General features: G+C 59.9%; 54 protein-coding genes, 4 tRNA genes and 2 pseudogenes (1 of these 60 running past the window's edge). 21 read left to right on the top strand and 39 right to left on the bottom strand.

All coding sequences use genetic code 11. The annotated features are described in order from the left end of the window. Positions 1–83, top strand: partial view of an MFS transporter gene (locus DXT77_RS13970; RefSeq protein WP_119428007.1) — the end only. It extends 1,123 nt beyond the left edge of the window; 83 of the gene's 1,206 nt are visible here — the last part of the coding sequence; its start codon lies off the left edge, out of view; its stop codon occupies positions 81–83. 60 nt (positions 84–143) lie between these two features. On the opposite strand, the gene DXT77_RS13965 is transcribed toward DXT77_RS13970, so the two are convergent. From DXT77_RS13965 to DXT77_RS13920, 10 genes are all read right to left on the bottom strand, one after another. Continuing rightward, positions 144–2,015: a SurA N-terminal domain-containing protein gene (locus DXT77_RS13965; RefSeq protein WP_119428006.1), complete on the bottom strand. Its 1,872-nt coding sequence runs from the start codon at positions 2,013–2,015 to the stop codon at positions 144–146. Positions 2,016–2,248: 233 nt separating this feature from the next. Further along, positions 2,249–2,521 carry an HU family DNA-binding protein gene (locus DXT77_RS13960; RefSeq protein ID WP_002552737.1) on the bottom strand — a complete coding sequence of 91 codons (273 nt, stop codon included), beginning with the start codon at positions 2,519–2,521 and terminating at the stop codon, positions 2,249–2,251. Between the two features lie 147 nt (positions 2,522–2,668). Next, positions 2,669–5,065 (bottom strand): endopeptidase La, encoded by a 2,397-nt coding sequence (gene lon / locus DXT77_RS13955; protein WP_119428005.1) that lies wholly within the window; start codon positions 5,063–5,065, stop codon positions 2,669–2,671. A gap of 163 nt (positions 5,066–5,228) precedes the next feature. Further along, complete coding sequence (gene clpX, locus DXT77_RS13950; protein WP_016775335.1) at positions 5,229–6,512, bottom strand: ATP-dependent Clp protease ATP-binding subunit ClpX; 1,284 nt, start codon at positions 6,510–6,512, stop codon at positions 5,229–5,231. Between the two features lie 112 nt (positions 6,513–6,624). Beyond that, on the bottom strand, positions 6,625–7,260 hold the full coding sequence (gene clpP / locus DXT77_RS13945) for an ATP-dependent Clp endopeptidase proteolytic subunit ClpP (RefSeq protein ID WP_053161532.1): 636 nt from the start codon (positions 7,258–7,260) through the stop codon (positions 6,625–6,627). 92 nt (positions 7,261–7,352) lie between these two features. Next, positions 7,353–8,663, bottom strand: a complete 1,311-nt coding sequence (gene tig, locus DXT77_RS13940; RefSeq protein ID WP_119428004.1) for a trigger factor — start codon at positions 8,661–8,663, stop codon at positions 7,353–7,355. Positions 8,664–9,063: 400 nt separating this feature from the next. After that, positions 9,064–9,139, bottom strand: a tRNA-His gene (locus tag DXT77_RS13935). 76 nt (positions 9,140–9,215) lie between these two features. After that, positions 9,216–9,300, bottom strand: a tRNA-Leu gene (locus DXT77_RS13930). A 58-nt stretch (positions 9,301–9,358) separates the two neighbouring features. Beyond that, positions 9,359–9,434: transfer RNA gene (locus DXT77_RS13925), tRNA-His, on the bottom strand. Positions 9,435–9,466: 32 nt separating this feature from the next. Continuing rightward, positions 9,467–9,543, bottom strand: a tRNA-Arg gene (locus DXT77_RS13920). Between the two features lie 274 nt (positions 9,544–9,817). On the opposite strand from DXT77_RS13920, the gene folD reads away from it, so the two are divergent. Both folD and pbpG read left to right on the top strand, forming a co-directional pair. Beyond that, on the top strand, positions 9,818–10,672 hold the full coding sequence (gene folD, locus DXT77_RS13915) for a bifunctional methylenetetrahydrofolate dehydrogenase/methenyltetrahydrofolate cyclohydrolase FolD (protein WP_085712473.1): 855 nt from the start codon (positions 9,818–9,820) through the stop codon (positions 10,670–10,672). Positions 10,673–10,900: 228 nt separating this feature from the next. Beyond that, positions 10,901–11,839: a D-alanyl-D-alanine endopeptidase gene (gene pbpG / locus DXT77_RS13910; RefSeq protein WP_119428003.1), complete on the top strand. Its 939-nt coding sequence runs from the start codon at positions 10,901–10,903 to the stop codon at positions 11,837–11,839. 54 nt (positions 11,840–11,893) lie between these two features. Here pbpG and DXT77_RS13905 read toward each other — a convergent pair whose 3' ends face one another. Then, positions 11,894–12,100, bottom strand: a complete 207-nt coding sequence (locus tag DXT77_RS13905; RefSeq protein WP_102621718.1) for a hypothetical protein — start codon at positions 12,098–12,100, stop codon at positions 11,894–11,896. A 97-nt stretch (positions 12,101–12,197) separates the two neighbouring features. After that, positions 12,198–12,869: a peptidase C39 family protein gene (locus DXT77_RS13900; protein ID WP_119428002.1), complete on the bottom strand. Its 672-nt coding sequence runs from the start codon at positions 12,867–12,869 to the stop codon at positions 12,198–12,200. Between the two features lie 231 nt (positions 12,870–13,100). Between DXT77_RS13900 and DXT77_RS29910 the strand changes: the two genes are divergently transcribed. Next, positions 13,101–13,268, top strand: coding sequence for a hypothetical protein (locus DXT77_RS29910; RefSeq protein WP_167443780.1), 168 nt, complete (start codon positions 13,101–13,103; stop codon positions 13,266–13,268). A gap of 73 nt (positions 13,269–13,341) precedes the next feature. On the opposite strand, the gene DXT77_RS13895 is transcribed toward DXT77_RS29910, so the two are convergent. Next, positions 13,342–14,091 carry a TerC family protein gene (locus DXT77_RS13895; RefSeq protein ID WP_085712478.1) on the bottom strand — a complete coding sequence of 250 codons (750 nt, stop codon included), beginning with the start codon at positions 14,089–14,091 and terminating at the stop codon, positions 13,342–13,344. Between the two features lie 28 nt (positions 14,092–14,119). After that, positions 14,120–14,362: a hypothetical protein gene (locus DXT77_RS13890; protein WP_114884147.1), complete on the bottom strand. Its 243-nt coding sequence runs from the start codon at positions 14,360–14,362 to the stop codon at positions 14,120–14,122. 144 nt (positions 14,363–14,506) lie between these two features. Between DXT77_RS13890 and nhaR the strand changes: the two genes are divergently transcribed. Next, entirely contained in the window at positions 14,507–15,406 is a 900-nt protein-coding gene (gene nhaR, locus DXT77_RS13885) for a transcriptional activator NhaR (RefSeq protein ID WP_085712480.1), read from the top strand. On the opposite strand, the gene DXT77_RS13880 is transcribed toward nhaR, so the two are convergent. Beyond that, positions 15,403–16,563 (bottom strand): MFS transporter, encoded by a 1,161-nt coding sequence (locus tag DXT77_RS13880; protein ID WP_119428001.1) that lies wholly within the window; start codon positions 16,561–16,563, stop codon positions 15,403–15,405. The genes nhaR and DXT77_RS13880 overlap by 4 nt on opposite strands. Before the next feature lie 336 nt (positions 16,564–16,899). Here DXT77_RS13880 and sstT point away from each other — a divergent pair, with 336 nt between their 5' ends. Then, entirely contained in the window at positions 16,900–18,132 is a 1,233-nt protein-coding gene (gene sstT, locus DXT77_RS13875; RefSeq protein WP_119428000.1) for a serine/threonine transporter SstT, read from the top strand. A 66-nt stretch (positions 18,133–18,198) separates the two neighbouring features. Here the strand turns inward: sstT and DXT77_RS13870 are convergent, their stop codons facing one another. Beyond that, positions 18,199–18,708 (bottom strand): DUF1993 family protein, encoded by a 510-nt coding sequence (locus DXT77_RS13870; RefSeq protein WP_119427999.1) that lies wholly within the window; start codon positions 18,706–18,708, stop codon positions 18,199–18,201. A gap of 124 nt (positions 18,709–18,832) precedes the next feature. Here DXT77_RS13870 and DXT77_RS13865 point away from each other — a divergent pair, with 124 nt between their 5' ends. Beyond that, positions 18,833–19,480 carry a YceH family protein gene (locus DXT77_RS13865; protein WP_085712483.1) on the top strand — a complete coding sequence of 216 codons (648 nt, stop codon included), beginning with the start codon at positions 18,833–18,835 and terminating at the stop codon, positions 19,478–19,480. Positions 19,481–19,496: 16 nt separating this feature from the next. Here the strand turns inward: DXT77_RS13865 and DXT77_RS13860 are convergent, their stop codons facing one another. Next, a complete protein-coding gene (locus DXT77_RS13860; protein WP_114884155.1) occupies positions 19,497–20,015 on the bottom strand; it encodes a cupin domain-containing protein in 519 nt (172 codons plus the stop codon). Positions 20,016–20,200: 185 nt separating this feature from the next. Beyond that, complete coding sequence (locus tag DXT77_RS13855) at positions 20,201–21,019, bottom strand: shikimate 5-dehydrogenase (protein ID WP_119427998.1); 819 nt, start codon at positions 21,017–21,019, stop codon at positions 20,201–20,203. A gap of 254 nt (positions 21,020–21,273) precedes the next feature. Between DXT77_RS13855 and DXT77_RS13850 the strand changes: the two genes are divergently transcribed. From DXT77_RS13850 to DXT77_RS13840, 3 genes are all read left to right on the top strand, one after another. Beyond that, positions 21,274–21,618 carry a hypothetical protein gene (locus DXT77_RS13850; RefSeq protein WP_025108898.1) on the top strand — a complete coding sequence of 115 codons (345 nt, stop codon included), beginning with the start codon at positions 21,274–21,276 and terminating at the stop codon, positions 21,616–21,618. A 246-nt stretch (positions 21,619–21,864) separates the two neighbouring features. Next, positions 21,865–22,059: a hypothetical protein gene (locus DXT77_RS13845; protein WP_085712486.1), complete on the top strand. Its 195-nt coding sequence runs from the start codon at positions 21,865–21,867 to the stop codon at positions 22,057–22,059. Positions 22,060–22,162: 103 nt separating this feature from the next. After that, the gene (locus tag DXT77_RS13840) at positions 22,163–22,345 is read left to right on the top strand and encodes a hypothetical protein (RefSeq protein WP_119427997.1); all 183 of its coding nucleotides are present in this window, start codon (positions 22,163–22,165) and stop codon (positions 22,343–22,345) included. Here DXT77_RS13840 and DXT77_RS13835 read toward each other — a convergent pair. Next, the gene (locus tag DXT77_RS13835; RefSeq protein WP_119427996.1) at positions 22,342–23,403 is read right to left on the bottom strand and encodes an AI-2E family transporter; all 1,062 of its coding nucleotides are present in this window, start codon (positions 23,401–23,403) and stop codon (positions 22,342–22,344) included. The two genes, DXT77_RS13840 and DXT77_RS13835, sit on opposite strands and share 4 nt — an antisense overlap. A gap of 156 nt (positions 23,404–23,559) precedes the next feature. On the opposite strand from DXT77_RS13835, the pseudogene yegQ reads away from it, so the two are divergent. Next, a pseudogene (gene yegQ / locus DXT77_RS13830) lies at positions 23,560–24,970 on the top strand (tRNA 5-hydroxyuridine modification protein YegQ). On the opposite strand, the gene DXT77_RS13825 reads toward yegQ, so the two are convergent. After that, positions 24,895–25,758: a LysR family transcriptional regulator gene (locus DXT77_RS13825; protein WP_119427994.1), complete on the bottom strand. Its 864-nt coding sequence runs from the start codon at positions 25,756–25,758 to the stop codon at positions 24,895–24,897. The pseudogene yegQ and the gene DXT77_RS13825 overlap by 76 nt on opposite strands. A 101-nt stretch (positions 25,759–25,859) precedes the next feature. Between DXT77_RS13825 and DXT77_RS13820 the strand changes: the two genes are divergently transcribed. Next, positions 25,860–26,753 carry a DMT family transporter gene (locus DXT77_RS13820; RefSeq protein ID WP_256662944.1) on the top strand — a complete coding sequence of 298 codons (894 nt, stop codon included), beginning with the start codon at positions 25,860–25,862 and terminating at the stop codon, positions 26,751–26,753. Between the two features lie 9 nt (positions 26,754–26,762). On the opposite strand, the gene DXT77_RS13815 is transcribed toward DXT77_RS13820, so the two are convergent. Next, positions 26,763–27,479 carry a FadR/GntR family transcriptional regulator gene (locus DXT77_RS13815; RefSeq protein ID WP_119427992.1) on the bottom strand — a complete coding sequence of 239 codons (717 nt, stop codon included), beginning with the start codon at positions 27,477–27,479 and terminating at the stop codon, positions 26,763–26,765. Between the two features lie 365 nt (positions 27,480–27,844). Here DXT77_RS13815 and DXT77_RS13810 point away from each other — a divergent pair, with 365 nt between their 5' ends. Both DXT77_RS13810 and gudD read left to right on the top strand, forming a co-directional pair. After that, complete coding sequence (locus tag DXT77_RS13810; RefSeq protein WP_119427991.1) at positions 27,845–29,191, top strand: MFS transporter; 1,347 nt, start codon at positions 27,845–27,847, stop codon at positions 29,189–29,191. A 14-nt stretch (positions 29,192–29,205) separates the two neighbouring features. Then, the gene (gene gudD / locus DXT77_RS13805) at positions 29,206–30,549 is read left to right on the top strand and encodes a glucarate dehydratase (RefSeq protein ID WP_119427990.1); all 1,344 of its coding nucleotides are present in this window, start codon (positions 29,206–29,208) and stop codon (positions 30,547–30,549) included. A 118-nt stretch (positions 30,550–30,667) separates the two neighbouring features. Here gudD and DXT77_RS13800 read toward each other — a convergent pair whose 3' ends face one another. After that, entirely contained in the window at positions 30,668–31,543 is an 876-nt protein-coding gene (locus tag DXT77_RS13800) for a LysR family transcriptional regulator (RefSeq protein WP_119427989.1), read from the bottom strand. A gap of 160 nt (positions 31,544–31,703) precedes the next feature. Between DXT77_RS13800 and ampC the strand changes: the two genes are divergently transcribed. Continuing rightward, positions 31,704–32,870: a class C beta-lactamase gene (gene ampC, locus DXT77_RS13795; RefSeq protein WP_119427988.1), complete on the top strand. Its 1,167-nt coding sequence runs from the start codon at positions 31,704–31,706 to the stop codon at positions 32,868–32,870. Positions 32,871–32,930: 60 nt separating this feature from the next. Here the strand turns inward: ampC and DXT77_RS13790 are convergent, their stop codons facing one another. The 6 genes from DXT77_RS13790 to DXT77_RS13765 form a co-directional block, all read right to left on the bottom strand. Continuing rightward, positions 32,931–33,203, bottom strand: coding sequence for a hypothetical protein (locus DXT77_RS13790; RefSeq protein ID WP_119428043.1), 273 nt, complete (start codon positions 33,201–33,203; stop codon positions 32,931–32,933). 536 nt (positions 33,204–33,739) lie between these two features. Beyond that, a complete protein-coding gene (locus tag DXT77_RS13785; RefSeq protein WP_119427987.1) occupies positions 33,740–34,303 on the bottom strand; it encodes a DUF4174 domain-containing protein in 564 nt (187 codons plus the stop codon). 181 nt (positions 34,304–34,484) lie between these two features. After that, the gene (locus DXT77_RS13780) at positions 34,485–34,826 is read right to left on the bottom strand and encodes a hypothetical protein (protein WP_119427986.1); all 342 of its coding nucleotides are present in this window, start codon (positions 34,824–34,826) and stop codon (positions 34,485–34,487) included. 13 nt (positions 34,827–34,839) lie between these two features. Beyond that, on the bottom strand, positions 34,840–35,625 hold the full coding sequence (locus DXT77_RS13775; RefSeq protein WP_119427985.1) for a sulfite exporter TauE/SafE family protein: 786 nt from the start codon (positions 35,623–35,625) through the stop codon (positions 34,840–34,842). Between the two features lie 102 nt (positions 35,626–35,727). After that, positions 35,728–36,942: an MFS transporter gene (locus tag DXT77_RS13770; RefSeq protein WP_119427984.1), complete on the bottom strand. Its 1,215-nt coding sequence runs from the start codon at positions 36,940–36,942 to the stop codon at positions 35,728–35,730. An 81-nt stretch (positions 36,943–37,023) separates the two neighbouring features. Beyond that, complete coding sequence (locus tag DXT77_RS13765) at positions 37,024–37,773, bottom strand: hypothetical protein (protein WP_119428042.1); 750 nt, start codon at positions 37,771–37,773, stop codon at positions 37,024–37,026. A gap of 246 nt (positions 37,774–38,019) precedes the next feature. Here DXT77_RS13765 and DXT77_RS13760 point away from each other — a divergent pair, with 246 nt between their 5' ends. From DXT77_RS13760 to DXT77_RS13750, 3 genes are all read left to right on the top strand, one after another. After that, entirely contained in the window at positions 38,020–39,168 is a 1,149-nt protein-coding gene (locus tag DXT77_RS13760; protein ID WP_119427983.1) for an aldose epimerase family protein, read from the top strand. Between the two features lie 90 nt (positions 39,169–39,258). Further along, entirely contained in the window at positions 39,259–40,080 is an 822-nt protein-coding gene (locus DXT77_RS13755; protein ID WP_119427982.1) for an aldo/keto reductase, read from the top strand. Between the two features lie 29 nt (positions 40,081–40,109). Further along, complete coding sequence (locus tag DXT77_RS13750; protein WP_119427981.1) at positions 40,110–40,580, top strand: DUF1810 domain-containing protein; 471 nt, start codon at positions 40,110–40,112, stop codon at positions 40,578–40,580. Here DXT77_RS13750 and DXT77_RS13745 read toward each other — a convergent pair. Next, entirely contained in the window at positions 40,545–42,905 is a 2,361-nt protein-coding gene (locus DXT77_RS13745; protein WP_119427980.1) for a DNA polymerase II, read from the bottom strand. The two genes, DXT77_RS13750 and DXT77_RS13745, sit on opposite strands and share 36 nt — an antisense overlap. Positions 42,906–43,093: 188 nt before the next feature. Between DXT77_RS13745 and DXT77_RS13740 the strand changes: the two genes are divergently transcribed. Beyond that, positions 43,094–43,534 (top strand): CBS domain-containing protein, encoded by a 441-nt coding sequence (locus tag DXT77_RS13740; RefSeq protein WP_085712511.1) that lies wholly within the window; start codon positions 43,094–43,096, stop codon positions 43,532–43,534. On the opposite strand, the gene DXT77_RS13735 is transcribed toward DXT77_RS13740, so the two are convergent. Beyond that, positions 43,535–44,158, bottom strand: a complete 624-nt coding sequence (locus DXT77_RS13735; RefSeq protein WP_119427979.1) for a glutathione S-transferase N-terminal domain-containing protein — start codon at positions 44,156–44,158, stop codon at positions 43,535–43,537. It lies immediately after the preceding gene. An 89-nt stretch (positions 44,159–44,247) separates the two neighbouring features. Continuing rightward, a complete protein-coding gene (locus DXT77_RS13730; protein ID WP_119427978.1) occupies positions 44,248–45,336 on the bottom strand; it encodes a DUF1615 domain-containing protein in 1,089 nt (362 codons plus the stop codon). Between the two features lie 184 nt (positions 45,337–45,520). Here DXT77_RS13730 and DXT77_RS13725 point away from each other — a divergent pair, with 184 nt between their 5' ends. Beyond that, positions 45,521–47,050, top strand: a complete 1,530-nt coding sequence (locus DXT77_RS13725; RefSeq protein ID WP_119427977.1) for an FAD-dependent oxidoreductase — start codon at positions 45,521–45,523, stop codon at positions 47,048–47,050. Positions 47,051–47,179: 129 nt separating this feature from the next. Here the strand turns inward: DXT77_RS13725 and hemB are convergent, their stop codons facing one another. Both hemB and DXT77_RS13715 read right to left on the bottom strand, forming a co-directional pair. After that, entirely contained in the window at positions 47,180–48,154 is a 975-nt protein-coding gene (gene hemB, locus DXT77_RS13720; RefSeq protein ID WP_003223551.1) for a porphobilinogen synthase, read from the bottom strand. Positions 48,155–48,298: 144 nt separating this feature from the next. Next, a complete protein-coding gene (locus DXT77_RS13715; RefSeq protein WP_085712517.1) occupies positions 48,299–48,997 on the bottom strand; it encodes a glutathione S-transferase family protein in 699 nt (232 codons plus the stop codon). Between the two features lie 284 nt (positions 48,998–49,281). Here DXT77_RS13715 and DXT77_RS13710 point away from each other — a divergent pair, with 284 nt between their 5' ends. Continuing rightward, complete coding sequence (locus tag DXT77_RS13710) at positions 49,282–49,956, top strand: histidine phosphatase family protein (RefSeq protein WP_119427976.1); 675 nt, start codon at positions 49,282–49,284, stop codon at positions 49,954–49,956. Between the two features lie 136 nt (positions 49,957–50,092). Here DXT77_RS13710 and mnmH read toward each other — a convergent pair whose 3' ends face one another. The 6 genes and pseudogenes from mnmH to DXT77_RS13680 all read right to left on the bottom strand — a co-directional run. After that, positions 50,093–51,196, bottom strand: coding sequence for a tRNA 2-selenouridine(34) synthase MnmH (mnmH, locus tag DXT77_RS13705; protein ID WP_119427975.1), 1,104 nt, complete (start codon positions 51,194–51,196; stop codon positions 50,093–50,095). Continuing rightward, entirely contained in the window at positions 51,196–52,230 is a 1,035-nt protein-coding gene (selD, locus tag DXT77_RS13700; protein WP_085712520.1) for a selenide, water dikinase SelD, read from the bottom strand. The genes mnmH and selD overlap by 1 nt, the downstream gene beginning before the upstream one ends. Positions 52,231–52,328: 98 nt before the next feature. Next, complete coding sequence (locus DXT77_RS13695) at positions 52,329–53,432, bottom strand: hypothetical protein (protein ID WP_119427974.1); 1,104 nt, start codon at positions 53,430–53,432, stop codon at positions 52,329–52,331. Continuing rightward, positions 53,422–53,667: a hypothetical protein gene (locus DXT77_RS13690; protein WP_147406999.1), complete on the bottom strand. Its 246-nt coding sequence runs from the start codon at positions 53,665–53,667 to the stop codon at positions 53,422–53,424. Before DXT77_RS13690 ends, DXT77_RS13695 begins: the two co-directional genes overlap by 11 nt. Beyond that, positions 53,664–54,413 (bottom strand): hypothetical protein, encoded by a 750-nt coding sequence (locus DXT77_RS13685; RefSeq protein WP_256662943.1) that lies wholly within the window; start codon positions 54,411–54,413, stop codon positions 53,664–53,666. Before DXT77_RS13685 ends, DXT77_RS13690 begins: the two co-directional genes overlap by 4 nt. A gap of 370 nt (positions 54,414–54,783) precedes the next feature. Further along, a pseudogene (locus DXT77_RS13680) lies at positions 54,784–56,096 on the bottom strand (hypothetical protein); the annotation flags it as partial.

Genomic DNA, 56,096 nt, shown 5'->3' with positions numbered 1-56,096 from the left:
CGTGGATCGTTGCGGGCTTGTTGATTCTGACCCTTTGGGCGACCGCTAATGCGCGGCAACATGGATTCCCACGCGCTGAATAGCGGGCAAAAAAAAGCCCCGGACTTTCATCCGGGGCTCTTTTTGTATCGCTCAGTCAGGCATCAGAAACGCTTGATGTCCGCTTCGCTTTCCAGCTGCTTGCGGTACGCCGCGAAGTCCTGCTGGCCTTCACGCGAAGCGAGGAAGCGACGATATTGCGCTTTCTCTTCATCGGTTGGCGCAGCGGCTTCGTTCACAGCGTTCAGACGCACGATGGTCAGGCTGCCATCGGGCAGTGTCACGCTGCTGAAAGTCGGCTTGTCCTTGCCTGCCGGTTTCGGCATGCGGAACAGCGCTTGCAGCACCGCAGGATCGACACCTTCCTGGGCGCGGGTGGCCGCCTGGGTGACTTTCCAGTTCTGACCGTCGATGGCCTTGTCCAACGGGGTCTTGCCGTCACGCAGACCGGCGATCAGTTGCTCCGCCTTGGTCTTGGCAGCCGCGCTGGCGTGCTCTTTGGCCAACTGGGTGCGAATGGCGGTGGCCACGGCTTCCAGCGGCAGTTGCGCAGGCTTGAGGTGTTCCTTGGCACGCAACACGATCACGGTATCCGGATCCAGCTCGATGGCGGTGCTGTTGGCACCATCATCCAGCACTTCGTTGCTGAACGCGGCAGTGACCACGGCGCGGTTGGCCGCAACACCTTCGCCACCCTCACGGCCGAACGGCTTGGAGGTGTGCACGGTCAGTTTCAGATCCTGTGCCGGCTGCGTCAGGTCAGACGCTTCGAACGAGGAGTCTTCCAGCTGCTTGGTCGCCTCGACGAAACGCTGCTCGACCTGCTGGGCTTTCAGCTCGTGGGTCAGCTTGTCTTTCAGGCTGGCGAAGGTCGGCACTTCCGGCGCTTCGACGCCCAGCAGCTTGATCAGGTGGAAACCGAAATCGGTGCGAACCGGCTCGGACACTTGATCCTTGTTCAACGAATACAGGGCTTTCTCGAAGGCCGGGTCGTAGACGCCAGGACCGGCATAACCCAGGTCGCCGCCATTGTTGGCCGAGCCCGGATCCTGCGAGAACTCCTTGGCCAGTGCTTCGAACTTCTCGCCCTTGGCCAGACGTGCCTGGACTTCCTCGATCTTCGCCTTGGCCTGGGCCTCGGTGGTCTTGTCGTTCACTTCGATCAGAATGTGCGCCGCACGACGCTGTTCCGACAGGTTGGCGATTTCTTTCTGGTACGCCGCCTGCAGGTCTTCGTCCTTGACGGCAACCTGGTCGAAGAACGAAGCCTTCTTCAGCTCGAGGTAATCGATGACCACCTGATCCGGGGTCATGAATTCCTTGGCGTGTTCGTCGTAGTAAGCCTTGACCTCATCGTCGGTCAGCTTCACTGCCGCCGGATCAGCCTTGATGTTCAGCGAGGCGAAATCACGGGTCTGCTTTTCCAGGCGGGCGAAGGCCAGCACTTGAGCGTCAGTCACGAAACCGCTGCCGGCCACGCCAGCGCGCAGCTGACCGATCAGCATTTCCTGAGCCAGCATCTGGCGGAATTGCATGCGGCTGTAGCCCAGCTGACGGATCACCTGGTCAAAACGGTCGGAGCTGAATTTGCCGTCCACCTGGAATTCAGGCGTTTGCAGGATCACTTGATCCAGCGCCGCGTCGGAGAAGGCGAACTTCGATTTTTCTGCGCCTTGCAGCAGCAGCTTGCGATCGATCAGACCCTTGAGGGCCGATTCGCGCAGCATTTTTTCGTCGAGCAAGGAAGCATCGAAGTCCTTGCCCAGCTGTTGCATCAGCTGACGGCGTTGCATGTCAACGGCCTGGCTCAGCTCGTTCTGGCTGATTTCTTCACCATTGACCTTGGCCGCCTCGTTGGTGTGAGTCGTGGCCTTGAAAATGGCATCGAAACCGGTCAGGGCCATCAGTGCAACGATGACCCCGATAATGGTCTTGGCAATCCAGCCTTGTGAATTGTCCCTGATATTCTGCAGCATGCGTCCCCCAGAAACGGTTGAACTTCAAAAATTAGGCAACCGTGGAGTGTGGGTAGAATCCGGATAGAAGAAAGGCGCATCCGAGGATGCGCCTTCTCGTAACTGGCGGAGCGGACAGGGCTCGAACCCTCGATCCCGGCGTAGCAGACAATTATTCCAAACTGCCTGCTCTACCGCTCCGCTGCCAAGTCAGGCATGACCCCGACCCGGATGGGTAAAAACCTGAATCAAACTTAGTTGACGGCTTCTTTCAGGGCTTTACCGGCTTTGAAACCTGGCTTCTTGGCTGCCGCGATTTCCAGAGTCTTGCCGGTCTGTGGGTTACGACCGATGCGAGCTGGACGATCGGTTACCGAGAAAGTACCGAAACCTACCAGAACTACGGAGTCGCCAGCCTTCAGAGCGCCAGTGACGGATTCGATTACAGCGTCCAGCGCACGGCCAGCAGCAGCTTTCGGGATATCAGCGGATGCAGCGATAGCATCAATCAGTTCCGACTTGTTCACTCTAAGTCCCCTTATATCTATTTTGAGATGATTCTAAGTTTTTTGGTGAAAGCAAAAACGAGTGCTGAATGGCCTACAGACACTTAAGAGCCGCTTTATAACAAGGGCTCTAAAAAACTGTCAACAAGCCCCCCAGCCAAAGACGTATTAATGCGTGCTAATTCTTTCCTTGGAATCGGACTCGCGTTTTTCATCCTTCGCGACAATCTCCGGAGCCACATCCGGCAAGGGCTCCGGCGCGTATTGCAGCGCAATTTGCAGGACCTCGTCAATCCATTTAACCGGTTTAATCTGCAGATCCTGCTTGATATTGTCAGGAATCTCCTTCAGATCACGCACGTTCTCTTCCGGAATAATCACGACCTTGATTCCACCACGGTGTGCGGCCAGGAGTTTTTCCTTCAGGCCACCAATGGCAAGGACTTGACCACGCAGGGTGATCTCGCCGGTCATGGCGACATCGGCGCGTACAGGAATACCCGTCAAGGCCGACACCAGTGCGGTGCACATGCCTACACCGGCGCTCGGACCGTCTTTCGGCGTAGCACCTTCCGGCATGTGAATATGGGTGTCGCGCTTCTCGTGGAAGTCCAGGGGGATGCCCAGGCTCTTGGCACGGCTGCGTACAACGGTAAGGGCCGCAGTGATCGATTCGACCATTACGTCGCCCAGCGAACCGGTCTTGATCAGTTGGCCTTTGCCCGGCACCACGGCCGCTTCGATGGTGAGCAATTCACCGCCAACCTGAGTCCAGGCCAGGCCGGTCACCTGACCGATCTGATCCTGCTGCTCGGCCAGACCGTAACGGAATTTGCGCACACCGAGGAAGTGCTCCAGCAGATCAGCTGTCACTTTCACCGAGAAGCGTTTTTCCAGTGCATGCTCTTTGACCGCCTTGCGGCAGACCTTGGCAATCTGCCGCTCGAGGCCACGCACACCGGCTTCACGGGTGTAGTAACGGATGATGTCGCGGATCGCTTCCTCGTCGAATTCCAGCTCGCCTTTCTTCAGGCCGTTGGCGGCAATCTGCTTTGGCGACAGGTACTTGACGGCGATGTTGATCTTTTCGTCTTCGGTGTAGCCCGGCAGACGGATCACTTCCATCCGGTCCAGCAGCGCCGGCGGAATGTTCATCGAGTTCGAGGTGCAGAGGAACATCACATCCGACAGGTCGTAATCGACTTCCAGATAGTGATCGTTGAAGTTGTGGTTCTGCTCCGGATCGAGCACTTCCAGCAACGCCGACGCCGGATCGCCGCGCATGTCGCTGCCCATCTTGTCGATTTCATCGAGCAGGAACAGCGGGTTGCGGACGCCCACCTTTGTCATCTTTTGAATCAATCTTCCTGGCATCGAACCGATGTAAGTCCGACGGTGACCACGGATTTCCGCTTCATCACGCACGCCACCGAGGGCCATGCGCACGAATTTACGGTTGGTGGCATGGGCAATCGACTCCGCCAGCGAGGTTTTACCCACGCCCGGAGGACCGACCAGGCACAGAACAGGGCCACGAATCTTCTTCACTCGTTTCTGTACGGCGAGGTACTCAAGGATGCGCTCCTTGACCTCTTCCAGACCGTAGTGATCGGCGTCGAGAATGTCTTCGGCACGGGCCAGATCCAGGCGTACCTTGCTCTGAGCCTTCCACGGCACCTGCACCAGCCAGTCGATGTAGGAACGCACGACAGTGGCTTCGGCCGACATCGGCGACATCTGCTTGAGCTTGTTCAGCTCGGCAGTGGCCTTGGCCAGGGCGTCTTTCGGCAGACCGGCAGCGTCGATGCGCTTTTTCATGTCTTCGATTTCGTTGTGGCCTTCGTCGCTGTCGCCGAGCTCCTTCTGAATGGCCTTCATCTGCTCATTCAGGTAGTACTCGCGCTGACTGCGCTCCATTTGTTTCTTGACGCGGCCGCGGATGCGCTTTTCGACCTGCAGCAGGTCGATTTCGGCGTCCAGCAGCGCCAGAACGTGCTCGACCCGGGCAGCCAGATCGATGATTTCGAGGATTTCCTGCTTCTGCTCGATTTTCAGCGCCATGTGCGCAGCCATGGTGTCTACCAGACGGCCCGGCTCATCGATGCTGTTGAGCGACGACAGGACTTCAGCCGGGACTTTCTTGCCCAACTGAACATATTGTTCGAACTGCGACAGCAACGTACGCACGAAGACTTCGGACTCGCGCTCGGCGGCGTCGACTTCGTCGATCAAGGAAACTTCGGCACGGCAGTGGCCATCGACCTCGCTGAAACGCTCGACAGTACCCCGCTGCTCGCCTTCGACCAGAACCTTGACGGTGCCGTCAGGCAGCTTGAGCAGTTGCAGAACGGTGGCAATGGTACCGACGCGATACAGAGCGTCTTCTCCGGGATCGTCGTCAGCCGGGTTTCTCTGGGCCAGCAGGAGGATCTGCTTGTCGCCCGTCATCGCGGCCTCGAGGGCTTCGATGGATTTCTCGCGCCCCACGAACAGCGGGATAACCATGTGCGGATACACAACGACATCACGCAATGGCAGGAGAGGCAATTCGATGGTGGTCTTCATGATTTCGCCTCTACGGCGGCCATATGGCCGTAATCAGATGGAATTAAGCTTGAAACCAAGATGGGGGCTGCCTTGAAAAAAAACAAGCGCAAAGCGGATGTAAAAAACGACATAAAAAAAAAGAGGCCCGAAGGCCCCTTCTTTGTTCCGGCAGGGTGGACACTTACGCGTCCGGCGCTGCCTTGGCCGTCGGCTCACTGTTTTCGTAGATATACAGTGGCTTGGACTTGCCTTCGATCACGCTCTCATCGATCACGACTTTGCTCACCTCGGACTGCGAGGGAATTTCATACATCGTGTCGAGCAGCACACCTTCGAGAATCGAACGCAGGCCACGGGCACCGGTTTTACGCTCCAGGGCACGTTTGGCGACCGATTTCAGCGCGTCGGAACGGAATTCCAGATCCACGCCTTCCATCTCGAACAGCTTGGCGTACTGTTTGGTCAGGGCATTTTTCGGCTCGGTGAGAATCTGCATCAATGCAGCCTCATCCAGCTCGTCCAGCGTCGCGAGGACCGGCAAACGACCGACGAATTCCGGGATCAGACCGAACTTGACCAGATCGTCAGGCTCGACTTCACGCAGGGATTCACCAACTTTCTTGCCTTCTTCCTTGCTGCGCACTTCTGCGTTGAAACCGATGCCACCCTTGGTGGAACGGTTCTGAATCACTTTCTCCAGACCGGAGAACGCACCACCGCAGATGAACAGGATGTTACGGGTGTCGACCTGCAGGAATTCCTGCTGCGGATGCTTGCGGCCACCTTGCGGCGGAACGGAAGCGACCGTGCCTTCGATCAACTTGAGCAAGGCCTGCTGCACGCCTTCACCGGAAACGTCCCGGGTGATCGACGGGTTGTCGGACTTGCGCGAAATCTTGTCGATTTCATCGATGTAGACAATGCCCATCTGGGCCTTTTCCACGTCGTAATCGCACTTCTGCAGCAGCTTCTGAATGATGTTCTCGACGTCTTCACCCACGTAACCCGCCTCGGTGAGGGTGGTTGCGTCGGCAATGGTGAACGGAACGTTCAGCAAGCGGGCCAGGGTTTCGGCCAGCAGGGTTTTACCGGAGCCTGTCGGGCCGATCAGCAGGATGTTGCTCTTGCCGAGTTCGACGTCGTCAGCCTTTTTGTCACGCTGGTTCAGACGCTTGTAGTGGTTGTACACCGCTACCGCGAGAACCTTCTTCGCACGCTCCTGACCAATGACGTACTGGTCAAGGATGCCGCTGATTTCTTTAGGCGAAGGCAATTTATGCGCGCTGCTTTCGGCCTGTGCTTCCTGCACCTCCTCGCGGATGATGTCATTGCACAGGTCGACGCACTCGTCGCAGATAAAGACCGAGGGGCCGGCAATCAATTTGCGCACTTCATGCTGGCTTTTGCCACAGAAGGAGCAATAGAGCAGCTTGCCGTTGTCCTCGCCGTTGCGGGTGTCAGTCATTCGTTCGATCCAAATCCGATAGGCTTGCAACACAAGATGAAGGCTATTGCGGGCTTTTTCAAGCCCGCCACTGATCGGACCAGCCGATCAGGCCTGTTTTGAGCTGCTTATTTTAAGCTGGACGCTGGTTGATCACTTCGTCGATCAAGCCGTATTCCTTCGCAGCTTCTGCACTCATGAAGTTGTCGCGGTTGGTATCGCGCTCGATTTCTTCCAGAGTGCGCCCGCTGTGCTTGGCCATCAGCGTGTTCAGTCGCTCGCGGATGAAGAGGATTTCCTTGGCGTGGATTTCGATATCCGACGCCTGGCCCTGGAAACCGCCCAGTGGCTGGTGAATCATCACTCGCGAGTTCGGCAGGCAGTAACGCTTGCCCGGGGCACCTGCGGTCAGCAGGAATGCGCCCATGCTGCAGGCCTGACCGATGCAGGTGGTCGACACGTTCGGCTTGATGAACTGCATGGTGTCGTAGATCGACATGCCTGCAGTGACCGAGCCGCCCGGGGAGTTGATGTAAAGATGGATGTCCTTGTCCGGGTTTTCCGCTTCAAGGAACAGCAATTGCGCGCAGATCAGGTTGGCCATGTAGTCCTCTACCGGACCCACCAGAAAGATCACTCGCTCCTTGAGAAGACGCGAGTAGATGTCATAGGCGCGCTCCCCACGAGCAGATTGCTCGACAACCATCGGGACCAGGCCGCCGGCGGCCTGGATATCAGAGTTCTGCTGAATATAGGAATTACGGAACATGCTCTGCAGTCACTCCCAAATAGTCATGTCTTGAATACGCATAAGCCAGCTCGAAGGCTGGCTTATGGTGTGTGCTTCTAACGCAGAAACAATCAGTCGGCTTTTGGAGCTTCTACCGGCTTGACCGCTTCTTCGTAAGAGACCGATTTGTCGGTCACGCTAGCTTTCTGCAGAACAGTATCCACAACTTGTTCTTCCAGCACAACCGAACGGACTTCGTTCAGTTGCTGCTCGTTCTTGTAGTACCAGGACACAACCTGCTCAGGCTCTTGGTAAGCCGAAGCCATTTCCTGAATCATTTCGCGAACGCGGGCTTCGTCTGGCTTCAGGTCGAATTGCTTGACCACTTCAGCCACGATCAGACCCAGGACAACGCGACGCTTGGCTTGCTCTTCGAACAGCTCGGCCGGCAGTTGGTCAGGCTTGATGTTACCGCCGAACTGCTGAACAGCCTGCACGCGCAGACGGTCAACTTCATTGGACAGCAGAGCCTTTGGCACTTCGATCGGGTTGGTGGCCAGCAGACCGTCCATTACCTGATTCTTGACCTTGGATTTGATCGCCTGACGCAGTTCACGCTCCATGTTCTTGCGAACTTCGGTGCGGAAACCGTCGATGCCGCTTTCCTTGATGCCGAACTGGGCGAAGAACTCTTCGTTCAGCTCAGGCAGTTTTGGCTCGGAAACGGTGTTGACGGTCACGGTGAACTCGGCGGTTTTGCCAGCCAGGTCCAGGTTCTGATAGTCCTCTGGGAAGGTCAGGTTCAGAACGCGCTCTTCACCGGCTTTGGCGCCAACCAGGCCTTCTTCGAAGCCAGGGATCATGCGGCCGGAACCCAGCACCAGCTGAGTACCCTTGGCGGAGCCGCCGGCGAACGCTTCGCCGTCAACCTTGCCAACGAAATCGATGTTCAGCTGGTCTTCGTTCTGGGCAGCGCGATCGGCCACTTCGAAACGGGTGTTCTGCTTGCGCAGGATGTCCAGCATCTTGTCCAGATCGGCGTCAGCCACTTCAGCGCTCAGGCGCTCAACGGTGATGCCTTCGAAACCGGCAACGGTGAACTCAGGGAACACTTCGAATACGGCTACGTATTCCAGGTCCTTGCCAGCTTCGAGCGATTTTGGCTCGATCGACGGCGAACCGGCCGGGTTCAGCTTCTGCTCAACCACAGCTTCGTAGAAGGAGGACTGGATCACGTCGCCGATCGCTTCCTGACGCGCATCAGCACCAAAACGGCGCTTGATTTCGCTCATAGGCACTTTGCCTGGACGGAAGCCAGCAATCTTGGCCTTCTGGGCAGTCTGCTGCAGACGCTTGTTGACCTGAGTCTCGATGCGCTCAGCCGGCACGGTGATGCTCATGCGGCGCTCAAGAGCAGTAGTATTTTCAACAGAAACTTGCATGGATATTCCTCGTTGCACAGACGTTAGCCGGCCGTTTCCGACCCAAGAATCAAGGGCAAGCATTCTAGTAGGTCAAACTCAAGAAGTCACCCTACTGAAAACGGGTAAAAAAACAGCAGGCAAATTGAAGGCGGGGACAAACGGTTGCGCCTCGCCCTGTTAGCAAATGCAGCCAATCAAGCCAGGGCCCTGCGCCAACCTCTTCTATATATAGAGGCGGTTGAATCATCTCCCTGACAGCCGACCTCGCAAGCAAGGTCGGCGGGCAGTGCAGCATCATCGAGCAACATTGATACGACGAAGCACCCTGCCCTGCGACCCGAAACCGGCAGTCGCCAGAAACTCGAATTCCTGAAACAAAAAAGGCGCCAGACTGTTAAATCTGGCGCCTTTCGAAATATGGGGTGGACGATGGGGATCGAACCCACGACAACGGGAGTCACAATCCCGTGCTCTACCAACTGAGCTACGCCCACCATATTGCGTGCCAAAGAAGCCAAACAACTTCTTTGTAGAACTTCACCCTACCAACGGCATGAATGAAGCTTTGATTGGTGCGGATGAAGAGACTCGAACTCTTACGCCTCGCGGCGCTGGAACCTAAATCCAGTGTGTCTACCAATTCCACCACATCCGCGGATGAAGCTTTTTAAAGCAAAGGCGCCAGACTGTTACATCTGGCGCCTTTCGAAATATGGGGTGGACGATGGGGATCGAACCCACGACAACGGGAGTCACAATCCCGTGCTCTACCAACTGAGCTACGCCCACCATATCGCGCTACTTGTGCCAAAGCTGCCTAATGGCGCACCCGGCAGGACTCGAACCTGCGACCATCCGCTTAGAAGGCGGATGCTCTATCCAGCTGAGCTACGGGCGCCTTGTTAGCTGTACCCTTGGAGGACTACAAACTAAGTGCTTTCCAGTCTCGCAAAACCTTGATTTCGCTCGACCTTCTTAACCAGTGCTAGGCTGTGCCCGACAAGTGCGACGAATAGTATAGAGCGACCTGCAGGTCGTCAAATCCTTTTTGAAAAAAATTCATTTAATTAAAGGGCTTAGGGGAATTTGCTGACCAAGCGCCTTTGCCCTCACCGTTTGACATGCGAGAATGCGTTCTCTTTTTTTCCCCTCTCGATGGTTAATCACGCGCAATGACTGCACAACTAATCGACGGCAAATCAATCGCCGCCAGCCTGCGCCAGCAGATCGCCCAACGGGTAGCCGAACGTCGCGAGCAAGGCTTGCGCACTCCCGGCCTCGCGGTGATCCTGGTCGGCAGCGATCCTGCCTCTCAGGTTTATGTCTCGCACAAGCGTAAAGACTGTGAAGAGGTCGGCTTCCTCTCCCAAGCCTACGACCTGCCTTCCGAAACCACTCAGGAAGCACTGACCGATCTGATCGATCGACTGAACGACGACCCGGCAATCGACGGCGTTCTGCTTCAACTTCCTCTGCCTGAGCACCTGGACGCGTCCAAGCTGCTGGAGCGCATCCGCCCGGACAAGGACGTCGACGGTTTCCATCCTTATAACGTCGGTCGCCTGGCCCAGCGCATTCCGCTGCTGCGTCCGTGCACGCCGAAAGGCATCATGACCCTGCTGGAAAGCACCGGTGTCGATCTGTACGGAATGGATGCAGTGGTTGTCGGCGCTTCCAACATCGTCGGTCGCCCGATGGCCATGGAGCTGTTGCTGGCCGGCTGCACCGTGACCGTGACCCACCGTTTCACCAAGGACCTGGCCGGCCACGTCGGCCGCGCCGATCTGGTGGTGGTTGCCGCCGGCAAGCCGGGCCTGGTCAAGGGCGAGTGGATCAAGGAAGGCGCGATCGTGATCGACGTCGGCATCAACCGTCAGGACGACGGCAAACTGGTCGGTGACGTCGTGTATGAAACCGCCCTGCCCCGCGCCGGCTGGATCACACCAGTACCGGGCGGCGTCGGCCCGATGACCCGCGCCTGCCTGCTGGAAAACACCCTCTACGCCGCAGAAACCCTGCACGCTTAAAGCGCTTTTTCCGCTCCAGAAGAACCCCGCCTTGTGCGGGGTTTTTCGTATCCTCGAAAAAACCTTTACCGTTCGCCGGAAACCCCTATTTTTACAGGGCTTTTTACGACTTTTTCATGCCCTTCAAACAACCATCGACAGATCTTCAGCCATACTCCTAGAATGCGTCGTTTTACGACACAGTCCGTTACAAAAAACGGCATTTCCAACCTTCATGAGTTCGCCCGCGTGAATATTCGTCTGTCCATCCTGAGCCTGGTTTTTGCATTTTCAGGCACGCTCCTCACGCCAACGGTCAACGCCGCCGAAACCACCGCTGCCCCACGAGACGCTTCACAGTTGAAGATTGCCTCCGGCAGCGCCCTGCTGATGGATCTGCAGACCAACAAAGTCATCTACTCCAGCAATCCGGACGTGATCGTGCCGATCGCTTCCGTCAGCAAGTTGATGACCGGCCTGGTTGTGGTTGAAGCCCACCAGAACATGGACGAATGGATTGACGTCGACATCAGCCACACCCCGGAAATGAAAGGCGTGTTTTCCCGGGTCAAACTGCGCAGTGAACTGCCGCGCCGGGAGATGCTGCTGATCGCTTTGATGTCCTCGGAAAACCGCGCCGCCGCCAGTCTCGCCCATCACTATCCGGGCGGTTATGCAGCCTTCATCGCGGCGATGAACGCCAAGGCCAAGGCGCTGGGCATGACCAGCACCCACTTTGTGGAACCGACCGGCCTGTCGGAGCGCAACGTTTCCACCGCCCGGGACCTGAGCAAGTTGCTGATGGCTGCGCAAAAGCATCCGATCCTGACCGAACTCACTACCACCAAGGAAAAGACCGTCTCGTTCCGCAAACCCAATTACACCCTGGGTTTCCGTAACACCGACCACCTGGTCAACAAGGCCGACTGGGACATCAAGATCACCAAGACCGGCTTCACCAATCCGGCCGGGCATTGTCTGGTGCTGGTGACCCGGATGAGCAATCGCCCGGTCGCCCTAGTGATTCTCGATGCATTCGGCAAGTACACCCACTTCGCCGATGCCAGTCGCATCCGCAGCTGGATGGAAACCGGCCGGAGCACCAACGTTCCGGCGGTGGCCCAGCAATACAAGGCCGAAAAAAACCTCAAGGGTCGCCAGAGCGGCGTGGTCGAAGCGTCCAAGTAAATCGCGACACAAGAAAAAGCCCCGACTATTCGGGGCTTTTTTTCGTCTGCCGGTTCAGTCGTTGGGCAGCGGCATCTGGTCATCATCGGGAATGCCGTCGCCGGCACTGGGGTCGCGCCGATGCTCCGGGGTTACTACCGCAGGACGCGCCAATGGATCGCGCAGCGGACTGTCCGGATCCAGCACCGGATCAACGTCAGGCTCCGGCGTGGTCGGCACGCTGTCCGGTTTATGGTCGTCGAAGCTCGAATCGGTACTCATACGCACCTCTCGTTCGGGTAATCACCCGAAAAAACCGGGCGTTACCCTTAAGAGCGTAGCTGCGCGCCAGGGTGCCCGTCAGGAGACGGACGGAACCTCACTTCGCGTCCAGTGCCTTGCGCGCCTGCGCCGCCTCGCGTTCCTGACCAGCCTGCGCCAGTTCATCAGCGGCCTTCAGCCAACGCTGACGATCTACGGAAGCCGGGATCTGGGTCGGTTTCTGGATCAGCACTGCCCAGCCGCCGGATTTCTCCAACGCGGACTCGAATGAACTGAAACTCATCAGTTCACGACGATTCATCCCGGCGCGCAGCAGAACCTTCTGCTTCTTGCGGTCATAACCGGAAAGGATCGCGTACCGCGGCTCGGCCCAGAACGCCGATCCTTCGCTGAAGCGCACCATCACCGGGTAACCCGCCGCCACCTGAGTCAGCAGCGCCGGCAAACGGGCATCTACCGGGTACACGACCATGCCGTATTCACGAGCCAGGTTCTGCATGTTCTGCTGCAGCTTGTCCTCGGCACCCGGCAGGTGCAGAGGTTTTTCCAGCAACCCCGGAGAGATCACGATGCCCTGCTGCGACAACAGACTGGCCAACACCTGCGGCCCGCTCTGATTGGCTTCGCCCCGATAGAAGGTGCCGCTGAGTTCAACGCGCTCCGGCAGGCGCTGGACTTCCGGCGCCACACTGCCCGCACACCCCACCAAAGCTGTCACGCAACCGGCCACCAGCAGTGCCATGCGAATCCGGGAAAATAGCTGCACCATCGTCACTCTCTTGATCAGTTACCGGTCATCGTGTTCCGGCTTGGTCGAGGATCATAGGACGGCGCAACGCTGCGGTATAGCCCAAAGGAGCAGATGCATCGGCTGCATAGAGCGAAGTGATTGGTCACCACCGACCTTTGGTCAATAGCCTGAAACACGCCAGCGACTAGACTGTCACTCGAAAGACAGCAAAAGAGTGAGCGCCCGACGCAGGGCAAAGAGGAGGCACCGATGAGCCTGACCATGACCATTGTGATGTTGATTGCCGGCTGGCTGGCCGTTGCCGCCGCCATGTTGTGGGGCGTGCTGCGGATTTCCCGCCGCCATCATCACCCTGTGCAACCTGCACCGATCAAGAAGATCGAGAAACACAGCGCCCGTCACGCCACCGCGCACTGACGTCTTTCAATCGATTCAAACGAAAAAGGCCGCCTGACTCTTGCGAGTGACGCGGCCTTCGCTTTTCCAGCGGTTACGCCTGGGCAGCCAGTTTCTTCTGCTTGGCGCGACGGGACATCATGTTCAACACCTCGATCGCAGCCGAGAACGCCATGGCGGCATACACATAACCTTTCGGTACGTGGGCGCCGAAACCTTCGGCGATCAGCGTCATGCCGATCATGATCAGGAAGCCCAGGGCCAGCATCACCACCGACGGGTTGTCGTTGATGAACTTGGCCAGCGGATCAGCCGCAAACAGCATCACCAGTACCGAAACCACCACCGCGATCACCATGATCGGCAAGTGTTCGGTCATGCCGACAGCGGTGATGATGCTGTCGATCGAGAACACCATGTCCAGCATCAGGATCTGCCCGATGGCGGCGGCAAAACCCAGAGTTACTGTCGAGGTCGCCGACTTCGGATCGTCCGGCACCGGGTCCATGCTGTGATGGATCTCGGTCGTCGCCTTCCACACCAGGAACAGGCCACCGGCGATCAGGATCATGTCCTTCCAGGAGAACGCCTGGCCGAGGATCTCGATGACCGGCTCGGTCAACTGCACGATGAAGGCGATGGTGCTCAACAGCGCCAGACGCATGATCAGCGCCATGCCGATACCGAGGCGGCGGGCCTTCTGCCGATACTGCTCGGGCAGTTTGTTGGTCAGGATCGAGATGAAGATCAGGTTATCGATGCCGAGCACGATTTCCATCACCACCAGTGTGGCCAAGGCAATCCAGGCCGTCGGGCTGGAAGCGAGTTCTAACAGGTATTCCATGGGTCAGTCCTGACTCTTGTAAGACGATTTAGATGGTCTTGGAGGAAGATTCGGATTTTTCCGCATCTTTTTCCGGGGCTTCTTTTTTCTCGATCAGGCCGCCAGTGGCCTCGCTGAGCGCCTGCTCGGCGGCTTTGTGCGTGTCGTCAATCGCCTGTTTGGCGCTCTCGGCGGCCTTGCCCATCAATTGCTGGGCGCTTTTTTCGGCCTGGTCGCAACCCGCCATAAGCAGTAAAGACGTAAACATCAGTGCCGGGATCGTGTATTTCATAAGGCTTCCTTCGAATGAACTGACAGGGTCACAGACCGCCCGTCGATGGCTGGGCATTCTAGGGAGACAAACACTTCAGGAAAATTCGTATTTTTAGCGGCTATACTTCGATTTATACGAACTGTATTTGACGGACCAAACCCCATGCTCAATTACCGACAACTGCATTACTTCTGGGTGGTGGCCAAGACCGGCAGCATCGTGCGCGCCTGCGAGCAACTGAACCTGACGCCGCAGACCATCAGCGGGCAGATTTCCCTGCTCGAACAAACCTATGGCATCGAGCTGTTCCAGCGGGTCGGCCGGCAACTCGAACTCACCGAAGCCGGGCGCCAGGCCCTTCCCTACGCCGAGCAGATGTTCCAGCTCGGCGGTGAACTGGAGCTGATGCTGCGCGCCCAGCCCAACGAACAGCAGATCCTGTTCCGCGTCGGCGTGGCGGACGTGGTGCCCAAATCCATCGTCTATCGCCTGATCGCGCCGACCATGGAGCTCAGCGAACCGCTGCGCATCACCTGCCGCGAAGACAAACTCGAGCGATTGCTGGCGGACCTGGCGATCCAGCGCCTGGACCTGGTGATTTCCGACAGCCCGATGCCGTCGCACCTGGACATCAAGGGCTACAGCCAGAAACTCGGGGAATGCGGGATCAGTTTCTTTGCCACCGCCGAGTTGGCGGCGTTATACGGTCAAGATTTTCCCCGCAGCCTGCACGGCGCGCCGCTGCTGATCCCCGGCGCAGAAACCGTGGTGCGCAGCCGTTTGCAGCGCTGGTTCGCCGAGCAGCAGATTCAGCCGAGGATTGTCGGGGAGTTCGATGACAGCGCCCTGATGCAGGCGTTCGGCCAATCCGGGAGCGGAATCTTCATCGGGCCGAGCGTGATTGCCGATGAGGTGAAGCGCCAGTACGGCGTTGAGTTGATCGGTCAGACCGATGCGGTGAGCGAGTCGTTCTACGCGATCTCGGTGGAGCGCAAGGTCAAGCACCCCGGCATCAAAGCGATTACCGAAGGTGCCCGACGCGAGCTGTTTACCGAGTTTTAAGCCTGTGCGCAGACCTCGCGCGGCTTGAGCACCATCAACACCATGGCGAGGAAAATCGACAGCAGGATGAACGCGGCGGCCGCAAAGCCTACGAAGCCCAGGCCGGCACTGTCGATCACTCGACCGCCAATGATCGCACCCAGACCAATCCCGAGGTTGGCCCCGGCAATGTTCAGCGACGCGGCGAAGGCCGGCGCTTCAGGCGCAGCCTTCATCAAGCGCACATGACTGACCAGAAACAGCGCCGCCTGAGTCACACCCCAGATGCCCATGGCCGCCGCCAGCCCCAGCGACGAATTGATGTTGGGCACCAGCGCCACCATCCCGGGGATCATGAACGCGCAGAACATCACCGAGGCCATCAGCGGATGGCGATCCACTGCGCGCCCGCCCAGCGAGTTGCCGATCAGGCCGACCGCGCCAAAGCCCATCAGGCACCAACCGACCACAGTGCCATTGAAGCCGGCCAGTCGCTCGAGGATGTCCGCCAGATAGGTGTAGGCCGTGAACATGCCGCTGAACACCAGGATCGACAGCAATACATGGCCGAGCATCAGCGGGCTGCGCAGGATCTTGAACTGCGAAGCGAAGCTGACCTGATGCTGGTGCAGACTGGTTTTCGGCAGGTAGACAAACAGCAGCAAGGCCTTGGCGAACGCGATCACCGCCAGAATGGCGAATGCACTGCGCCAGCCGAATGCGTCGGAAATCAGCGTGCCCACCGGAATGCCGAATACCGTGGCGCAGACGATGCCGAAGCCGATCTTGGCGATGGCGCGACCGGCGAAGTCCGGGCCAACGATGTCCACGGCAGTTTCACTGGCCAGCGCCCAGAACACCGGCAAGCCCAGCGCCGGGATCAACCGCGCAATAGCCATCACCCAGATGTTCGGCGCCAATGCCGCTACGGTATTGGCCAGACCGAACATGATCAGGATGGTGATGAACAGTTTGCGCCGTTCGAATCGAGCGAAATAGGCGGTCAAGAAAGGACCGAACATGGCCACGGTGAACGCGAATAGAGTCACCAGCAACCCGGCTTGCGGGATGGTGACTTCCAGGTCGCGGGCAATCGCCGGCAACAGGCCGACGATGACGAACTCCGTGGTCAGCACCGTGAATCCGGCGGCAGACAACAGAAGGATGGGCAACAGCATGAGGAACTCCAGCAAAACGACGACACCAGCGTTGACCCGAAGGCCCGCCGGCAGAACTTGAAAATAAGGATGCGCAATCTTAACAGAGTGTTTCCCGAGTGACTTGCACAAACCTGTCTATGTTGCCGAACGTTTCGGTGGCAGATCGTCACAGGCCTGAAGGATAAGGCCTACGCTGTGATAAAGTCCGCGCCCTGAAAAACGTACACCCTGTTCAGCCGCCCGTTTAACGGCGTGGCTGTCGCGTCATTCCTTTCGGTTCGTATCTGTGGCCTGCCCCCGATTCATCGCCCGGATCACGCAACCTTGCACCCTATAAAAAGCAGAGATGCCGTTATGACCGCTTCATCCCCTTCTCTATTGCAACGCCTGAAAAGCCTCAGCCTGGTCACGCAGATCCTGATCGGCCTGATTGCCGGCATCGCCCTCGCGCTGTTCGCGCCGGAAGCTGCCAAAGGCACCGCCTTCATCGGCAAGGTGTTCGTCTCGGCGCTCAAAGCCGTGGCACCGATTCTGGTGTTCGTGCTGGTCATGGCCTCGATCGCCAACCACAAGCACGGCCAGGAAACCCACATCCGGCCGATTCTGTTCCTTTACCTGCTGGGCACTTTCGCCGCTGCCGTGGTCGCGGTGATTGCCAGCACGATGTTCCCGTCGCATCTGGTGCTGTCCACCGACAACATTGCCGTGAGCGCGCCGGGCGGCATCGGTGAAGTGCTGCAAAGCCTGCTGCTGAGCGTGGTGGAAAACCCGATCACTGCGCTGATGAACGCCAACTTCATCGGCATTCTGGCCTGGGCCATCGGCATGGGCGTAGCCATCCGCCACGCAGGCGACACCACCCGTGAAGTAGTCAGCGACCTGTCCAACGGCGTGACCCTGATCGTGCGCGTGGTGATCCGCTTCGCACCGCTGGGGATTTTCGGCCTGGTGGCTTCGACCCTGGCGACCTCTGGTTTTGGTGCACTGGTCGGTTACGCGCATCTGCTGGCGGTGCTGTTGGGCTGCATGGCATTCGTGGCGCTGGTGATGAACCCGCTGATCGTGTTCTGGAAGTTGCGCCGCAACCCGTATCCGCTAACACTGAAATGCCTGCGTGAAAGCGGCATCACCGCGTTCTTCACCCGCAGCTCGGCGGCGAACATTCCGGTCAACCTGGAACTGAGCAAACGCTTGGGCCTGCACGAAGACACCTATTCGGTCTCGATTCCGCTCGGCGCGACCATCAACATGGCCGGCGCGTCGATCACCATCACCGTGCTGACCCTCGCCGCCGTGCACACCCTGGGCATTGCCGTGGACATCCCGACCGCAATCCTGCTCAGCGTTGTCGCCGCAATCTGCGCGTGCGGCGCGTCCGGTGTAGCGGGCGGTTCGCTGCTGCTGATCCCGCTGGCGTGCAGCCTGTTCGGCATCCCGAGCGAAATCGCCATGCAGGTGGTGGCCGTCGGCTTCATCATCGGCGTACTGCAGGATTCGGCCGAGACGGCGCTGAACTCCTCCACCGACGTACTGTTCACCGCTGCGGCTTGTCTGGGCGAAGAGCAGAAAGCACAGCGCCCGGCGTAAAAACCGAGCGCAACAAAAAGCCCGCCAAGGCGCAAACCTTGGCGGGCTTTTTTGTTGCCGGGCGGTTTAGAACGCGCCCATGTAATCGCGCTTGCCGATTTCAACGCCGTTGTGACGCAGCAGGTCGTAAGCGGTGGTGACATGGAAGAAGAACTGCGGCAGGCCGTAGCTCAGCAGGTAAGCCTGGCCGCTGAAGCGCTTCTCTTTCGGGGTGCCCGGACGGGTCACGATTTCGATGCCTTCCTTGCCGTTGATTTGCTCGGGCTTGATCTCGCCGATGAAGGCCAGGACCTTGGCGATCAGCGCTTGCAGTTCGGCGAAGGTGGTTTCGGTGTCGTCGTATTTCGGGATTTCGACTTCAGCCAGACGCGAGGAAACGCCTTTGGCGAAGTCCACGGCGATCTGCACCTGACGCACCAGCGGGAACATGTCCGGGTACAGACGCGCTTGCAGGAAGGCGTTCGGGTCGATGTTTTTCTCGGTGGCGTGGGCTTCGGCCTTTTTCAGCACATCGCTCAGGGCGTTGAGCATTTGTTGGAAAACCGGGACGGATGCGGCGTACAGGGAAATGGTCATGGCAGTCTCACGTGGTGGCTGGGTGAATCGTGGGGCGATTATAGCCATGCTCGCGGGCCGCGCGACTTGTCTTTTATCCAGCAAGGATTAGGCTAGGCGCCTTCGACTGCAGAGGGAACGCGCGATGTCCACAGAACTTGAAACCAACGTCAACGAACCACGGCTCAACGCCACGGAAATCCGCATTCTGGGTTCGCTGATCGAGAAGCAGGCCACCAGCCCGGAAACCTATCCGCTGACCCTCAACGCGCTGGTGCTGGCCTGCAATCAGAAAACCAGCCGGGAACCGGTGATGAACCTGACCCAGGGCCAGGTCGGCCAGAGCCTGCGTGCTCTCGAAGGTCGCGGTTTCGCCAAGCTCGTGATGGGAAGTCGCGCCGACCGCTGGGAGCACAAGGTCGACAAGGCGCTGGAACTGGTGCCGGCACAGATGATTCTGACCGGGCTGATGTTCCTGCGCGGCCCGCAGACCGTCAACGAACTGCTGACCCGCAGCGGTCGCATGCATGAATTCGAAGACGCCGAACAAGTGGTGCATCAGCTGGAACGCCTGATCGCTCGGGATCTGGCGGTGCTGATTCCGCGTCAGGCCGGCCAGCGCGAGGACCGCTACACCCATGCACTGGGCGATCCGGCAGACATCGAGGCGATTATCGCGGCGCGACAGAATCCGAGTGATCGCGGCGCTGCCAGCGGTGTGTCAGTGGAGCGCATCGAAGAACTTGAAGCCCGGATTGCGGCGCTGGAAGAGCGTCTGGCCCGCCTCGAATAAGCGTAATGGGGCGGCGTTACTCGCCGTCCCAGTAATCCACCCCGTCCGACTGCCGCGCCACTGCGACGAACCCCGAGGCATTGCCCTCGGCATCGATGCTGAAGTTATCCATCACCGCATATTTGTTCGAGTCCGGGTACTCGCAGATATCTGGTTGCTGCTGGGTACTGACCGCCAGATAACGCAGCTCCTGCGAGCTGGTGTTGATGATTTGATGCGCTTTTTCCGGGCCGCCCGGCGGGCAGGCGATCACGTCGCCGGCGCGGATCGGGAAACGCTCGGCCCCCAAGCGCACCTCCCCTTCCCCGGCCACCACGTAGAACATTTCCTCATTGACCCGATGACTGTGAAACGGGCTGCCGCGCATGCCCGGCGGCAGCGCATACAGCCGATAACCGAGCTTCTGCGCGCCCAGTTGCTGGCCGATCCGGGCGAACCGCTGCTGATAGCGCCCGGCGGTTTCGCCTTCAGGGGCCAGGGCTTCGGGCAAGGGTTCGAGTTCGACGTCATTCAGGTTGAGAATGGGCGGATGCATGCAAACCTCGGCTTTTGTGATGGGCAAGTCTGTGCTTGCTGATGCGGCAGTATAGGCAGAGCAAGGCAAGAAACCGCGTCGCGGCAATCGCTAGCAGGCTAGCTCCCACGGGAGGTATGCATTTCCACTGTGGGAGCTAGCCTGCTAGCGATGAGGCCCGCCAAGCCAACACAAAAACGAAGGACTTAACTGCGGGCAAACGCCACCGCTGCATCGAACTGCTCGACCGTCGGCCGCACACCGGTGTACAGCACGAACTGCTCCAGCGCCTGGATCGCGATCACTTCCAGCCCGGTGATGACTTTTTTGCCTTCGGCGCGACCACGCACGATCAGTGGGGTTTCCGAGGGGATCGCCACCACATCGAACACGGTGTCGGCAGACTTGATCTCATCCACTTCAAACGCCAGTTGCCCCGCTTCCGGGCCACCGTCCATGCCGACCGGCGTCACGTTGATCAGCATCTGCGGGCGCTCCTCACCCAGATCCGCCTGCCAGCGATAACCCAGGGAATCGGCCAGCGCACGGCCGGCGCGCTCGTTGCGGGCGACGATCAGACCGTTCTTGTAACCACCATCTCGCAAGGCACTGGCCACGGCTTTGGCCATGCCGCCGCTGCCGCGCAGGGCGAAAGTCGAGCCTTTCGGCACCGCGTGGGTTTCCAGCAACTGGGCGATGGCAATGTAATCGGTGTTGTAGGCCTTGAGATGGCCATTGGTGTTGACGATGGTGTTGATCGACTGGATCGCCGCTGCCGAGGCATCCAGCTCATCGACCAGGGCAATGCTGGCCTCCTTGAACGGCATCGACACCCCGCAACCGCGGATGCCCAGCGCGCGGATCCCGCCGACAGCGCCTGGCAAATCCTGGCTGCTGAAGGCCTTGTAGTAGAAATTCAGACCCAGTTGCTCGTACAAATGGTTATGAAAACGCAGACCGAAATTCCCGGGACGCCCAGACAGGGACATGCACAGTTGGGTGTCTTTGTTGGGGTTCATCTGCATGGGAGGCTCCTTCGAATGCACTTTCGGATGGACGGGATTAGCCAGACCATCGGGTTCTGAACGATCATAAGGCGGTCTGTTCCGGGCATCACAGCCGTTGCCTGAAACCCGGTAAGCAAGCCGGTACAGACCTTACACAAAATTTACCCAGCCGCCGTGCTGTTTTTCCAAATGTTGCTGTCTTAGAAGTATCCCCGCGCTATCCCGAGCCTGTTGCAGGCCCGGACGCCGGGTCGAAGAACCGAGGATTAATCATGATTCGTAAACTCCCCATCGTGGCCTTGTTGATTGGTGCATTCGCGATCACAGGTCAGGCAGAAGCCCACGGCGGTGGCTGGCAGGGTCCGGCGGTATTTGGTGCGATCGTCGGCTCGGCCATCATCGGCTCGGCGCTCATCAACCAGGATCGTCCGGTATATGTTCAACAGCCTGTTTACGCTCAACCGGCGCCGGTGTACGTGCAACAACCGCCACCACCGGTCTACTACCAGCCGGCCCCGGTTTACGTACAACAACCGGTTTATGTACCAGGTCCGGTCTACTACGGTCCGCCCCGTGGTTATTACGGCCACCCGCACTACTACGGTGGTCGCTGGTAAGCACACAGACAGAGCCCCGCTTTTACAGCGGGGCTTTTTATTGGCCTCGGGAAAGCCAACCGTCCGTCGGCCAACGTCTGAAAAAATCTCGCCAAGGTCGCTGTGGGGACAGTTTCACCCGTTAAAGTCGGCATGATGGACTCGACCGTCGGGCCGAAACACAAAACGGTCATCGATTTGTCATGACGGAACCGCAATCTGAATCCGTCCGCATACAACAGGTTGATAAAAACAAGGACGACTGGAATGCCAACACAGAATCCGCACCGCATCGTCGGTTTATGCACCTCGAGCAAGGTGTACAACGCCCTGACCGAGCTCAAGCACCTGGAAGGCCATCGCACGGCGAAATTCGTGTCGCTGCTGGCGGAAAACCTGGTGCGCAAGGGCCTGCTCAACGAGCACGAGATCGTGCACATGCTCGATCAGGTGGTCGATTGACCCGGCCCTCAACGGCATCAATGTCCACTATCGAAAGCGTTGATTGTCCCTGAAACGGCCAAGTCCCTAAGGTAGCTCCATAGATTGATGGAGGGTACTTTTCATGGCTCAGGTTCAAATCATGTCCGTTATCGGCAGCGCGGTTCCCGCATCACTCAGAGAAATGGGACTGCTCGCCTGCTGGTATCTGGTGCGCGACGGCGAGCCGGTCAGCGGCCCGCTCACCTCTTTGCCAGCCGCCCAGGCGCTGTCGCAACAGCTGATCAACGGCCCGTTCAAGGCTTAAGGCAGCTGCACTTTCGGTCTGGTTTCGACGAACAGCGCCCAGCTCGACATGAACAATGCAGCGATCAGCGGCCCGATCACGAAACCGTTGAGACCGAACACCGCCATCCCGCCCAGCGTCGAGATAAGGATCATGTAATCCGGCATGCGCGTGTCCTTGCCCACCAGCACCGGACGCAGCACGTTATCCACCAGGCCGATCACGAACACCCCGAACAGCCCCAGCACAACGCCCTGCCAGATCATCCCGCTGAGCAGGAAGTAAACCGCCACCGGCGCCCAGACGATCCCGGCCCCCACTGCCGGGAGCAGCGACAAAAACGCCATCAACACCGCCCAGAGCAACGCACTGGGTATGTCTAGAAACCAGAAAATCGCCCCGCCCAGCGCGCCTTGCGTAATGGCCACCAGCAGGTTGCCTTTGACCGTGGCGCGCACCACCCGATTGAATTTCAGTTGCAGGCGCCGCTTGTGATGTTCCTCCAGCGGCACCGCCGTGCGCACCTTGCGCGCCAGTTCGGCGCCGTCGCGCAGAAAGAAGAACAGCAAGTACAACATGATGAAAAAGCTCACCACGAAATCGAAGGTGCCCTGGCCGAAACTGAACGCCTGGGTCGCCAGCACCTGACTGCCCTGCATTGCCGCCTTGACAATCTTCTCGCGCAAGGCATTGAGTTCGCCCATGCCGAAACGGTCGAGCAGGTGCTGAAAGTACGGCGGCAGGCTGTGCTTGAACTGCGCCAGATACGCGCCGATATCGAGCTTGCCGCTTTCGATGTTGTCGTAGAGCGTCGCCCCTTCCTGCACCAGCAACACGCTGATGACGATCACCGGCAGAATCGCGATCACCACGCAGACACTCAACGTGCACAGTGATGTGAGATTGCGTTGCCAGCCGAACTTCTGCTGCAACCGGCGCTGCATCGGCGCGAATACAATGCCGAGGATCACCGCCCAGAACACCGCGCCGTAGAACGGCAGCAGGATCCAGATGAAGGCCACCGTCACCAGCAGCAACAGCACGGTGAGAGATTTGAATTGCAGACTCTTTTGGTTCATGTCCGGTCCATGTCAGTCAGGCGCCACGCGCACCCGCCCAACTTAGTCAGCCCACGCCCGCGCGAGTGCCATCTTTGTTCATGGAGCATAGATCCAGATCAATAAACCCTCGTCACACCTCGTTTACCCTCCCGCGCTTTTGCGACCGACACCGCCATGACGCCCTCCTTCACCCCGGAACTGCTCGCCCCCGCCGGCACCCTGAAAAACATGCGCTACGCCTTCGCCTACGGCGCCGATGCGGTCTACGCCGGCCAGCCGCGCTACAGCCTGCGGGTGCGCAACAACGAGTTCGACCACGCCAATCTGGCCCTCGGCATTCGTGAAGCCCAGGCCCAGGGCAAGCGCTTCTACGTGGTGGTCAACATCGCGCCGCACAACGCCAAGCTCAAGACCTTCCTCAAGGATTTGGCGCCGGTGATCGAGATGGCGCCCGACGCACTGATCATGTCCGACCCCGGCCTGATCATGCTGGTGCGCCGGCACTTTCCGCAGATGCCGATTCACATGTCGGTGCAGGCCAACACGGTGAACTGGGCGAGCGTCGAGTTCTGGCAGCAACAGGGGCTGAGCCGGATCATCCTGTCCCGGGAACTGTCGCTGGAAGAGATCGGCGAAATCCGCGAACAGGTGCCGGGCATGGAGCTGGAAGTGTTTGTCCACGGCGCACTGTGCATGGCCTATTCCGGCCGCTGCCTGCTTTCGGGTTACATGAACAAGCGCGACGCCAATCAGGGCACCTGCACCAACGCCTGCCGCTGGAAATACTCGGCGCAGGAAGCCAAGGAGAACCAGCTCGGCGAGATCGTGCAGACCTTCGAACCGCAACCGACCCTCGGCCTCGGCGCCCCCACCGATCAGGTGTTCCTGTTGCAGGAAGCCAATCGTCCCGGCGAGATGATGCCGGCCTTCGAAGACGAGCACGGCACCTACATCATGAACGCCAAGGACCTGCGCGCGGTGCAGCACGTCGAGCGCCTGACCCGCATGGGCGTGCACTCGCTGAAAATCGAGGGCCGGACCAAATCCCACTTCTATTGCGCCCGCACCACCCAGGTCTATCGCCGGGCCATTGACGACGCGGTGGCCGGTCGCGAATTCGACCGCAGTTTGATGACCGATCTGGAATCCCTCGCCCAGCGCGGCTATACCGAGGGTTTCCTGCGCCGGCATGTGCACGACGAATACCAGAACTACCAGAACGGCAGCTCGGTGTCGGAACGTCAGCAATTCGTTGGCGAGCTGACTGGCGAACGCCGGGATCGGCTGGCCGAGGTCAAAGTGAAGAACCGCTTTGCCCTGGGCGATCATCTGGAACTGATGACACCCAAAGGCAACTTCCATTTTGATCTGCACGAATTGCAGAGCCTCAAGGGCGAGGCCATCGACGTGGCGCCGGGGGACGGGCACACCGTGTACCTGCCGATTCCGGATGCGGTGGATCTGCGCTTTGGCTTGTTGATGCGCGACGTGAGCGGGACCTGATCCGGCTCAGGCAAACTCTTCGCGCAGCATCGCCACAAACGCCTCACGCGCCGGGTGCACCCCGGCGTTTTCATGCCAGTAGAACAGGTTGTCGATGGCCGTCAGTTCGGGGAATTCGTAACCCGCACACCCCGCGCCTTTGGCGTACTGCTCGAACACGCCTTTGGGCACCAGCGCTACGCCAGCGCCGGCACTCACGCAACCGACAATCGCCCCGTAACTGGCCAGGCTGACAATCGGCAATGCCAGGCCTTGACGCAACAGCCAGTGCTCCAGCGCGGCGCGATACGGACAGCCCTGCGGCCACATGAACACGGTCTTGTCCTGTAAATCGTCGAGGTTGCGCACCGGCCCGAACGAGGTCGATGCGATCAGCAGCAACTCTTCGCGATACATCGGCGTGCGCTTGAGCTGCGAACGCTCGACGTCCACCGCGACGATGGCGCCGTCCAGACGATGACTGACCGTATCGTCGAGCAACTGTCCCCAGGTGCCGGTGGTCAGTTCCAGTGCCACGTTCGGATAGCGCTTGTGAAATTTTGCCAGCAGGCGTGGCAGACGCCCGGTAGCCGAAGACTCGATGGCACCGATGCGCAACGGCCCGGACGGTTCGGCGGCAGGGTCGACCGCCCTTTTGGCTTCAGCTGTCAGTGCCAGAATTTTTTCCGCGTAAGCTAGAAAGGTCTGCCCCGCAGGACTGATCCGCAATCCCCGCCCTTCGCGCAGAAACAGCGCCACCCCCAGCTCCGCTTCCAGGGACTTGATCCGCGCCGTGATATTCGACGGCACGCAAAACAGCTTTTCAGCGGCTTTGGCGATGCTGCCGACCTCGGCCACGGTCTTGAACATGCGGATTTGCGCCAGCTCCATAATCATCACCCTGAGTGAACGGTTCGCGCAGTATAAGTCAGTTGTGGCGAATGATTGGCCGCCCGGATACTCGGCGCATCAACCCTCTCGGTGCCTCGCTCATGCCTTCCACTTCGCCTTTGAAAATCCTGTTGGCCATGGCCTTCGTCGTCGGTTGCTGGGCCTATTCGCCGACCGGCATCCATATCGGCCTGCAAGCCTACGATCCGGGTCATCTGGCGTTGCTGCGGTTTCTGCTGGCGTCGCTGTTCATGGCGGTGATTGCGGGCTTCAAGGGTATTCATCTGCCGCGCCTGCAAGACCTGCCGCTGTTATTTGCCCTGGGTTTTTTTGCCGTCAGCCTGCACCACGTCGTGCTGAACATCGGTCAGCAAAGCGTCAGCGCCGGCGCGTCCAGTGTGCTGGCGCAATCGACGCCGCTGTTCAGCACGCTGCTGGCGCGGTTTCTGTTCAAGGATCGGGTGAGCGTCTGGCGCTGGGGTTGTGTGCTGACGGGATTCGTCGGCGTGGTGATTGTGGTCAGCGGCGATCGCGGTCTCGGCAACATCGACGCCCATGGCTTGCTGATCCTGCTGGCGGCGGTGTCGTGGAGCGTTTACTTCGCCCTGCAAAAACACCACGCCCGGCGCTACGACGGGCTGACGCTGGTTTGCTACACGGTGTGGTCCGGCACGCTGTTGCTGCTGATCTACTTGCCGGGGCTGGCCGACAGCGTGATTGGTGCGCCGCTGCGGGTGCAATGGGCGGTGCTCGCTCTGGGGGTGTTTCCCAGCGCCCTCGCCTATCTGGCGTGGGCGTTCGTGCTCAAGCATGTGGACCTGAGCCGGGCGACGATGACGCTGTACCTGATTCCGCCGACCGCGATGGGGATTGCTTCGGTGGGTCTGGGCGAACGCCCGACACTGCTGGTGCTGGTGGGATCGGCGGTGGTGCTGATCAGCGTGCTGGCGTTGAATCTGGAACGGCCGGCGGTGGTCCGGGCCATCGAGACTTAAGTCACAGCGTCAGGCGCCGCCCGCCGAAAACCGGTCGCGGCTGTTACTCAGGTGCAGCCACATCGCTGCACGCGCCGCTTCCGGATCCTGGCGTCTGATCGCATTGAAAATCGCCTCATGCTCCAGATTCGCCAATTGCCCGAGCTTGCTCAAATCCACCGCCCCGCGCTCGGCCGCATTGACCCGCGTGCGCGGAATCATCGCGCTGCCCAGGTGCTGCATGATTTCGGTGAAGCAGACATTGCCGGTGGCTTCGGCAATCAGCAGATGAAAGCGCCGGTCGGCCTCGACGCAACTGTCGTTGTTGGCCAACAGACGCTGGTAGTCGTCCAGCGCCTGGCGCATCTGCACCAGTTGTTGCTCGCTGCGACGTTGCGCGGCCAGTGCCGCCGCTTGCGTCTCGAGGCCCATGCGCAATTCGAGAATGCTGCGCACGCCCAGTGCGGTGTCGACATTCAGCCGCAGCCCCTGTTCCGGCGCGCGCTCGATCACGAACGTGCCGATGCCGTGCCGCGTCTCCACCAGCCCCGACGCCTGCAACTTGGAAATCGCCTCGCGCACCACGGTGCGGCTGACGCCGTGTTCCTGAACGATCGAGTTCTCCGACGGCAGCTTGTCACCGGGCAACATCTGGCCAAGCAGGATGCTCTGGGTGAGTTTTTCCACCAGATCGTGAGCCAGGTTGTGGGCGCGTTTGCGAGCAGGTGCGTCGAGGTCTTCTTGCATGGTCGGATCCGGTGATCGGGGCAAGCCGATCGTAGCACTGCAGGCGATGACTTGTATGAGCTCCTATGATTTCAGGTGCTCGACTTGTATGACAACAAGCGATTTTCGCTAGAAAACCTTCACTGTTTTCACGCCAACACTGCACATTCGCTGGTCTGGCACTCTGTAGCCGGGCCCGTAACTATCCTTTAAAGCCCAACAAATACGGCACCTTAAATCCAGAAAAGCATAAAAACCCTTCGCCGTAGACAAATTTGATTGAGCACTCCCGCTTGTAGGACAAAAAAATCTAGTTGTATGATGTCTATCAACAACGCTGCGCCCAGCAACACCCCGCATAAAAATAACGAGTGGGAGAAAACCAAGTGAAATCATCCATCGCCGGGATGAACGAGGGCGCCGATTCGGTGCTGTCCTCCGCCATTGCCAAAGTCAAACGCCACGTCCTGCCGCTGTTCGTCATCATGTTCATCGTCAATTACATTGACCGGGTGAACATCGGTTTCGTCCGCACCCACATGGAACATGATCTCGGCATCGGTGCTGCGGCCTACGGTTTCGGTGCCGGTCTGTTCTTCATCGGTTACGCGCTGTTCGAAGTCCCCTCCAACATGCTGCTGCAAAAGGTCGGCGCGCGAATCTGGCTGACCCGCATCATGCTCACCTGGGGCCTGGTGGCCGCCGGCATGGCGTTCATCCAGAACGAAACCCACTTCTACATCCTGCGTTTCCTGCTCGGCGTGGCCGAGGCCGGGTTCTTTCCCGGGGTGATCTACTACTTCACTCGCTGGTTGCCGGGGGCCGAGCGCGGCAAGGCGATTGCGATTTTCCTCAGCGGTTCGGCCGTGGCCTCGCTGATTTCCGGTCCGCTGTCCGGCCTGTTGTTGCAGATCGAAGGGCTGGGCCTGCACGGCTGGCAATGGATGTATTTCATTGAAGGGATGTTTTCGGTCGGCCTCTGCGTGTTCGTCTGGTTCTGGCTCGACGCCAAACCCCACGACGCCAAATGGCTCACCCACGCCGAGCAGGATGCGCTGGTCAAAGCCATCGACGACGAACAGAAGGCCCGCGAAGCCGCGACCCCGATCCGGCCGTCGCTGGGCAAACTGCTCAAGGATCGCCAGATCATCCTGTTCTGCCTGATCTACTTCTTCATTCAATTGACCATCTACGCCGCGACGTTCTGGCTGCCGAGCATCATCAAGAAGATGGGTGAAATGAGCGACTTCCAGGTCGGCCTGTTCAACTCGATTCCGTGGCTGCTGTCGATCATCGGCATGTACGCGTTCGCCTCGTTCTCGGCGAAGTGGAAACACCAGCAGGCGTGGGTCGCCACGGCATTGCTGATCGCCGCTGCGGGGATGTTCATGTCCACCACCGGCGGGCCGATTTTTGCCTTCGTCGCGATCTGCTTTGCCGCACTGGGTTTCAAATCTGCTTCATCGCTGTTCTGGCCGATCCCGCAGGCCTATCTCGATGCGCGAATCGCCGCTGCCGTGATCGCGCTGATCAACTCGGTGGGCAACCTCGGTGGCTTCGTCGCCCCCACCACTTTCGGCCTGCTGGAACAACACACCGGTTCGATCCAGGGCGGCCTCTATGGTCTGGCCGCGACCTCGATCATCGCCGCGATCATCGTGTTCGCCGCCCGCATGACACCCAAATCCGCACCTGACGTCGCCGTGGCCGATGCCGCGCCAAAACACGCTTGAAAGGACAACGCCAAATGACCGCACACGACATCGCCAAAGCCCCGATCATTACCGAGATGCAAGTCATTCCGGTGGCCGGCCACGACGGCATGCTGCTCAACCTGAGCGGCGCCCACGGGCCGTTTTTCACCCGCAACATCGTCATTCTCAAGGACAACGCCGGCCACACAGGCGTCGGTGAAGTGCCCGGCGGCGAACGTATCCGCCAAACGTTGGAAGACGCCCGCAGCCTGGTGGTCGGCAGCCCGATCGGCACGTATCAGAAGATCCTCAACCAGGTGCGCCAGACCTTCGCCGACCGCGATGCCGGCGGCCGTGGCCTGCAGACGTTTGACCTGCGGATCACCATTCACGCGGTCACCGGGCTGGAAGCCGCCCTGCTCGATCTGCTCGGCCAGCACCTCGACGTGCCGGTGGCAGCATTGCTCGGCGAAGGCCAGCAGCGTGATGAAGTGAAGATGCTCGGTTATCTGTTCTACGTGGGTGACCGCCGGGAAACCGACCTCGCCTACCGCAGTGAACCGGATGCCGACAACGACTGGTTCCGCGTGCGTCACGACAAAGCCATGACCGCCGAGGCGGTGGTGCGTCTGGCCGAGGCTGCCCACGCGCGCTATGGCTTCAAGGACTTCAAGCTCAAGGGCGGCGTGCTCAGCGGCGATGCCGAAATCGAAGCGGTGACCGCACTGGCCGAGCGCTTTCCTGATGCGCGAATTACCCTTGATCCGAACGGCGCTTGGTCACTGAAAGAAGCGATCCGTCTGTGCCGTGACCAGCATGATGTGCTGGCCTATGCCGAAGACCCGTGCGGTGCGGAAAACGGCTATTCGGGCCGTGAAGTGATGGCCGAATTCCGACGCGCCACCGGCCTGAAAACCGCCACCAACATGATCGCCACCGACTGGCGCGAGATGGGCCACGCCATCCAGTTGCAGTCTGTGGACATCCCGCTGGCCGACCCGCATTTCTGGACCATGCAAGGCTCGGTGCGCGTGGCGCAGATGTGTCACGAATGGGGCCTGACCTGGGGCTCGCACTCCAACAACCACTTCGACATTTCCCTGGCGATGTTCACCCATGTGGCCGCCGCCGCGCCGGGCGACATCACCGCCATCGACACCCACTGGATCTGGCAGGACGGCCAGCGCCTGACCAAGGCACCGCTGCAAATCGTCGACGGCTGCGTGCAGGTGCCGAAGAAACCGGGGCTGGGTGTGGAGCTGGACATGGATCAGGTGGCCAGGGCCCACGAACTGTATAAAGGCATGGGGCTGGGTGCGCGGGCTGACAGCGTGGCGATGCAGTTTCTGATTCCGGGCTGGACGTTCGATAACAAGCGGCCCTGCCTGATGCGCTGATCCGGATTCACTTCAACACCCTGTGGGAGCGAGCCTGCTCGCGATGACGGAGTATCAGTCGATAAACTTTTCGAATTTGAAGCCGTCTTCGCGAGCAGGCTCGCTCCCACAAGGATTCTCACTGGCCGGAAATTTCCAGCAACCAGTGCCTGAACGCCGCCATCGCCGACGTCTCCGACCGTGACTGCAACCGCGTCAGCCAATAGCTGCCGGTGGTGATTTCGATGGCAAAAGGTTGGCGGATCAGGTCCGCCGCCAGTTGCCGGGCAAACATCAACGGCGGCGCCAGTGCCACCCCGCCGCCCTGCAACGCCGCTTCCATCATCGCCAGCGACGAGTCGAACACGATGCTTTGGGGCGGCGCGGCGTGGGTCGCCAGGCCGGCCGCGTGAAACCAGTCCGGCCACTCATCGGTGCGATAGGAACGCAGCAGACGCTGCTGCAAAAGATCCCCCGGCGTGTGCAATTGCCGGGCGATTTCCGGCACACAGAGCACTGTCAACGGCGCCTCCAGTAAACGGGTCGCCTCGATACCGTGCCACGCCCCGGCGCCAAACCGGATCGCGTAATCCAGCCCTTCGGCGGCTACGTCCACCCGGTTGTTGTTGGTCGACAGCCGCAAATCTATGAGCGGATGTTTCGCCTGAAAGTCCGCCAGCCTCGGCAACAACCAGCCCACCGCGAAAGTGCCCACCGCACCGACCGTGAGCATTTCCCGATATTGTCCGCCCGCCAGACGCTCCAGCATCTGCGCGATATGATCGAACGACGTGGTCAGCACCGGCAGCAACGTTTCGCCCTCGCCGGTCAGCATCAGCCCACGGGGCAGGCGTTTGAACAGGATCACGCCGAGTTGCGCCTCCAGGCTTTTGACCTGATGGCTGACGGCGGCCTGGGTCACGCACAACTCCACGGCGGCGCGAGTGAAGCTCAAATGACGCGCAGAAGCTTCGAAGGCGCGTAATGCATTCAAAGGCAATTGAGGTCGAATCATACCCAGTCCCAAATTTTTCTAATGGCTAGTCCGAGTTTTCATCGTTTGTCGAAAGACGCCGGACTGCCTAGATTTGGCGGCGCCGATCAGCCGGCCCGACGGAAAACGCTCGCAGTGTAGCGGGATAACACCATCAACACTCATGGAGAGTGGATCAAGCATGTCTTCGATCAACCTGAACAAATTCAAGTCCTACAGCGCTTTCGGACTTTTCTTCAGCGCCGCCACATGCCTGGCCGCCCCGCAAACCGACGATCAGTTGCAGGCACTGGTGAAGGCCACCGTGACACCGGTCATGCAGCAACAGGACATCGCCGGTCTGGCCGTGGCCGTGACCGTCGATGGCAAGGCGCATTACTTTAACTACGGTGTTGCCGACAAGAGCACCGGGCAAGCGGTGAGTGAAAACACCCTGTTCGAAATAGGCTCGGTAAGCAAAACCTTCACCGCGACCCTCGGCGCCTACGCCCAGGCCAGCGGCAAACTGGAATTCCCCGACAAGGCCAGCCAGCACTGGCCCGAGCTGAAAGGCAGCGCCTTCGACCAGATCAGCCTGCTGCAACTGGGCACCTACAGCGCGGGCGGCCTGCCGCTGCAATTCCCGGATGCCGCGGATTCTTCCGACAAGATGCTCGGCTATTACCAACAGTGGAAACCGACTTATCCGGCCGGCAGCCAGCGCCTGTACTCCAACCCGAGCATCGGCCTGTTCGGTTACCTGGCCGCAAAAAGCCTCGGCCAGCCGTTCGATCAGGTCATGACCGAAACCCTGCTGCCGAAACTCGGGCTCAAGCACACGTTCCTGTCGGTGCCCGCGTCTGAACAAAAGCTCTATGCCCAGGGCTATGACAAGAACAACAAACCGATTCGAGTCAGCCCCGGCGCACTCGATTCCGAAGCCTATGGCGTGAAAACCAGCACTTCAGATCTGCTGCAATTCGTCCAGGCCAACCTCGACAGCGCCAAACTCGAAACCCCGCTGCAAAAAGCCATTGCCCTCACCCACAGCGGCTACTACACCGTCGGCGACATGACCCAGGGCCTGGGCTGGGAACGCTACGCCTACCCGATCAGCCTCGACCGCCTGCTGGACGGCAACTCGACGCCGATGGCCATGGAGCCGCACAAGGTCAAATGGCTGAATCCGCCACAACCTGAGCCGGCGAATGTGCTGCTGAACAAGACCGGCGCTACCGGTGGCTTCGGCGCGTATGTCGCGTTCGTACCGTCGAAGAACGTCGGGATCGTGATTCTGGCGAACCGCAATTACCCGAATGCAGAGCGGGTGAAGATTGCGCACAAGATTCTGGGTGAGTTGACCCGGTAATCACGCCATAAAAAACGGGCGGCCTTAGAAGGTCGCCCGTTTTTGTTTCAGGTTTGAAAACTACGCCTGTAGCTTCCAGCCCAGTACATCCATCAGGTCGCAGCTGTCGCGCAGAGGGATTGCCAGCACCCGGGCGAAATCCTGCAGCAGTAATGCGTCATGGCCGGTGCCGTCGCTCAATGAAAGTGTTTCCAGCAACTGCGTCACGCTGCGCAAGCGGTAGGCGGCGTTACCGTGGAGTACGTCTACCGGGGCTTCGCGATCGATCAGAAGGCAGGGAATCTGGCAGTCGATGCCGGTGATGGGGATGTAGCGGGGTTTGGGGTTGGCGATGTGTTCGGGGGAATCTGGGTTCGCGGGAGTTTCGGCTGCGTTCGAATCAAATTTGTTCATGCGTGAAGATCTCGTGCAGTTAGAGAAAAAACTGCCGAGCTCCCTTCCACAAGAGGGTGGCAGCTTTGCGCAGGTGTGGAAGTCCGGGACCCCGAGAAAAACCCGGTGCACTCTAGAGTGCTCCTGCGCATAGCTGCCATGAACAAACAATGTTGGCATATAAGGCGCGAACAAGTGTTTACAGGCGCACATGCGCTTTCAGGATTCACCGGACTTCCACATCCGACCGCTGATTTTGCAGCGGCCCGGAAAGGTTATCGGCATGGGTCTCGGAGCACCAGATCACCAGTGCCGACGCGCGTTGCAGGAAAAATCCGATGGATTTGAAGGGTGTTGCGTAACTCATTCCACTGGGAATATGCGGCAACTATTTTCATAAGGCGGATATCACTACAACTAGTGACACGCGGGCAATAAAAATGGCGAACGGTAAAATCCGTTCGCCATTTTGTGTTCAGGTCACCCGAACCACGCTCTCAATCATCCGGCATTTCCGGCGGCTTGGTTGGTTTCGCAGGTTTTGCCGGTTTGCCGTTCTTAGTCCCCTTGGCCGGTGCCGCCTCGGCGGCCGCTGGAGGTGGAGGCGCGGCGACCAGCTCTTTCTCGGCGGCCGGCAATGCATCGATGGTGTCGAAGACTTTCTTCAGATCCACCGACTTCGCCTCGTCCCCGGCGGCCGACAGTTTGGTTTCCCCGTCCTTGCCCATCAGAAAGACTTTCGGATAGGCCCCGGCGCCCAGCTTCAGCGAGCGCAGCAACGCCATGGTGTCCTGTTGGCCAAGATCCTTGCCGTCAAGCTGCCCGGCCATATTGAGGATGGTGTAGACCTTGAGCTTGCGGTCGGCGATCCCCTGTTTGTTGGCCGGGTCCTCAAGAGATTTTTTCAGGCTCACCCAGACCGGGTCGACCGTACTGCTGGCGATGACGATCAAGGGGCGGTAATTGCCTTTGTCGACATCCAGAGGGGAATCGTTGTCCCCGGCGAACAAGGGGCCGGCAATCGCCAGCAAGAGTGTCAGGGTCAATGACCTGATGAGCATGCGCATCTCCTTTTGATATCCACGCTCTAATGATTGCGCATCGTGGCGATTGTTCCGGGGTTACCCGGCAAATATGTTTCGCCTTGTTCAAAGCGTAGGTCAGCAACGATTTTGCGCAACCGCATGCGCTCGATCATGTCGCGCATTTGATTACCTTTTATGACCGTATCGGGATGACGATTCAGCCAGAAGTGCTCGCCCGGAGCAGTGCCGAATCCAGCACCGCTTCCAGTCCGGACGAATCGACACGTCGGCCTTCAAGCCGCAGCGCTCCGTCAGCGAGGTTGACGCTCAAGGTCACCGCAGGCATGTCGCCCGGATACTTGCGCAGCAACAGGTCGATGCCGTCGGCTGTTTCTTCACTGGAGATCAGATCCCACTGGCTTGCGCTCAAGTCCAGCAGCGTCTGATTGCGCTGTTGATCGACCACCCGCGGCGCATACAGCCAATGGCTCATGCGCATTTCCCGGGGCTCGACCGTGATGGCGAGGCGGCCATTGCAATGGAATGCTGTTTCGCTCATGGCTGCCTGCCGATCAGAACGCCAGTTTGTAACCGATCAACACCAGCATCGTCGCCAGGCACGGACGCAGCAGTTCATCGGAGACCCGACCGGTCAGGTGGCTACCGAGCCAGATGCCCGGCAACGACCCCATCAGCAGGAAGCCCAGCACGCCCCAGTCCATGTTGCCCATGCTGGCGTGGCCGAGGCCGGCGACCAGGGTCAGCGGTACGGCGTGGGCGATTTCGGTGCCGACAAGGCGGCGGGTCGGCAGCAGCGGATAGAGGATGAATAGTGCGACGGTGCCGAGGGCGCCAGCGCCGATGGAGGTCAGTGCGACCATGGTGCCGAGGATCAGACCGGTAATCACGGTCATGATGTTCAGGCGCGTGCCGTTGGGGTTGTAGTTGCCGCCGGCGCGTTTGTGGGCGAATTCCAGCAGGCGTTTCTTGAACAGGATCGCCAGCGCCGTGGCGAACAGCACGAAGCCCAGCGCCTGCTTGATGATGGCGTTCATCGCATCCGGCGAAGTGTGCAGGGTGCTGAGGAACCACAAGGTCATCGCCACCGCCGGGACACTGCCCAGGGTCAGCCAGCCAGTGATGGCCCAGTCGATGTTTTTGTTTTTCCTGTGCACCAGCACGCCGCTGGATTTGGTGATGGCGGCGTACAGCAGGTCAGTGCCCACCGCCGTGGCCGGATTGATACCGAACCACAGCAGGATCGGCGTCATCAACGAACCGCCGCCGACACCGGTCATGCCGACGATAAAGCCCACCACCAGCCCGGCAATCACCAGGCCGAAATTTGCCAATTCCATTAAGACATCCAGAAGACGACAGGAAAAATCTGGCCCGCAGCATAGCGATTTTTCTTATAACCACCTATATCGATCCGATCTATCGTTATGCCATTTTGTGCGTCAGTGCTGCCGCCGGCCAGGTTTGAAACTGTGGGTGGAATTGATCCACACCGTGGCCAGCGCAATCAGCGACAAAATCAACAGCGCCCACGGAAACGACATCGCCCCCGCCCGGTCCAGCAGCAATCCGCCAAACAATCCGCCGCCGGCAATCGCCACGTTCCACGAAGTGGTGAGCATCGCTTGCACCACATCGACATGTTCACCGGCAGAGTCCGCTGCGGCGGTGAGCAGCAACGTCGCCGAACCGCCAAACGACAATCCCCACACCGCCATGCAGGCATAGATCAGCCACGGCGAAGGCGCGGCCAGCGCCAGCACCAGTGCGGTCAAGGCAAACACCGCGAGGCTGATCAGCGCCAGCCCACGCAGCCAGCGATCCACCAGCAGGCCGATGATCCAGATTCCCAGCAGCGAACACAGACCGAACACCAGCAGCACCAGATCGACACGCTCGGCGAGGCCGGCCTGCATCAGAAACGGGGCGATATAGGTGTAGAGAATGTTGTGGCCGAGCATCCAGGTCAGCACCACTAACAGTACGGGGCGTACGCCTGGCAAGCGCAGTGACTGCATCAATGGCAAACGTTCGGCGCGGGCCTGCCCCGGACGGTCCGGCACCGCGATGACGATCCACGCCGCCAACACCAGAGCCAGTGCCGACATGATCCCGAACGAGGCGCGCCAACCGATCGCATTGCCCAGCCAGGTGCCGGCCGGCGTTCCCAGCGACAACGCCACCGGGGTGCCGAGCATGGCAATCGCCAGCGCCCGGCCCTGCTGAGGCACCGGCACGATCCCGCGCGCGTAACCGGCCATGATCCCCCAGGAAAGCCCTGCCGCCATCCCGGCCAGAAACCGCGAGGCCAGGGTCACGCCGTAATGAGTGGAAAACGTGGTGACAGTGTTGAACAGCAGAAACCCGCCAACCGTCATCAGCAGCACCCGCTTGCGCCCCCAGCCACGGGTGGCGACCGTCAGCGGGATCGCCGCGACAATCGAGCCCAGCGCATACAGCGTCACCAGTTGCCCGGCCAGCACTTCGCTGACGTTGAGGCCGGCGCCAATCTGCGGCAACAGGCCGGCTGGCAGGGTTTCGGTGAGGATGGCGATGAAGCCGGTCATGGCAAACGCCAGCAGCGCGGCGTAAGGCAGTTTGTCGGTGCGGGTGACACGTTCCAGGCTGGAATATTCGGCGCTTGCGGGGTCGGTCATGACAGGTGCAGCTCCCTTTGAGTCAAATCGGACGACGGATTGTATACAAATCTCATCGTCCGCCACTCTACCCGACCTGGCTTACTGCACGGGCAAAAAATTCAAGAACAGCAGGCTCTGGGCGTAATTCAAGCCGATGCGCCGGTAGCGCTCGTCGAGCATCTGGGTTAGCAGATCGAGGCGCGCCACGACTTTTCCGAACTCCGTGGCGAAGCTCAGGTTGCTGCCCTCCTCCGAAATCTCGTTGGAGAACAGCAGCGGCTGGCCTTCCTTGTTCTGCCGCTGGGCGAGGATCCACGTGGCTTTTTCGATGTTGCGCGCGGCGTTGTTGACGAAGGTCGGGTTGATCGCATCGGTCATGTAGAACTCGGTGCGATTGCCGTGGGCGGTGACCAGCATGCTGCCGATGGCATAGATGAAGGCACCGACCCGGTCACCGAGGAACTCCGGGCTCATGGCGTAGCTCAGCGCTGCCAGATCTTTTTTGCCGCCCAGCGTCGGCAGCGGTTGCTGCTGTTCGATGGCCAGCCGCACCTGCTTGACCGCCGTGCGAATGTCGAGGAAGCCGGATTTGCGCAACTCATCCGGGTTGCGCAGGTACAACTTGCCCATCAAGCGATAAAGGCTGTCGAGGTTGTCGCGCATCGCCAGGGTGGCCATGCGATCGACGCTGGTCTGGAGAAATTCCTGAGGCCTGCCCTCGCGCATCTGGCTGATGAAATTGTTGCCGTCCTGATGGCTGCAAGCGCCGAGCAACAGCGTCGACAGGCAGGCCAGCAACAGACACGGGCGATGAATGAATGCAGCGATGTGGGGCAAAACTCTCGGCATGAATTCTTTGACGGACACATTCCTGTGCGGCGGGAGTCACCGCAACCTGGCCATGGATAGAGCCGGGGATTGCGCAAAAGTGCAGTGCCGCAGCGTTTTCCCGACTTTCGGCGTTTGACCAATCACCATTTAGTCCGACTTTATTTTTTGCAATAAACGTTTAATCGTCTATAAATTTTCACTCAAACGATAATTAGCATGACTATTTAGTGATTTCGAAAACAACAACAAAAAGGAAGGTCAACCATGCTTCAATCCCGACATCAACTCTGCGGCCTCGGACTGTCCCTGATGATCGCCACCCTCACCGCCCAGGCCGCCGGCCTGTCCAGCGAACACAAAGCCTTCGGCAAAACCAATGACGGCACGCCCGTCGAGCAATACATCCTGCGCAACAGCCACGGCATGCAGGCCACGGTCATCACCTACGGCGCGACCTTGCAGGCGCTGCAGGTGCCGGACAAGCATGGCAAGCTCGACGACATCGTCCTCGGCTTCGACGATGTGCAGGGTTACCAGAAAGGCACCGCGTACTTCGGCGCGACCATCGGCCGCTTCGGCAATCGCCTGGCCGATGGCGTCTTCGAGCTCGACGGCAAACGCTATCAAGTACCGCAGAACGACAAGACCAATGCCTTGCACGGCGGGACTCAGGGTTTCGACAAGAAGGTCTGGAAGGCACAGGAAACCAAGGACAAGGATTCGGTCGGTGTGACCCTGACGTATCTGTCGGCGGATGGCGAAATGGGTTTCCCCGGCAACCTCACCACCGAAGTGACCTACCGCCTCACCGACTCCAACGAACTGCGCATCGACTACAAGGCCAGCACCGACAAACCGACGGTGCTCAACCTGACCAACCACAGTTACTTCAACCTCGCCGGTGCCGGCAATGGCGACATCCTCAAGCAGGTCGCCACCCTGCACGCCAGCCATTACACCCCGGTCACCGCCAAACTGATTCCGACCGGCGAACTGGCCCCCGTGGCCGGCACGCCGATGGACTTCACCAAACCGACCACCATCGGCCAGCACATCAAGGCCGATCACCCGCAACTGAAATTTGCCGAACCGCAACACGGTGGCTTCGATTTCAACTGGGCGCTGGACACCAAGGGGGACGTCAGCAAACTCGCCGCCGAAGTCAGCGACCCGCAATCCGGTCGGCATTTGCAGCTGTTCACCAACGAACCGGGCGTGCAGTTCTACACCAGCAACTTCCTCGACGGCACGGTCAAGGGCAAGGGGGGCAAGGTCTATCCGCACTGGGGCGCGTTCACTCTGGAGACCCAGCACTACCCCGACTCGCCGAACCAGCCGAACTTCCCGAGCACCCGGCTGGATCCGGGACAGACTTACACCCAGAGCGTGGTGTTGAAGTTTTCCGCAAAGTAGCCGCCCTCGCCTCCTTTCTGGAACCGGACGGAACCCGTGGGCTATCCTGCTGCCCACCAAGGTATCGACCGTTTCGGAAAGGAGGTTTGAATGCGTACCCTCGAACTGGCTGGCGTGCAGGTTCCGGTGATTGGCCAGGGCACCTGGCGCATGGGCGAAGACCGCTCGGCGCACAAGCGTGAAGTGGCGGCCCTGCGCAGCGGCATCGAGCTGGGCATGACCCTGATCGACACCGCCGAAATGTACGCCGAGGGCGGTGCCGAAAGCGTGGTCGGTGAAGCCATCACCGGCCTGCGCGATCAAGTGTTTCTGGTCAGCAAGGTCTACCCGCACAACGCCAGCCGCAAAGGCATTCCTCAGGCCTGCGAACGCAGCCTGCGCCGGCTCGACACCGATTACATCGACCTCTATCTGCTGCATTGGCGCGGCCAGTATCCGCTGGACGAAACCGTCGAGGCCTTCGAGCGCCTGCGCGAGGACGGCAAGATCGGTCGCTGGGGCGTGTCGAACTTCGATGTCGACGACCTCGAAGAACTGTCTTCATCGGCCTGCGCGACCAATCAGGTGCTGTACAACCTGGAAGAGCGCGGCATCGAATTCGACCTGCTGCCGTGGTGCCAGCAACAGCGCATGCCGCTGATGGCGTACTGCCCGATCGGCCAGGGCGGCGCGATGCTCGCCGAGCCGGTGCTGAAACAGATTGCCGCTCGTCACGGCGTGACCCCGGCACAGGTTTCGCTGGCGTGGATTCTGCGTCAGGATGGGGTGATTGCGATTCCCAAGGCCGTGCGCCCGGAACACGTGCAGCTCAATGCACAAGCGGCGCAGCTGCAACTCGATGCCGGGGATCTGGCGGCGCTGGACCAGGCGTTTCACGCGCCACAACGCAAGCAGCGGCTGGCCATGGTCTGAGCCACCGCCGACTGACAGAGGGCTTCGCCATGAGAAGCACTGATCAGGACGATCCATTCAACCTGCAACGTTTCGTGCTCGCCCAGGACCCGGTGTTCGAGCGGGTCCAGCGCGAGCTCGGCGAGGGCCGCAAGCGCAGCCACTGGATGTGGTTTGTGTTCCCGCAGTTCGCCGGGCTCGGCGGCAGTGAGATGTCCCGGCGCTTCGCCATCGGCTCCGCCGGTGAAGCCCGGGCCTATCTGGCCCATGAGCTGCTCGGCGCCCGGCTGCGCACCTGCGCGCAGCTTGTGCTCAATGTGCCGCAGCGTTCGATTGCCGAGATTTTCGGCCACCCGGACGACCTGAAATTCCACTCATCGATGACCCTGTTCGCCCAGTTCGCCGACGACGACAGCCTCTGGCATCAAGCGCTGGAGCGTTACTTCCACGGCATTCAGGACGAATGGACCCTGCAGTTGCTGGACTCAAAACAGGCCCAGTTGGCCCCCGATCAGGGTTGAGAAATCGTCGTCGACAAACGGCAGGATCGCATCCGCCACCGGTTGCAGCTGGCGGGTGATGTAATGGTCGTAGTCGATGGCTGCGCGGCGCACTTCCAGCGGCTCGGGCCCGGCCAGGGTGATGACGTAGCTGATCCAGCCGCCGTTCTGGTATTGCCGCGGGCGACCGTGCTCTGCGTTGTAATCATCGGCCAGGCGTGCGGCGCGCACATGCGGCGGCACGTTGCGTTCGTAGTCGTCGAGGGTGCGGCGCAGGCGCTTGCGGTAGACCAGTCGTTCGTCGAACTCGCCGGCCAACGTCTTGCGCACGTACTCGCGCACATAATCCTGATACGGCTTGCGCTGGAAGATCCGCTCGTACAGCTCCTGCTGGAACTGCCGGGCCAGCAGCGACCAGTCGGTGCGCACGGTTTCCAGGCCTTTGTAGACCATTTCCTCGCTGCCGTCGGCGCGGGTCACCAGGCCGGCATAGCGCTTTTTACTGCCCTCCTCGGCGCCGCGAATGGTAGGCATCAGGAACCGTTTGTAGTGGGTTTCGAACTGCAATTCCAGGGCGCTTTCCAGCCCGTACTGCTCGCGCACATGTTCGCGCCACCAGTCGTTGACGTGCGCAACCAATGCCCGGCCGATTTGCGCGGCCTCCTCCTGACCGTGGGGACGACGCAGCCAGACGAAGGTCGAATCGGTATCGCCATAGATCACCGCGTGACCCTCGGCTTCGATCAGTTGCCGGGTACGCAGCATGATTTCATGGCCGCGCAAAGTGATCGACGACGCCAGCCGCGTATCGAAAAACCGGCAACCGCTAGAACCGAGCACGCCGTAGAAGGCGTTCATGATGATCTTCAGCGCCTGGGACAACGGCGCGTTGTGCTCGCGTTTGGCAGTCTCGCGACCCTCGGCGACCCGGGCGACGATGGACGGCAGGCAATGCCGGGTGCGAGAGAAACGCGCGCCGCGAAAACCCGGCACCGAATCGGCGTCATCCGGATGCTGCAAGCCTTCGATCAACCCCACCGGGTCGATCAGGAAGGTGCGGATGATCGACGGATAAAGGCTCTTGTAGTCAAGCACCAGCACCGATTCGTACAGACCCGGCTGCGAGTCCATAACAAACCCGCCGGGGCTGGCCTGCGGCGGATTGGTGCCAAGGTTTGGCGCCACAAAACCCTGGCGGTGCATCAACGGCATGTACAAATGGGTGAACGCCGCCACCGAACCGCCACTGCGATCCGCCGGCAGACCGGTGACGCTGGCACGCTCCAGCAAGAATTTCAGCAGATCGGTTTTGGCGAAGATCCGCGTGACCAGTTCGCAGTCCTTGAGGTTGTACTTGGCCAGCGCCGGTTTGTCCTCGGCGAACATGCGGTTGATTTCGTCCATGCGCTGGTACGGGTTGTCGATCGACTTGCCCTCGCCGAGCAAAGTCCGGGCGACGTTCTCCAGGCTGAACGACGGAAAACTCCAGGTCGCCGAACGCAGGGATTCGATGCCATCGATGATCAACCGCCCCGCCGCTGCCGCGAAGTAATGATTGCGGCTGCCGTGTTCGCGCCACTGCATTTCCTCGCCGCCGCGCCCGAGCTTGAGCGGCACGCCGAGGCGTCGGGCGTGTTCATGGAGGATGCGCAGGTCGAACTGCACGAGGTTCCAGCCGATGATTGCGTCGGGGTCGTGGCGGGCGAACCAGTCGTTGAGTTTCTTCAGGATCAGCGTGCGCGATTCGCAGTACTCGAGATCGAAGTCGACAATGCTGTCATCACCGTTGGGCGCGCCGAGCATATACACCTGCCGTTCGCCGCAGCCCTCCAGCGCGATGGAATACAACTCGCCCTGCTCGGTGGTTTCGATGTCCAGCGAGACCAGTCGCAGTTGCGGACGATAGTCGGGTGCAGGCTTGAGATGAGCGTTGAGCAGCACACCGTCGGCATCGGGCGTGCCGCTGAACCACACCGGCGCCGTAATGAAACGCTCCATCAGGTAGCGCTCGGGCGGCCGTACATCGGCTTCGAAGACATCGACACTGTGGCGGTTAAGCGCCGTTTCCAGGCGCATCAACTGGCCGTGTTGCTGGCAATACAGCCCGAGCACCGGGCGATGCTCGAAATCCTGCAGGGCCAGGGGGCGCAGTTCGACGTTCTTTTCGTCCGCCAGCACCCGCTCGGCCTGCTCGCGCTGCGCCGCCGGGATGAACGCCACCGACGGCTGATGCGGCAGGCGCACGCGGCGCGGCCCGGCGTCGGTCGCCAGCCAGAACTCGACTTCGGTGCCGGCCGGGGTGTCACGCCAATGCCGGGTCAGGACGAAGCCCTGCTGTAAATCCACCGCTGCGACCTCAAGAATTGATTCAGACGGGCATTCTACGCGGCATTGCCGCCTCCGGTGGCAAAGGCCTCGCCAGGAAAAAACCGTCAAATGACGTTTTTTGCGTGTTATCTGCCGTTTTGCGACCTTGCTCTGTGCGCCACGGTCTACGATGCTTGGAGAACAACGACAACACCTGAGTAACCGCCATGAAAACCGTCGCCCAGCTGCTCAAGCTCAAAGATCAGAAAAATCAGGAAGTGCACCAGATCAAGCCCGATCACATGGTGCTCGAAGCGCTGATGAAGATGGCCGAGAAAAACGTCGGCGCCTTGCTCGTGGTGGAAGACGAAAAAGTGGTGGGCATCATCAGCGAGCGTGATTACGCACGCAAACTGGTGCTCCATGGACGCTCCTCGGTGGGCACCCCGGTGCGTGACATCATGGTGGCGAACGTGATCACGGTGGATACCCACCAGACCGTCGACACCTGCCTGAGCATCATGTCCGACAAACGCCTGCGTCACTTGCCGGTGGTGGAAAACGGCAAACTGCTGGGCCTGCTGTCAATCGGCGACCTGGTCAAGGAAGCGATTGCCGAACAGGCCGAGCTGATCAAACAGCTGGAGCAGTACATTCGCGGGGAGTGATCAAACGGGCCAATGCCTTGCAAAGACCGGCGCCAGCACCGGGTGCCGGTCGATGCGTTGCAGCCACGCATAAAACCCCGGCCGGGCCTGGCGCAAGTGTTCGCGGGTGCCGGCCCAGCGTGTGACCACTGCGGCCAATACGTCCAGCGCCCCCGGTGTTTCATCGTCCAGATACAGCTCGGCGGAAAACTGGTCGGCGAACACTTCCCACATCCAGTGCAATCGCTCCCGGGCGCCGGTCATCAAGTTCTGCCGCGATGCTTCGTCCGGCATCACCAGCCAACGCTCGGGGTAATCGATGACACCGATGGCCCCGTAGCAATTGCTGACGATGTAGACCAGACCGCGAATGGCCTGATCACGATCAGAAGCGCTGGCCGGCAACAAACCGGATGTTGGAAAACTCAACCCGAGATGAATCAGGATCGCTGCGCTTTCGGTCAGTGCGCTGCCATCGGGCAGTTGCAGGGTCGGAATCTGCTTGAGCGGATTGAGCCTGGCCAATTCCTGCGCCGCTTCGGCGCTGGCTTCGGTGTCGATGAAGCGGTAGGCGATCTGGCACAGTTCGAGCGCGGCCTCGATGGCCGCTGCCCCTGAATTCCTGTGGCCGTAAAGTTGATACATGTTCCCCCCCTCTAAATAGCGACTCCCCGTCTGCCCTGGAGTGTAGAAGGCGCGGCGGATATCGCCGCCGCGAGCCGATGACTGAATCGTCAATCCCGAGCCATGCAGCGCCGATAACGCTCATCGACCCGTTTGGCGAACCACGCGGTGGTCAGTTTGCGAGTGATCTTCGGGCTTTGCAGGACAATCCCCGGCAGCACCGCCCGGGGCAATGATTTGCCTTCTGCCTTGTCCGCCAGTTCGAAGACCCGTTGATACAGTTTTGTTTCTTCAAACCCCAGGGTGTTGCCCTTCTCCAGTTGCTCGCGGATCACCGGATTGCGCATGCCCAATGAGTTGCCAAGCTTGCGCACCGCCAGTTCGGTGGTACCCGGCATGATCGAGTCGTAGCGGATCAGGTCGCCATCCAGCGCCAGCGGCACACCCGACACGCGACTGACCGCATTCTGAAACGCCGCATTGCGACTGGCGTACCACCCGGCGTTGAAGTCGGCGAAACGGTACAGCGGTTCGCGATAACCCACCGGGTAACCCAGCAAATGGGCGATGCCGAAATACATGCCGCCTCGGCGGGTGAACACTTCGTGGCGAATCGTGCCGCTCACCGGATACGGATACCCCTTGGCGTGCTGCTCGGCGAACTCGATGCTGACCTGCATCGGCCCGGCGGTGTGCACCGGGTTGAAGCCGCCAAACAGCGTGCGCCCCATCGGCACCATGCCGATGAAGTCATCGAAAATGGCGCTCAGGTCTTTCTCGGTACGTGCCGCGCTCAGGCGTTCGCTGTAGCTCTTGCCGTTGGGCGAGCGCACCTGCAAGGCGCCGCTGACCAACAGGCTCGGGATGTGCACTTTGGCGGCACGCCGGTCGATCTCGTCGCGGGCGATCTTGCCCAGGCCCGGTACCGGCGGGTCGACCTGAAAGTTGGATTCCTGCTCGGCGACGGCCAGCACCGAACACAGGTTTTGCGTGGTCGGGCTGATACCCTGGGCAGCGAACGCAGTGTAGATGTCCGTGGCCCAGCCCTGGCGGTCGACGGTTTTCGCCGGCAGCAGGCGCACGATCTGCGCCTTGACCTCGGCCGGCGGGCGCGGGGCCGGTTCCCGGCTGCGCTGCCCGGCGCAACCGGCCAGCACCAGCAACGCGGCGAGGCTGAGAAATAATCGAGGGCTTTGCATAACGCTCCATGAAGTCCGTTGAGCCGGGTTTACCCTACGCCCAATCCCGGGTTGCAGGATAGGACTACGGGCCGGCGACGCTGTTCCATCACCCCGTTTGGCAGGCCGACTGGCCGTGCCCGCCCGCTGATCCATACTTGCTGCTGCACACTCAGTGGCAAAGGGCACGCGAGGAGGACAGACCATGAACCGCAGTGACGTTCTGATCATCGGCGCGGGCCCCACCGGACTGGTACTGGCCCTGTGGCTGAGCAAACTGGGCGTGCGCGTACGCATCCTCGACAAGACCTCCGGCCCCGGCACCACCTCGCGAGCACTGGCGGTGCAGGCGCGAACGCTTGAACTGTACCGGCAACTGGACCTCGCCGAAGCCGTGGTGCGCAATGGTCACCGGGTGGCGGCGGCGAATTTCTGGGTCAAGGGCAAAGCCGTGGCGCAAATGCCGCTGAACCGGATCGGCGAAGGGCTGACGCCCTATGCTTTCCTGGAAATCTACCCGCAGGACGAACACGAACGGTTGCTGATCGACCGCCTCGAAGACTACGACGTGACGGTCGAGCGCAACACCACGCTGGAGAGTTTCACGGAAAACGGCGACGGCCTCACCGCCCATTTGCGTCTGCCGGATGGCGAGCAGGAGATCTGTCAGGCCTGCTATCTGGCGGGTTGTGACGGCGCCCGGTCGGTGGTGCGCAAGACCCTCGATACCGGTTTTCCCGGTGGCACCTATCAGCAGATTTTTTATGTCGCCGACGTAAAGGCCAGCGGCCCGGCGCTCAACGGCGAGTTGCATCTGGATCTGGATGAGGCGGACTTTCTGGCAGTGTTCCCGCTGGCCGGCGAAGGTCGCGCGCGACTGATCGGCACGGTGCGCGACGAACGTGCGGATCGCGCCGAAACCCTGGAGTTTTCCGATGTCAGCAGCCGCGCCATCGAGCATTTGAACGTGCACATCGAGGACGTCAACTGGTTCTCCACTTACCGCGTGCATCATCGGGTGGCGGATCACTTTCGCAAAGGCCGGGCGTTTCTGCTTGGCGACGCGGCCCACGTGCACAGCCCCGCCGGCGGTCAAGGCATGAACACCGGCATCGGCGATGCGATCAACCTGGCGTGGAAACTCGCGGCGGTGCTCGGCGGCGCAGCCACGCCAAAGCTGCTCGACAGCTACGAAACCGAACGCATCGCCTTCGCCCGGCGCCTGGTGTCGACTACCGACAAGGTCTTCAGTTTCGTCACCGCCGAAGGACGAATGGCCGACCTGTTGCGCACACGGCTGGCACCGTTCGTGATCCCGAAAATGGCCTCATTCGAGACCAGTCGCGAATTCCTGTTTCGCACGGTGTCGCAAATCACCGTCAACTACCGGGGCATGGCGTTGAGTGAAGGCGTGGCCGGGCATGTGCACGGCGGCGACCGCTTGCCGTGGGCCCTTGATGGCGAGGGGGATAATTACGAACCGCTGCGCAACCCGTGCTGGCAGGTGCATGTGTACGGCGACACCAGCGACGAAATGATCGCCTGGTGCAATGAACATCACTTGCCGCTGCACGTGTTCGACTGGCGCCCGGCGTTTGAAACGGCAGGACTGGGGCGCAACGGTTTTTACCTGCTGCGCCCGGATACTTACGTGGCGATTGCCGACAACAGCGCGGATCCGAAGGTGATCGAACGGTACTTTCGTGATCACGGGATCCGCCCGTTTTTCTCCTGATTCAAGAACACCACAAACCACTGTGGGAGCGAGCCTGCTCGCGATGGCGTCTTATCAGACAACACTGCATTGACTGACATACCGCTATCGCGAGCAGGCTCGCTCCCACAGTGGGCTTCGCGGTTTTGCTTAAATCCCGGCCAGGGCCAGGTCCATCGCAAAGTAGGTGAAGATCAGGTCCGCACCCGCGCGCTTGATCGCACCGAGGCTTTCGCGCACCACGCGGTCTTCGTCGATGGCCCCGGCCTGGGCGCCGAACTTGATCATCGCGTACTCGCCGCTGACCTGATATGCCGACAGCGGCAGGTTCGAGGCTTCACGGATGTCGCGGATGATGTCGAGGTAGGCGCCGGCCGGTTTGACCATCAGCGCATCGGCGCCTTCCTGCTCGTCGAGCAGCGATTCGCGCAGGGCTTCGCGGCGGTTCATCGGGTTCATCTGATAGCTTTTGCGGTCGCCCTTCAGCGCGCTGCCACCGGCCTCGCGGAACGGGCCGTAAAGCGCCGAGGCGAATTTGGTCGAGTAGGCCATGATCGGAATCTGCGTGAACCCGGCATCGTCCAGCGCCCGGCGAATCGCCCGCACCTGGCCGTCCATTGCCGCCGACGGTGCGATCACATCGGCACCGGCACGGGCGGCGGCCACGGCTTGCTTGCCGAGGTTGATCAGGGTCTGGTCGTTGTCGACTTCATGGTTATGCATCACACCGCAATGGCCATGGTCGGTGTACTCGCAGAAGCAGGTGTCGGACATCACGATCATTTCCGGCACGGCGTCCTTGGCGATCCGCGACATGCGCGACACCAGACCGTTTTCGCGCCAGGTGTCGCTGCCGTTGGCGTCCAGATGGTGGGACACGCCGAAGGTCATCACCGACTTGATCCCGGCCCGGGCATAGCGCTCGATCTCGCTGGCCAGTTTGCGCTCCGGAATGCGCATCACGCCGGGCATGCTCTTGATCGGCACGAAGTCGTCGATTTCTTCCTCGACGAAGATCGGCAGCACCAGATCGTTGAGCGAAAACTCGGTTTCCTGGAACAGGCTGCGCAGGCTCGCATTGCGGCGCAGACGGCGTGGACGTGCTTCGGGGAACTGACTGGACATGGGGCCTTTCCTGAAAAACGGGCAGATGAGACGAAAGTCGTAGGGGGCGAAGCTTATGCCTTGCGGGGGACGGGGTACAAACCTGGATCAATCAACAGTGCATTACCGGGCGCGCAATAATGTGCGCACCCGGCTCACACCGACTTATGAAGGGATGGTCAACCCGCGCACCACCGCCGGCCGCGCCAGAAAGCGCTCCAGCACCCGGGTGACGTTCGGGAAGTCCTTGATGCCGACCAGATCGCCCGCCTCGTAGAAACCGATCAGGTTGCGCACCCACGGGAACGTGGCGATGTCGGCGATGGTGTAGCGCTCGCCCATGATCCAGTCACGCCCTTCGAGGCGGGTGTTGAGGACGCTGAGCAGGCGTTTGCTTTCGTCGACGTAGCGGTCGCGGGGACGCTTGTCTTCGTAGTCCTTGCCGGCGAATTTGTTGAAGAAACCGAGCTGTCCGAACATCGGGCCGATGCCGCCCATCTGGAACATCAGCCACTGAATGGTTTCGTAGCGCAGCGCGCCTTCCTGGGCGAGCAACTGGCCGCTTTTGTCGGCGAGGTAAATCAGGATCGCGCCGGACTCGAACAACGGCAGCGGTTTGTCTTCCGGGCCATGGGGGTCGAGGATCGCCGGGATTTTGTTGTTCGGGTTCAGCGAGAGGAATTCCGGGGACATCTGATCGTTGGTGTCGAAGCCCACGCGGTGCGGCTCGTAGGGCAGACCGATCTCTTCGAGCATGATCGAGACCTTGACGCCGTTGGGGGTCGGCAGGGAATAGAGCTGAATCCAGTCAGGGTACTGCGCCGGCCATTTCTGGGTGATCGGGAACGCGGACAGATCGGTCATGTGTAGCATCCAGTCACAAAATGAAAGGCCTGAGCATAATCCACGTTTTCCGCGCTGGCTCGGGTTCTTTTTGTCGCTTTCTTAATTTCGCAACATCCTGTCGCTAACCTCCACTCAAGCCGTTCAGCGTTGCCTTTAGAGTGCGTCCCGGCAATCGGATCGAACCAAAAGGCCTGTGAGGGCTCCAAGAAAGCCAATCAAGACAGGGAAGACACCCGGCTCCGGCAGCCCGTGGTGCAGAGGTTTGTCAGCCTTAACCAAACACGCTGAAGAATCCTTATCTCATGACGAACTTGATGAAAGTCGCCAGACGCTTCAAACATCGCGCCTACGTTGCCCTGCCCTCGCTGCTGGCGATGAGCGCGCTGTTCCTGTCCCTGGAGTCCAGCGAAAGCCGCGCGCAACCGGTGGACGGCACCCAGACCCTGATCTTTCTGCGTCACGGGGAAAAACCTGCCGGCGGCCTCGGCCAGCTCAACTGCCAGGGCTTGAACCGCGCCCTCGAACTGTCGACCCTGCTGCCGGAAAAATTCGGCAAGGCCGACTATGTGTTCGCCGCCAACCCGACGCGCAATGTCGAGGAAGGCGAGCTGGACAACTCATACAGCTACATCCGCCCCCTGATGACCATCAGCCCCGCCGCGATCAAGCTCGGCCTGCCGGTGAACATCGAGTTCTCGGCCAATGACACCAGCGATCTGGCCCGGGAACTGATCGCCGACAAGTACCACAACTCGATCATCTACACCGCGTGGTCCCACGGTTACCTGCCGGAGCTGATCAACAAGGTCGCCGGCAAGGCGGTGGGCGAGAAACAGACCATCACCGAGGACTGGGCGTCCGGCGACTATGACTCGCTGTATGTGCTGACCCTGACCTGGCACAACGGCAAGGCCAGCCTGCAGAGCCACAGTTACAAGCAGGGGCTGGACAATGGCAAGGTCACTTGCCCGACTTGAGTGTTGTGCTGTCTGCTCTACCCCTTTCGCGAGCAAGCCCGCTCCCACATTCAATCTTGTGCCGAACTCAAATGACGGGTTCAGCTGATTTCCATTGTGGGAGCGGGCTTGCCCGCGAAGAGGCCGCTGAATAGCATCAAGCTTTCTGATCCAGGCGATCATGCAGATATTCAAGGACTGCTTTCTGCTCCCCCGCAAACTCGATCCGCGCGCCCTTCTTCTCGCGCTGAAACACATACATCGGGTCGTAATACTCACGCAGCAAGCCTTCGATCCAGCCCCGGTGCAAGTCCACCGAACCGCTGCTCCCCTGCTCGGCCAGTGCGTCTTCCATCAACAGCAGCATCCGCCGGTGGCGTTCGCCGCCCAGACGTTTCTGCACATTGTTCAGGCTCTCGAGCAAGCGTTCGGAGAACAGCTCGAAACCCTGCTCGCCATGTACCGTCGAAAACTCGGCCGACAGGTCCACCACATAATCGCGCAGGATCCGCTGCACCCGATCCTCGAAGCTGTCTTCCAGCCAGACCATCGGGTAGTGCTGCATGCCCTGATACAACGGCAGCGGCAGCGCGCAACTGCCCACCACCCTGCTCTCGTCTTCGAGGACGAACTGGTCGATACCGGCGTCGCGTTTCTTGAGGAGGTCGATGGCCAGGCGGTTTTCGAAGTCGATGTTCGATGGCTGGCCGGTGGCGCGCTTCCCGAAGCTGGAGCCGCGATGGTTGGCGTGGCCTTCCAGGTCCAGGCCGTTGCGCAATTGCACCAGCAGTTCGGTCTTGCCGGTGCCGGTCATGCCGCCCAACAGCACGAAATCACATTGGTTTACGGCTTGTTCAAGGGTGTCGATCAGGAAGTTGCGCAGTGCCTTGTAGCCGCCACCGATGCGCGGATAGTCGATCCCGGCTTCGCTCTTGAGCCACTGCTGGGTGATCTGCGAGCGCAGGCCACCGCGAAAACAATAGAGATACCCGTCGGGATGGGCCCGGGCGAATTCGGCCCAGGCCTCGATGCGTTCGGCCTTCACCGCGCCGGACACCAAATGGTGGCCCAGTTCGATAGCGGCCTGCTGGCCATGCTGCTTGTAGCAGGTGCCGACCTTTTGCCGTTCGAGGTCATTCATCAGCGGCAGGTTGACCGCGCCGGGGAACGCGCCCTTGTGAAATTCGACCGGCGCGCGGGCATCCATCAGCGGCCGGTCGTTGAGGAAAATATCGCGGTAATCGGTGCAGTCGCGGAGCATCAAATCACCTCGACTGCGTGGGTCTGTCGCTCGACCAGTTCGCCGATCGGCGCCAGGTTCAGGCCCAGCTCAGCGGCCACGGCGAGAAATTCGGCGTTGCCTTCCGGAGTCACGGCCAGCAGCAGGCCGCCGCTGGTCTGCGGATCGCACAACACCCGCTTGTGCAGTTCCTGCACACGTCCGAGCTTGCTTGAATAGCTGTCGAAATTGCGCAAGGTGCCGCCGGGGACACAGCCCTGATCGAGGTAGTACTCGACGCTGTCCAGACGCGGCACGCGGTCATAGGCGATACGCGCGGTGAGGTGGCTGCCGTCGGCCATTTCCACCAGATGCCCGAGCAGGCCGAAACCGGTGACGTCGGTCATCGCGGTCACTCCGGACAACTTGCCGAAACGGCTACCGGGTTTGTTCAGCGTACACATCCAGTCCCGGGCCACGCCGATGTCGGCGTTACGCAGCTTGCCCTTCTTTTCCGCGGTGGTGAGGATGCCGATGCCCAGCGGTTTGGTCAGGTACAGCAGGCATCCGGCGGTGGCGGTGTCGTTGCGCTTCATGAAGCGCTTTTCCACCAGACCGGTGACGGCCAGGCCGAAGATCGGCTCCGGCGCATCGATCGAATGGCCGCCGGCCAGGGGAATACCCGCCGCGTCGCACACCGCGCGACCACCGCGAATCACTTCCCGCGCCACTTCCGGCGCCAGCACATTGACCGGCCAGCCGAGGATGGCAATGGCCATCAACGGGTCACCGCCCATGGCGTAGATATCGCTGATGGCGTTGGTCGCCGCGATCCGGCCGAAGTCGAACGGGTCATCGACGATCGGCATGAAGAAGTCGGTGGTCGACACCACACCGCGTTCGGCATCGATTTCATACACCGCCGCGTCATCACGCGAGGCGTTGCCGACCCACAGTTTCGGGTCGAGGTTCTGCGCGCCGCTGCCGGCAAGGATCACTTCCAGCACCTGCGGCGAAATCTTGCAGCCGCAACCGGCACCGTGGCTGTATTGGGTCAGACGGATGGGTTCGCTCATGGGGCAACCTCTGGCTGGGAATGGGGCGGATTCTAGCAGAGGGGGTTGGGAAGAAGGTTTCCGCCACCCATGCAATCTCCGCCTCCAGGGCCATGAACCTACTGCTGCACCTCGGCAAAGATCTCGGTGATCGGTCGATGCGGCTGGCGCTTTTGCAGTTGGCGTACCTGCTCACTCAGCCGCAGCAACTCTTCACTCGGTTTGGCCCACTGCTCTTTCGGCAGCGGTTCCGACCATTGGCGCATGGCCTCGGGCAGCGCCTGTTTGCCGATTCTTTCGAGGCGGCGCACTTCCCATTCGACGAGGTGGTTGGGAATCGTCCACAAGGTCATGACGTGATAGAGGTACCAGAAGAAACCCGACAGCCGCGAACGAGAGCCGTCGCGGATCTGCTGGTGCATGCGCGCTCGGGCATTGCGGAAGGTGTGCAGGCCTTCGTGGGGCGGGTCGTCGGGGCCTTGCAGGTCTTGCAGATCCTGGATCGATTTGAGGTCGTTGACCTCGTATTCCATGTAGCCGCGAATGGCTTCCCAATGGCTGATGGCGAGCGGCAGGCCGGCGCATTGGAATTCGAGGCTGGTGAGGGTTTCGCCGTGGTAGAAGCCGATGCCCATGCCGTATTGGCGGTGGATGCCGTATTGGGTGGCACCTTGGGCTTCGATGATCCAGGCGGAGAGGGATTCCCAAGGGACAAAGACTGGTTCGGTGGCGCCTTCGGGCATGAAGCAGACTTCGCGGCGTTGGCGGTTGAAGCGGGTCGGGATGATTGAGGCGCGTTTTTTGTGGTTGTGGTGCCAGACGGCCAGTCCTATGGACAGCATTGCAAATGCGGTCAGCAATCCCAGTTTTGATGACGGAAAAAATAATTCCTCCGCAAACTCCCAGGAATACAGCCAGTCGTACCCCAACACGAGACCAAAACAAAAACTGAATATAGGTAGTAAGACAGACCACATGAAGGTCATGGTTAGTGCCCCCCCTAAAATCACCTGCCACGAAAATATTTGCGGTGATCCTAATCCGAAATCCATGTACCCATCATTCAGCTCGCCAATATGCGGACCATAAGATGGCATTTGAGTTGGCAAGGGTAGCGGCGCAAGATAAGTAACCTTTCCACTTGGAAACGGCTCCGTATCTCCTGCCTTTTTGGGTTGTTCAAGCTGCTGCACAACCAATGGCTCGACGAGATTATTCGGCATGATCGGCCTGCTCTAAAAACTGGGTTTCGACAAGCAAAATCGGCGGTTTCTCTTTGACGAGTTCAGGAGCAACCACTGAAAAATGACCATCACCCCGAGGATCGATATGAATGACACGGGTGCGCGATGTCCATTCACCTTTGTCGTTCAAGTTCTGAACACAAACGGCCAATTCCAGAGTTTCCTTCGCTGGCGTGAATTCGGCCCCCGTTCGCTGTTTGGGAAAACAATTCATGCGCGGCGCTTACCCGTAGATCCCGTGCGCTGCACCTCGGCAAAGATCTCGGTGATCGGCCGATGCGGCTGGCGCTTTTGCAGCTGGCGTACCTGCTCGCTCAGCCGCAGCAACTCTTCACTCGGTTTGGCCCACTGCTCTTTCGGCAGCGGTTCCGACCATTGGCGCATGGCCTCGGGCAGCGCTTGCTTGCCGATCCGTTCGAGGCGGCGCACTTCCCATTCGACGAGGTGGTTGGGAATCGTCCACAAGGTCATGACGTGATAGAGGTACCAGAAGAAACCCGACAGCCGCGAACGAGAGCCGTCGCGGATCTGCTGGTGCATGCGCGCGCGGGCATTGCGGAAGGTGTGCAGGCCTTCGTGGGGTGGGTCGTCGGGGCCTTGCAGGTCTTGCAGATCCTGGATCGATTTGAGGTCGTTGACCTCGTATTCCATGTAGCCGCGAATGGCTTCCCAGTGGCTGATGGCGAGCGGCAGGCCAGCGCATTGGAATTCGAGGCTGGTGAGGGTTTCGCCTTCGTAGAAGCCGATGCCCATGCCGTATTGGCGGTGGATGCCGTATTGGGTGGCACCTTGGGCTTCGATGATCCAGGCGGAGAGGGATTCCCAAGGGACGAAGACCGGTTCGGTGGCGCCTTCGGGCATGAAGCAGACTTCGCGGCGTTGGCGATTGAAGCGGGTCGGGATGATTGAGGCGCGTTTTTTGTGGTTGTGGTGCCAGACGCCGAGGGTGATGAGCAGCATGAATGGGCCAGTGAACGATATGTTCTCGCAGGCTATTTCAAAGATACCGACCATCGAGTCCCAGATGGCTTCCTGCCCGTACCCAAAAATAACTCCCAAAAACCCGGTAATCAGTGGGAATAAGAAAACTACTGTGAAAGACACGCTCAATGGTCCACCCAATACGACCTGCCAAGAAAAGACTTGTGGCGACCCCAACCCAAAGTCCATGTACTCATTATTCAACTCACCGATATGTGGGCCGTAAGGTGGCATTAGTGTTGGTAATGGCAGCGGAGAGACATAAGTAATTTGCCCACTCGGAAACGGCTCCGTATCTCCTGCCTTTCTGGGTTGTTCAAGCTGCTGCACAACCAATGGCTCGATGAGATTATTCGGCATGATCGGCCTGCTCTAAAAACTGGGTTTCGACAAGCAAAATCGGCGGTTTCTCTTTGACGAGTTCAGGAGCAACCACTGAAAAATGACCATCACCCCGAGGATCGATATGAATGACACGGGTGCGCGATGTCCATTCACCTTTGTCGTTCAAGTTCTGAACACAAACGGCCAGCTCCAAAATTTCTTTCGCGGGAGTGAACTCAGAATCAGGATCTACCGGGTACTGCAGACAAAGCACCAGTTTCTCTCGCGTAGATTGAACAATACGTGAGCTCCTGACGATCTCATCACTGATCACTTCCTTGCGCTCTCGCGGCGCTCCTCGGCTATGCAAGGGAATGGAGATACGGTGCGCGCCGATACCTAATCGATATTTCGATTTGCCCCCCAAAGGAGGCAGAAGATCACTCAACGTCAGTCTTGGTAGCACCAAGTGGATATCGCTGGGTTTGGCTTTGAACAACAGTTTTTTCAGCCAGGAGTCGTATGGATTTGGGCCAAGTTGCGCATAAGGCGCGTGGATCAGAAAGGCCAGATAACTCTGATAGTCATCCAGTGTGTGATCACCGCGCATTTCCGTGTCCCGGCTCCAAGGCGTGATCTTCAGCCACTTGTCGTGGGCGCTAAGGTTGTAGCGGTTGAACAGCCAGGTGCCGCTGAGTTCCAAAACGGTGAACAGCGCACCCGCCAAATTGAAGCGGAAGAACACTGTTGATAGACGTGTACCGGCGGCGGCCCAGGCAGCAGTTCGTGAAGCCTTGTTCGGAGCAGTCAATACAGTGAAAGAGGCGTGGACGGTATGACTCAGTCCGTAAGCGTTAACCGTTACCATGCCACCAGCGCCTATTGTGGCTAGCGCAGCTGCCCCCTGCGCCGAGTGCTCGCCACTACGAATCGCTTGCTGCCAATTTTTTTCCTGGTTGTTAAAACTCATCGCTGATGACACCAAACCAAAGCCATAAGTGAAGAAACCCAACCCAATATGTAACATCCCCATCTGTACATTCACATTCAACAATGCATGGTGCTGAAGCCCTGCAACAAGCGCAGCTCCACGAGCTTTCATCGCCGTATCTGCAAGACTCTGCGCCGCAGTGAACCCAGCTGCTCCCGTCGCAGCCAAAGCAGAAAAAAAGTCCGCCTGCTTCTTCTTGTCTCGGGTCTGCTTCATCAACTCCCGATAAGCCCCCACCAAATTCACCACCTGCACCAAAACCACCACCAACCCCATCCCTTCCGTCTTCACCAGACTCCCCGCCGACACCCCACCCTGTCTCTTATACACATCTGACGCTGCCGACG

Origin of the sequence: Pseudomonas sp. 91RF (assembly GCF_003576265.1) — a bacterium.
In the GTDB taxonomy this organism is placed as follows: Bacteria; Pseudomonadota; Gammaproteobacteria; order Pseudomonadales; family Pseudomonadaceae; genus Aquipseudomonas; species Aquipseudomonas kribbensis.
The sequence above is the reverse complement of the archived record's forward strand: the minus strand, read 5'-3'. Positions and strand labels throughout refer to the sequence as shown.

What these genes read in the sequence shown, in the direction of transcription:
- clpX (WP_016775335.1), bottom strand. Translation starts at nt 6,512, where the DNA reads ATGACTGACACCCGCAACGGCGAGGACAACGGCAAGCTGCTCTATTGC.
- DXT77_RS13865 (WP_085712483.1), top strand. Translation starts at nt 18,833, where the DNA reads ATGTCCACAGAACTTGAAACCAACGTCAACGAACCACGGCTCAACGCC.
- DXT77_RS13845 (WP_085712486.1), top strand. Translation starts at nt 21,865, where the DNA reads ATGCCAACACAGAATCCGCACCGCATCGTCGGTTTATGCACCTCGAGC.
- DXT77_RS13765 (WP_119428042.1), bottom strand. Translation starts at nt 37,773, where the DNA reads ATGCCGAGAGTTTTGCCCCACATCGCTGCATTCATTCATCGCCCGTGT.
- DXT77_RS13880 (WP_119428001.1), bottom strand. Translation starts at nt 16,563, where the DNA reads ATGCTGTTGCCCATCCTTCTGTTGTCTGCCGCCGGATTCACGGTGCTG.
- DXT77_RS13840 (WP_119427997.1), top strand. Translation starts at nt 22,163, where the DNA reads ATGGCTCAGGTTCAAATCATGTCCGTTATCGGCAGCGCGGTTCCCGCA.
- ampC (WP_119427988.1), top strand. Translation starts at nt 31,704, where the DNA reads ATGTCTTCGATCAACCTGAACAAATTCAAGTCCTACAGCGCTTTCGGA.
- DXT77_RS13815 (WP_119427992.1), bottom strand. Translation starts at nt 27,479, where the DNA reads ATGCAAGAAGACCTCGACGCACCTGCTCGCAAACGCGCCCACAACCTG.
- lon (WP_119428005.1), bottom strand. Translation starts at nt 5,065, where the DNA reads ATGAAGACCACCATCGAATTGCCTCTCCTGCCATTGCGTGATGTCGTT.
- folD (WP_085712473.1), top strand. Translation starts at nt 9,818, where the DNA reads ATGACTGCACAACTAATCGACGGCAAATCAATCGCCGCCAGCCTGCGC.
- DXT77_RS13740 (WP_085712511.1), top strand. Translation starts at nt 43,094, where the DNA reads ATGAAAACCGTCGCCCAGCTGCTCAAGCTCAAAGATCAGAAAAATCAG.
- DXT77_RS13825 (WP_119427994.1), bottom strand. Translation starts at nt 25,758, where the DNA reads ATGGAGCTGGCGCAAATCCGCATGTTCAAGACCGTGGCCGAGGTCGGC.
- DXT77_RS13685 (WP_256662943.1), bottom strand. Translation starts at nt 54,413, where the DNA reads ATGCTGCTCATCACCCTCGGCGTCTGGCACCACAACCACAAAAAACGC.
- DXT77_RS13755 (WP_119427982.1), top strand. Translation starts at nt 39,259, where the DNA reads ATGCGTACCCTCGAACTGGCTGGCGTGCAGGTTCCGGTGATTGGCCAG.
- DXT77_RS13780 (WP_119427986.1), bottom strand. Translation starts at nt 34,826, where the DNA reads ATGAGCGAAACAGCATTCCATTGCAATGGCCGCCTCGCCATCACGGTC.
- DXT77_RS13860 (WP_114884155.1), bottom strand. Translation starts at nt 20,015, where the DNA reads ATGCATCCGCCCATTCTCAACCTGAATGACGTCGAACTCGAACCCTTG.
- DXT77_RS13870 (WP_119427999.1), bottom strand. Translation starts at nt 18,708, where the DNA reads ATGACCATTTCCCTGTACGCCGCATCCGTCCCGGTTTTCCAACAAATG.
- DXT77_RS13905 (WP_102621718.1), bottom strand. Translation starts at nt 12,100, where the DNA reads ATGAGTACCGATTCGAGCTTCGACGACCATAAACCGGACAGCGTGCCG.
- DXT77_RS13710 (WP_119427976.1), top strand. Translation starts at nt 49,282, where the DNA reads ATGACGAACTTGATGAAAGTCGCCAGACGCTTCAAACATCGCGCCTAC.
- DXT77_RS13835 (WP_119427996.1), bottom strand. Translation starts at nt 23,403, where the DNA reads ATGAACCAAAAGAGTCTGCAATTCAAATCTCTCACCGTGCTGTTGCTG.
- DXT77_RS13965 (WP_119428006.1), bottom strand. Translation starts at nt 2,015, where the DNA reads ATGCTGCAGAATATCAGGGACAATTCACAAGGCTGGATTGCCAAGACC.
- DXT77_RS13850 (WP_025108898.1), top strand. Translation starts at nt 21,274, where the DNA reads ATGATTCGTAAACTCCCCATCGTGGCCTTGTTGATTGGTGCATTCGCG.
- DXT77_RS13785 (WP_119427987.1), bottom strand. Translation starts at nt 34,303, where the DNA reads ATGCTCATCAGGTCATTGACCCTGACACTCTTGCTGGCGATTGCCGGC.
- DXT77_RS13775 (WP_119427985.1), bottom strand. Translation starts at nt 35,625, where the DNA reads ATGGAATTGGCAAATTTCGGCCTGGTGATTGCCGGGCTGGTGGTGGGC.
- DXT77_RS13855 (WP_119427998.1), bottom strand. Translation starts at nt 21,019, where the DNA reads ATGCAGATGAACCCCAACAAAGACACCCAACTGTGCATGTCCCTGTCT.
- DXT77_RS13820 (WP_256662944.1), top strand. Translation starts at nt 25,860, where the DNA reads ATGCCTTCCACTTCGCCTTTGAAAATCCTGTTGGCCATGGCCTTCGTC.
- DXT77_RS13890 (WP_114884147.1), bottom strand. Translation starts at nt 14,362, where the DNA reads ATGAAATACACGATCCCGGCACTGATGTTTACGTCTTTACTGCTTATG.
- DXT77_RS13900 (WP_119428002.1), bottom strand. Translation starts at nt 12,869, where the DNA reads ATGGTGCAGCTATTTTCCCGGATTCGCATGGCACTGCTGGTGGCCGGT.
- mnmH (WP_119427975.1), bottom strand. Translation starts at nt 51,196, where the DNA reads ATGCTCCGCGACTGCACCGATTACCGCGATATTTTCCTCAACGACCGG.
- DXT77_RS13770 (WP_119427984.1), bottom strand. Translation starts at nt 36,942, where the DNA reads ATGACCGACCCCGCAAGCGCCGAATATTCCAGCCTGGAACGTGTCACC.
- selD (WP_085712520.1), bottom strand. Translation starts at nt 52,230, where the DNA reads ATGAGCGAACCCATCCGTCTGACCCAATACAGCCACGGTGCCGGTTGC.
- DXT77_RS13750 (WP_119427981.1), top strand. Translation starts at nt 40,110, where the DNA reads ATGAGAAGCACTGATCAGGACGATCCATTCAACCTGCAACGTTTCGTG.
- gudD (WP_119427990.1), top strand. Translation starts at nt 29,206, where the DNA reads ATGACCGCACACGACATCGCCAAAGCCCCGATCATTACCGAGATGCAA.
- DXT77_RS13715 (WP_085712517.1), bottom strand. Translation starts at nt 48,997, where the DNA reads ATGACCGATCTGTCCGCGTTCCCGATCACCCAGAAATGGCCGGCGCAG.
- nhaR (WP_085712480.1), top strand. Translation starts at nt 14,507, where the DNA reads ATGCTCAATTACCGACAACTGCATTACTTCTGGGTGGTGGCCAAGACC.
- DXT77_RS13895 (WP_085712478.1), bottom strand. Translation starts at nt 14,091, where the DNA reads ATGGAATACCTGTTAGAACTCGCTTCCAGCCCGACGGCCTGGATTGCC.
- DXT77_RS13735 (WP_119427979.1), bottom strand. Translation starts at nt 44,158, where the DNA reads ATGTATCAACTTTACGGCCACAGGAATTCAGGGGCAGCGGCCATCGAG.
- DXT77_RS13730 (WP_119427978.1), bottom strand. Translation starts at nt 45,336, where the DNA reads ATGCAAAGCCCTCGATTATTTCTCAGCCTCGCCGCGTTGCTGGTGCTG.
- hemB (WP_003223551.1), bottom strand. Translation starts at nt 48,154, where the DNA reads ATGTCCAGTCAGTTCCCCGAAGCACGTCCACGCCGTCTGCGCCGCAAT.
- DXT77_RS13695 (WP_119427974.1), bottom strand. Translation starts at nt 53,432, where the DNA reads ATGCCGAATAATCTCGTCGAGCCATTGGTTGTGCAGCAGCTTGAACAA.
- DXT77_RS13760 (WP_119427983.1), top strand. Translation starts at nt 38,020, where the DNA reads ATGCTTCAATCCCGACATCAACTCTGCGGCCTCGGACTGTCCCTGATG.
- tig (WP_119428004.1), bottom strand. Translation starts at nt 8,663, where the DNA reads ATGCAAGTTTCTGTTGAAAATACTACTGCTCTTGAGCGCCGCATGAGC.
- DXT77_RS13725 (WP_119427977.1), top strand. Translation starts at nt 45,521, where the DNA reads ATGAACCGCAGTGACGTTCTGATCATCGGCGCGGGCCCCACCGGACTG.
- DXT77_RS13690 (WP_147406999.1), bottom strand. Translation starts at nt 53,667, where the DNA reads ATGAATTGTTTTCCCAAACAGCGAACGGGGGCCGAATTCACGCCAGCG.
- DXT77_RS13800 (WP_119427989.1), bottom strand. Translation starts at nt 31,543, where the DNA reads ATGATTCGACCTCAATTGCCTTTGAATGCATTACGCGCCTTCGAAGCT.
- sstT (WP_119428000.1), top strand. Translation starts at nt 16,900, where the DNA reads ATGACCGCTTCATCCCCTTCTCTATTGCAACGCCTGAAAAGCCTCAGC.
- clpP (WP_053161532.1), bottom strand. Translation starts at nt 7,260, where the DNA reads ATGTTCCGTAATTCCTATATTCAGCAGAACTCTGATATCCAGGCCGCC.
- DXT77_RS29910 (WP_167443780.1), top strand. Translation starts at nt 13,101, where the DNA reads ATGAGCCTGACCATGACCATTGTGATGTTGATTGCCGGCTGGCTGGCC.